A 56,827-nucleotide genomic window follows, 5' to 3' on the forward strand; every position below is an offset into this window, starting at 1 on the left:
CGCTTGCCTCAACCCGGTGGGATCGGGGCGCACCGCGATGCGTGGCCGGGTGCGGCGCACGCATCGGAGAGCCCGGCATCAGGCGCCAGCGTAGGTCGACGCGGCGACACTGCCGGCGGTCTGCACTTCGCTCTTGGCGGCGCCATTGCTGACGACCGGATAGACCGAGTCCACCTGGTTGACGGTGCCTTGCGCCTGGGCGCGGGCCAGGTCAGCCTTCACGGCGGCGCGGGTGGTCTGCGAGACGAAAGGCTTTTCGACCGGATAGGGGGCTTCGGCGAGAGCGATGGACGAAGCGGACAGGGCCAGGACTGCGGCGATGAGGGTCTTTGCGGACATGATGTTTCTCCTTGTATGCGTTGAGGGGGACTTCAGTTGGTTTCATTGCCATTCAGTGATGCGCCGTGCCGGGATGTCGGTCGGCTGGCGCCACTGTCTAGAACCACATCGTTTCTTGCGTTGCGATGTCGTTCATCGATGGACTGAAGTCTACGTAAGCGCGTGCGGGAGAAAAACCATGCTGGAGAGAATTGAGTGTTCCTGCTTGTGGAACAATCGCCGCGGACTATCAAGCCGATAGGCTTGCATGATCGCCTGGGCTGCGCGGCTCATGTCCACTGGCGCTGGCTGGCGCGCAAGGGCTGGCTGTATTCCTCGTGCTGGACCTGGCGCGGCAGGGCGGGCTTGCCCGGGCTGCGCCCGGTGGAAGGCTGGAAATTGCTCGCCGAAGGAGCGGCTGCCGGTGGCGGCGCAACGGAGCGCAGATGACGCGGCGGATGTTCCACCGGCGGCCTCGGTCCCTGGCCCAGCGACTTGCGCAGACGCTGCCGCACCGGATCGTCGGGATGTTCGCCCATGCGCTCGAACTCCTTCTTCAGGCGGGACAGTTCTTCATCCGACAGGTCTTCGGCATCCATGATCTGCTTGCGCGTGCCCTGCAGGGCGCGGATCAGTTCATCGAGCTTCAGTTGCGTGGCCTGGGCGTCGCGATTCTGGGCGTTCTGGATCAGGAACACCATCAGGAAGGTCACGATGGTGGTGCCGGTATTGATGAGCAATTGCCAGGTGTCGGAATAGTCGAACATCGGTCCCGTCACGGCCCATGCCAGCACCACGCCCAGCGCCACCACGAAGGTCCAGGAGCTGCCCACGGCCTGGGCGCAGGCTTCGCTGAAACGGTGAAACAGCTCGGCCACGCCGGAGCTGGCGTGCGGGTCGGGCTTGGATGGATCGGTGGCTGGCATGATACGGCTCTCCCTTCTGGTCGCGGCACGTGGGCGTGCCATCATTGGGCGCAGTATCGCTGCGGCGGCGCATGCCGTTAAGCGGACAACGGCTCTGCCTGCTGTAGGAAAGCAGGCAGAGCCGCAGGCCAAGCCGGCAGCGCTCAGAAGTGATGGTCGTAACGGATCTGGAACTTGCTGTTCTCGGCGCGATTGCGCACGGCGAACTCCTGGTAGACATTGAAGAACAGCAGGTCGCGCTCGGACAGCCGCATCATCGCCGCCGGCCCCAGCCCGACCACCCGTTCGCGGCGTCCACTGACATCGGCGCCATTGACCTTGGTATCGGTGACCTGTTGCAGCCAGTAGCCGGCCGCCCCCACGGTCCAGGTCGGATTGAGCACGTACTCGGCGGCGAAGTTGGCATGCGCCGCCTGTCCAGCCTGGGTGGAACTGACGTTGTTGCCGAAGGCGGCGCTGGGCGCATTGTTGCGGGCGTTCCAGAGGTAGTGCAGACGCCAGCTGAAGCTCAGGTTCTGGCTGGCCCAGAGCGTGCCGGCCCAGTATGGGTCGAAGGCCCAGGTATTGCTGCCCGGGTTGACGGTGGCGTTGCGGTCATAGGCGCCGGTGGGCAGGATGAACTGCAACTCGAAACGCTGCGCATAGAGCGGGCCTTGCGCTCCCATGATGGGATCGTACTGCACAGACACGCCGGCGCTGATGTCACCGATGCCGGTATTGCCACGCAGGACGGCGTTGTTGGCGCCATCGTCCACCTTGGCGCTGGCCACCCACGGCACCAGCACCTGGAAGCCCAGCTGCTTGTTGCCGAACTTGGCGCCGGGCGGCACGTAGATGAACTGGGTGACGGGCGCGAAGACGCTGATGTCCTGGGTGGCCGGAAAGCCGAGGCGGTTGCCGTTGTTATCCACCAGCTTGGTGGCCTTGCTGTAGGTGAGGTATTCGACGAAATAGAAGCCCGGTCCCCCGGGCAGCGGGGCGCCGTCGAAAAAGCTGGTGCCGCCCATGTTGACGGTGGGCTGGTCGTAGGCGCTGGCCAGCGCGGGCAGCAAGGCCAGCGCCAGGGTGGCGGCGTGCTTGCGGTGTTCTCTCATGGTGTTGTCTCCTGTTATTTTTTATCGCTTGGGATCGGTGGCGGCCTACAGGTAGGTCGAGGCCAGTCCCCCATCCACCGGCAGGTTCACGCCATTGATCCAGCGGCTGTCATCGCTGCACAGCCAGACGATGGCTGCGGCGATCTCGTCGGCATAGGCCGGACGCTTCATGCGATGCGCATCCTTCTGCACCCGCTCCTGGCCCAGCATGGTCACGAAGTCCCCCAGGATGGGCGTGAACACCGGGCCGGGCGCGACGCAATTCATCCGCACCGAATGCTGCAGGAACATCGGCTGGGCCTGGGTCATGGACCAGACGATCAGGGCTTCCTTGAAATACTGGTAGCAGTGTTCCTGCGCCACCGGATGCTGCGCCAGCCACGCTGCGCCCTCGGCGAAGCTGGCGGCCTGCGACAGGGCCTTGTGCTGCTCCAGCCGCTGCGGCCATTCCGCGCCCAGGATGGAGGCCACATTGACGATGGCCCCGCCTGGCGAGAGACGCGCCGTCAGGCGCTGGACCAGGTGGCGCAGGCCGAGGTAGTTCACCCGCGCCACCAGTTGCGCCTCTGCCGTGCCGGGTACGCCGGCGATATTGCACAGCGCGTCGATGCGCTCGGGCAATTGCGCGACCATGGCGTCGATGGCCTCGGCGCTGGAGAGGTCGGCCTGGACGAAGGTTTCCACACTGATGGCCGGTTCATTGCGGTCCACCCCGATCACGCGCGCACCCTGTGCGCGCAACTGACGCGCGGTCTCCGCGCCGATGCCGGAAGAAACGCCGGTGACGACGACGGTCTTGTCTTGCAGGTTCATGCTGGTCTCCTTGGAATAATGATTTATATGATTTAGTTGATTTTCAGGAATACGTCCTGCGGGTCTCAGAAGGGATACGGCATGGCTTGCTGGCGAATGGTGGTCCAGCGCCACTGCGTGTACTCTTCCCAGTCGGCCGGGCCGCCCACGCTGGCGCCATTGCCGGCGATGCCGGGACCGCCGAAGGGGTTGACGCATTCATCGTTGACGGTCTGGTCGTTGACGTGGACCATGCCCTGGCGCAGCCGCGCCGCTACCGCCATGGCGCGGCCCACCGAGGGCGACAGCACGCCGGCGGCAAGACCGCCGGCATGGCGGTTGGCCAGGGCGATGGCGTCTTCATCGTTGTCAAAACGGATGACGCTGGCCACCGGGCCAAAGATCTCTTCCTCGAAGACGCGCATGCCCGGCCGCACTCCGCCCAGCACGGTGGGCTGGTAGAACAACTGTTCGTAGCGTCCGCCGGCCACCAGTTGCGCACCGGCGGCCACGCTCTCCTGCACCAGCGCATGCACGCGCTGCAATTGACGTTCGTCGATCATCGGTCCCAGCGCGACCTGGCCGCTGGCGCCATCGCCTACCGGCAGATGACGCGCTTTGTCCGCCAGCCGCTGCAGCAGCCCTTCTTCCAGCGAGGCATGCACCAGGATGCGATTGGCGGCCATGCAGATCTGTCCCTGGTGCAGCCACGCACCCCAGGCGGCGTGGCTGGCGGCCACGTCGAGATCGGCATCCTCCAGGATCACCAGGGCATTGGCGCCGCCCAGTTCCAGCGACAGCTTCTTCAGGTGCCGGCCCGCCAGTTCGCCGATGCGCCGCCCCACCGCTGGCGAACCGGTGAAGGCGATCATCGGCACCCCCGGCGCGGTGACCAGCGCCTCGCCGGTCTCGGCCCCGCCCGGCAAGACATGCAGCAGACCTGCGGGCAAACCCGCCTGCTCGAAGATGCGCGCCAGCATGAAGCCGCCCGAGACCGGTGTGCGCAGATCGGGCTTGACCACGACCGCATTGCCGGCCGCCAGCGCCGGTGCGACCGTGCGCAAGGTCAGGATCAGCGGGAAATTGAAGGGCGAGATCACGCCGATGACGCCCAGCGGTGCGCGCCGGGCGATGCTGAGGCGACCCGGCGTGCTGGGCAGCAGCTGGCCCTGGGCTTGCAGCGGCATGCCGGCGGCCAGATGGCAGAGGGTGATGGCTTCGCGCACCTCGTGCTCGCCCTTGAAGAGCACGCCGCCGGTCTCGCGCGCCACCATGCGCGCCAGTTCGTCGAAATGCTGGTGAAACAACCCGGCGGCGCGGCGGAAGATGTCGGCGCGCTCACGCGGCGGCATCGCGACCCAGGCGGCCTGCGCCGCAATCGCCAGTTCCACCGAGGCGCTGACGTCGTCCGGGCTGGCCAGTCCGACCTGGGTCAAGGGCCGGCCGGTGGCCGGTTCGAGGACAGTTGCGCCCTGCGCGGCGGCCACCCATTGGCCACGGAACAAATGCTGTTGCCACTGCGCGGAATCGAGAAATGGACTTGCCTGCATGCTGCGGTCTCCTTTGTTGTGATCAGCCCGGCATCGGCAGGAAGCACTTGCCTGCCCGCGGGTTCAGGGGTCTTTTTGCAAAGCCTGTGCCAGACCGGGAAGCGCCCGCCGATGCGGCTTTGCAGCACGAGGGCAGGTCGCGTAGGAGGCGGCGGGAGTGGGTTTTGGGTGGGCGTCATGCTGCACGCCGGCAAGGCGCATGACGCGGTGCAGCTTGCGCAAATGCTGAAATTCTTCAACCATCGGGTCCACTGCATTTCATCATTTGATGAAGTCGTCCGCCCTGACAGGAGCCTGCTCATGCCCTCTTCCCCGCGTATATCCCTGGCCGAGATGGCGCGCCACCAGGGCGGCGGACTCAGTTCGGCCGGCACCGATCGCTGGAGCGTGGACGCCCATCCGACCCTGGCCGACCTGAGCGAATGCCTGTTCTTCTCGCCCGGCGATGGCCGCATCTGGCTCAATGACCAGCGCATGCTGCTCATCCACAGCCGCAGCATGGGCACGCTGCGCCGCGAGCTGATCGACCAGCTCGGCATCGACCAGGCGCGCGGCCTGCTCACCCGCGCCGGCTACATCTCCGGCGCACGCGATGCGCAACTGGTGCGCGAGCGCTGGCCCGACGCCGATCCCTCCACCATCCTCATGGCCGGCACGCGGCTGCATACGCTGGAGGGCCTGGTCAAGGTGGTGCCGGTCAGCTTCAGCTATGATCCCGAGACCGGGCGCTACGAAGGGGAATTCCTCTGGCACAACTCCTGCGAGGCCGATGAACACCTGGCCGCCTATGGCGTGGCCACTGCACCCTCCTGCTGGCAGCAGGTCGGCTATGCGATCGGCTATGTCAGCACGCTGCTGGGCCATCTGGTGATCTTCCGCGAAGTGCAATGCCGCGCCATGGGGACCGCGCATTGCCGCGTCATCGGTCGCTCGGCGGAGCTGTGGAGCGATGCCGAGGAAGACCTGCGCTATCTGAACGCCCAGGACTTCGTCGGCTCCGGCATGCTGGCCAGCGAAGCCGACGCCAGCGCCGAGGACGGTGCGCAAGGCGCTGGCGAGCAGGACGACGACACCGATCTGGTCACGGCGCTGGTGGGGACGTCGTCGGCCTTCAATGCCGCCTGCCACCTGCTGAACCGGGTCGCGGCCACGGATGCGACGGTGCTCTTCACGGGCGAGTCGGGGGTCGGCAAGGAGCGCTTTGCGCGCATGCTGCATCAGATCGGCAAGCGCGCCAAACGCGCCTGCATCGCCATCAACTGCGCCGCCATTCCGGAGACCCTGATCGAGGCTGAGCTGTTCGGAGTGGAACGCGGCGCCTACACCGGCGCCACGCAATCGCGCGCCGGCCGCTTCGAGCTGGCCGATGGCGGCACGCTCTTCCTCGATGAGGTGGGCACGCTGAGCCTGGTGGCGCAGGGCAAGCTGCTGCGGGTCTTGCAGGAAGGAGAATTCGAACGGGTCGGATCGGCCCGGCCCGTGAAGGTGGACGTGCGCGTGGTGGCCGCCACCAATGAAGACCTGGCGCAGGCGGTGCGTGAGGGACGCTTCCGCCAGGACCTGTTCTTCCGGCTCAATGTCTTCCCCATCCATCTGCCGCCCTTGCGCGAGCGGCGCGATGACATCCCGCTGTTGATGAACCACTTCCTGAAACTGTATGGCCAGCGCCATGGCATCGCCGTGCGCGGCTTTACCCAGCGCGCCATCCAGGCGCTGCTGAACTACAGCTTCCCGGGCAATATCCGCGAACTGCAGAACCTGATCGAACGTGGGGTGATCCTGGCGCAGGGCCATCCGCTGGACCTGCCGCACATGTTCATCAGCGGCGAGCGGCTCAACGATGAAGTGCTCTCGCTGGCCTTGCAGGGAGAGACCGGCATGCTGGCCGGCAAGTCTGTGGAGAAGTCAGTGGAGAAATCCGTAGCGCACCCGACGGCGCAGGGATTGCTGGATGTGCTGCGGCAATGGCGGCAAGAGGCCGCCGGTGAGGCTGCCGCACTGACATTGCCGGAGATGGAAAGGAGATTGATCGCCGAGGCCATCGAACGCGCAGAGGGCAACCTCTCGGCGGCGGCGCGCTTGCTGGGGATCAGCCGCGCACAGCTGGCTTATCGCCAGCAGAAGGGACAAGGCTGACAGCGCAGGGGCTGGCCCCGGACTTCAGGCAACGTTCTTGTAAGGGGCCGGCCGATCGCCTTCCTCGGCCACGATCTGCATTTCACCGATGCGGTTGCGCAACTCTTCCCACGGATGCAGGGACAGGCCGTCGTCGGGACGGCGCAGCGGGACAGGATAGCTGGTGCTGAAGTGTTCTGCTTCCTGCAGGCTGCGCTGCTCCCAGCGGCGCTCCACGGCGATGAACAGGCTGATGGCCGCCAGCAGACCCAGCATGCACACGCCCAGCGCTGCGTAGATCGCGTACTGCATGATGGCCTCGATTCCCTCCATTGCTCTTCCCAACTCTCATATCGTTTTGAATGCACGCATGGTAGCGGCGAGCTGTGATGCGGTGCATCAGGAAATGACTGAGGCGATAAACATCACACCCGGCGCGGCGCGCAAGCTCTACAGCAGGAACCGCAGCGCTGGAGGGGGGTCTGCTGGCTATCGCCGCATCGGCGCTTTTTCCGGAGATGCCCTTGTCCGCTGCCGCTTCCTTGCCCGCCCGTCTGGATCGCCTGCCCTGGTCGCGCTGGCACTGGCGCGTGGTCATCGCCCTGGGCGTGGCCTGGGTGCTCGACGGGCTGGAAGTGACCCTGGTAGGGTCGATTGGCAGCGTGCTGGAACGGCCTGACACGCTGGGCCTGGATGCCGCCCAGGTGGGCTGGACCGGCTCGCTCTATATCGCAGGGGCAGTCGTGGGCGCGCTGGTGTTTGGCCGCCTGACCGACCGCCTGGGGCGCAAGAAACTCTTCATGATCACGCTAGCGCTCTACATGGCCGCCACGCTGGCCTCGGCATTCGCTACCGACTTCCTCTGGTTCGCGCTGTGTCGCCTGGCCACTGGGCTGGGCATAGGCGGCGAGTATGCGGCCATCAATTCGGCCATTGATGAGCTGGTGCCGGCGCGCGTGCGTGGCCGCGTGAACCTGGTGATCAACGCCAGCTTCTGGATCGGCGCGGCGCTGGGGGCGGGATTGTCATTGGTGATCCTGGATGAACGGGTGCTGGGGCCGGTGATGGGCTGGCGCGTGTGCTTCCTGCTGGGTGCGGTGCTGGCCGTGGCCATCGTGCTGGTGCGCCGGCATGTGCCGGAGAGCCCGCGCTGGCTGGCCATGCATGGACATCATGCGCGCGCCGAGGCGGTGGTGCGGGAGATCGAGGCGCAGGTCATGGCCGAGCATGGGACATTGCCGGCGCTGCCGACAGCAGCGCCGGGCGAGTCGTCCCGCTCACCCGGCCAGGCTGTCGGCCTGCTCTCCTGGCGCGAGATTGCCCAGGTGCTACTGCATCACTATCGCGCGCGCAGCCTGATGGTGGCGCTGATGATGGTGGCCCAGGCCTTCGTCTACAACGCCATCTTCTTTACCTATTCGCTGGTGCTCACGCGCTTCTTCCAGGTGCCCGATACGCGGGTGGCGCTCTATCTCTTTCCCTTCGCGCTGGGCAATGTACTGGGCCCGCTGCTGCTGGGCCATCTGTTCGACAGCATCGGCCGCCGCCGCATGATCGCAGCCACCTACCTGCTGGCCGGCGTGGGGCTAGCCGCCACGGCCGCGGCCTTCAACGCTGGCTGGCTCGATGCGCTGGGCCTGGCGCTGTGCTGGAGCGCGGTGTTCTTCGTCGCCTCGGCAGCGGCCAGCTCGGCCTATCTCACCGCCAGCGAAGTCTTTCCATTGCAGATGCGCGCCATGGCCATCGCCATCTTCTACGCCATCGGCACCGGCGTAGGCGGCTTCATCGCACCGGCCCTGCTGGGCTGGTTGATTGCCAGCGGCGACCGCCAGGCGGTGGCGGCGGGCTATGCCGTGGGAGCGGTGCTGGCCTTGCTGGCCGGACTGTGTGCGCTGCGCTGGGCGGTGGATGCGGAGAGGCGCACGCTGGAAGAGGTGGCTGAACTGAAGCGCTGAGGCCGACGCCGCAGAGCCTCAGGCCAGGATCTTCTCGGCAATGCCTGCGCCCAGCGGGGCCAGCAACGCCTGTAATTCTTCTTCGCCAAACTTGACGGTGGTGGCATCGTCGCGCCCCAGCATGCCTTCGGCCAGGGCCGACTTGCGGGCCTGCAGTTCCAGCAGACGTTCTTCGATGCTGCCTTCGATGACCAGCTTGTAGACGAATACCTGGCGCTGCTGGCCCAGCCGATGGGCGCGGGCGATGGCCTGCTCTTCCACGGCCGGGTTCCACCAGGGATCGACCAGCACCACGGTATCGGCGGCAGTGAGGTTCAGGCCGACGCCGCCGGCCTTCAGGCTCACCAGCATCAGCGGCGTCTGCTCCTGCTGAAAGCCGGCGATCACATCGGCGCGGGCGGCGGGCTCGGTCTCGCCGGTGAGCATCAGGTAGGGCAACTGCAATGGCTCCAGCTGCGCGGCGATCAACTTGAGCATGCCGGTGAATTGCGAGAACACCAGGATGCGCCGCCCTTCGGCCACCAGCGCGGGCAGGGTGTCGCACAGCCAGTCGATCTTGGCGCGCTCCAACCCCTTGGGCATGCGGCCCTGCTTCAACAGGTAGGGATCGCAGCAGACCTGGCGCAGCTTGAGCAAGGCATCCATCACGGTGACCTGGGAGCCGCCCAGGCCGCGCCGTTCCAGCGCGCGCCGCACCTGCTTGTCGGCGGCCATGCGCACACTCTCGTAGAGTTCGCGCTGGCGGCCCTGCAGGGGCAGGCGTTCGATGATCTCGCTGCGCGGCGGCAACTCCTGCAAGACATCCTGCTTTCTCCGGCGCAGGATGAAGGGCCGCACCCGCTGCGCCAGCAGGCGCGCACGCACGGTCTGGCCCTGCTCTTCGATGGGCTTGCGCCACAGGCGCGCAAAGCTGCGCGCATCGCCCAGAAAACCGGGCATGAGGAAATGGAACTGGCTCCACAGCTCGCCCAGGTGATTTTCCAGCGGCGTGCCGGTCATGCACAGCCGATGGCGCGCCTGCAAGCGGCGGGCGGCGGCGGCGCTGCGCGAGGCGGCGTTCTTGACGGTCTGGGCTTCGTCCAGCACCAGCATGTGCCAGCGCTGCGGCAGCAACTGGTCGAGGTCGCGCCAGAGCAGCGGATAGCTGGTCAGCACCAGATCGACCTGGCCGCTGGCGAGGGCGCTGAAGTGCTGGGCGCGCTCCTGGCCATGCAGCAGCAGCACGCGCAGATCAGGGGTGATGCGGCGCGCCTCCTGCTGCCAGTTGAACAGCAGCGAAGTCGGCGCAACCACCAGCACCGGCAGGTCCAGACGGCCGGCCTGTTTTTCGATGAGCACATGGGCCAGCACCTGGGCGGTCTTGCCCAGGCCCATGTCGTCGGCCAGGATGCCGGCCAGTCCATGGGTGCGCAGGTATTGCATCCAGGCCACGCCATAGCGCTGATAGTCACGCAATGTCAGTCCCAGGCCATCGGGCTGGGGCACTGGCGCGACGCTGCCGGCAGCGCGCAGGCGGCGCGCCAGCGCCAGCAGGCCGTCCGCGCCGCTGATGTGCCAGGGTGTGGCGCCCTCCAGCCCTTGCAGGGCGGCCTGCAGGCCGTCGATGCGATGCGCGTCCCAGGGCGTCAGGCGCAATGGGCCGTCCTTGCGGCCCAGGTCCACCAGCAGGTCCAGCAAGGCCAATACCACCGCCTTGAGCGGTCCGGCCATGGCGTCGATGCGGCGGCCACCGGGAGCGCGCAGGGAGATCACCGCATGCGGGTCCATGCGCTCGACCTGCTGTGCATCGCCCCAGCGCGGATCGCGCCGCAAGAGATCGGCCACCATGGGCGCCACATCCATGGACTGGCCCTCGACCTCGATGCCGATGGCAAGCAGCCAGCGTCCGCTCGGGTCGAGGCCATCGAAGACTTCGCTGGAAAAAGCGCGTGGCGTGAGGGGCGCGGCCACCTCGCGGTTGATCACTTCGCCGGTCTGGCTGCTGACGATGAAACGCCAGGCCGTCACCGGTACGCTCTCATGGGCAAAGCCCGGACGGGCGCGCAGGATCCAGCCCTGCGCCTGCAGGCGCGGAGCCTGATCGGCCCAGAAGTCGCCGAAGAATTCTTCCTGCACCAGCGTCCACAAGGGACCGGCGTCATGCAGGGGATTGTGGGCGCGCCATTGCAGGGCGTCCTCGCGCAGCGGCAGCAGGCCCAGCTCGCGGATGTCTTCCAGCGCGGCGGCTTCGGCCTGGTGGTCGCGCTGGATGTGGGCGGGGGTGTAGTCGGGTTGGTCGCCGTTGGGACTGGTGGGCGCGGGCGTGCTCCAGCCCTGTGCGCCCTGGCCATAGACCCAGTCGATCTGCGCCACCGTGACCATGCCGCCGCGCGGACCGAACAGGCCATGCGCGCGCATGCCCAGCAGGCCGTCGCCACGGGTGAGGGTCTGCAGCGTCAGGCGGGGATGGAAAGCGGAAACGGTGGGGGAGCTGGCCATGCGTGCGGGAGATATCAGCGAAGCGGCCATTGTAGGGCGCTTCGCGGCCGGCGTGCAGCGGGCTTACTTGGCCGGCGGGGTGATGCAGAAGTCCAGCATGCCGAAGGGCGTGCGGCCCTCGCCGGTGGCCCAGACCCACACGGCCCAGCACAGCAGGCCGCACACCAGCAACAGGGCCAGCACGATGTGCAGTCCGGAAGCCTTGCGCAGGAAGCTTTCGATGCGGTCGAACAGGGCGGTCATGGTGAAAAGACAGGGACGTGAACGGGACTGCCTATTCTATCCAAACGCGCGGTGCGGCGGGATGGGACAAATTGCCGCAGTGTCTGGATGGCAAGAGGGACGGGCACGATGGATGGGCAAGCTGCGCGGGCCTGCTGCAAAAGCCGCATGAGCTTGTGCGGAAAGCTTCCTTCCCCTGTCGCGCTGCGGCGACTACGCTGATGCACTTTGAACAAGCCATCAGGGGGCAAGCACCATGGACGCACATCAACCCAGGCACAAACGCCGCCTGCTGCTGCAGGGCCTGGCCGCGGGCGCGCTGGCCAGCGGTACACCACTGGTACGCGCTGCAGCGGACAAGGTCTTGCGTATCGGTTACCAGAAATTCAACACCCTCAACATCCTCAAGGGCAGCGGCAAGCTGGAGCAGGCTCTGCAGCCGCAAGGCTGGTCGGTGAAGTGGTTCGAGTTCGCCGCCGGTCCGCAGCTCACCGAAGCACTCAACGCCAATGCCATCGACCTGGGCCATGCCGCCGATACGCCCTCGGTATTTGCCAATGCCTCGGGCGTGAACGCGGTCTACCTGGGTGCGGAACAGCCCTATCCCAAAGGCATCGGCATCTTCGTGGCGCAGGAGTCACCGATCCGCTCGGTGGCCGACCTCAAGGGCAAGAAAGTGGCCACCGGACGCGGCTGGAATGTGCAGTTCCTGCTGTTGAAGGCGCTGGAAGAAGTCGGCCTGAGCTATCGCGACATCGAACCGGTCTATGTCACCAATGCCGCCGACGTGCGCGCCGCCTTTCAGTCCGGCAATGTCGATGCGGCCACGCTGTGGGACCCTTTCCTGGCCGGGCAGGAACTGGCCACGCGCCCGCGCATCCTGCGCGACGGCACTGGCCTGTCCAACAACCGCACCTTCCATCTGGCGGTGCCCTCCTTCGTGGACAGGCACAAGGACATCGTGCGCACCGTCTTTGCCGAACTGAAGAAGACCAACCAGTGGACCCAGAGCCATCCGCAGGAAACGGCCGAGCTGCTGGCCCCGCAACTGGGTGTCGATCCCAAGGTGCTGCGGCTGGCCACCGAACGGCGCAACTACACCACCGTGGCGGTGGACGCCGGCATCGTCGCGGAACAACAGCAGATCGCCGACGCCTTCCTCAAGCTGGGCCTGATCAAGAATCCAGTGCGGGTGCAGGACAAGGTCTATCCGGAGGTGCTGGTCTGAGACCGGCAGAGCCATGCACCTGGCCGCCTTTCTCATCGCCGGCAATGCCGCCCACAGCCAGGCGCTGTGGCGGCATCCGCAGAGCCGCCGCGGCGGCTTCCTGGAATTGGATTACTACCTGCACATTGCGCGTACGCTCGAGCGCGGCAAGTTCGACCTGCTCTTCTTTGCCGACCGGCTGGCCGTCTCCACCCGCTATGGCGACAGCCACCTGCATGGCCTCTACATAGGCGACCAGGACGCTACCCGGCTGGACCCGCTGCCCATCCTGGGTGCGCTGGCGGCGGCCACCTCGCATATCGGACTGGGTGCAACGCGCTCCACCACCTATTCGCAACCGTATAGCCTGGCGCGTGAATTCGCGACCCTGGACCACCTCAGCGGTGGCCGCGCCGCCTGGAATGTGGTGACCTCGGTCAACCAGGGCGAGGCCGACAACTTCGGTCTCAAGGAGACCCTGCCGCATGACGTGCGCTATGACCGCGCCGATGAATTCCTGGAAGTCACGCACAAGCTCTGGCACAGCTGGCAGCCCGATGCGCTGCGCCTGCAACAGGACCGCTATGCCGATGCCGACAAGGTGGCGGCCATCGATCATCAGGGCGCGCATTTCAGCGTGCGCGGTCCGCTGAACATCCCGGCCTCGCCGCAAGGCCATCCGGTGATCATCCAGGCCGGCTCTTCTGATCGTGGCCAGGACTTCGCGGCGCGCTGGGCCGAGGTGGTCTTCAACATCCAGCCCGATCTGCCGCGACTGCAAGCCTTCTATCGGGATCTCAAGAACCGGGCGCAGCAGTTTGGCCGTCGTCCGCAGGACATCCGCATCCTGTCGGCGGTGATGCCCTTCGTCGGCCAGTCGCGCCAGCACGCGCGGGAATTGCAGGAACAGGCCAATGCCCTGGCCGATCCGCTGGTGGGACTGTCCACCCTGTCCAGCCACATGAATGTGGATTTCTCGGGCTTTGCGCTGGATGCGCCGTTGGGCGACGTGCAGGTCAGCGGCATCCAGGGCCTCTTCAAGCTGCTGCGCGCCATCTCGGCCGAGCGCCAGCTGACCCTGGCCGATGCCGGGCGGCTCTATGCGCAGGGTGTACTGACGCCGCAGATCGCCGGGACCGCCGCCGATGTGGCCGACTGGCTGCAATCCATCATCGTCGCCAATGGCGCCGATGGTTTCGTGATCTCTCCCTCGCATCTGCCCTATGGCTTCGACGATTTCGTCGACCAGGTGATCCCCGAGCTGCAACGGCGCGGCGCATTCCGCCAGGATTACGCGGGACGGCAATTGCGCCAGCATCTGGCCGCGTCACCGTAAGAGCATCCGGCCGGCTTATCAGTTACCCTTATCGGCTTGATCCTCCACTGCCAGGTCTTGCCATGCCTACCGCCCTGCTCATCATCGATATCCAGCACGCCCTGTGCCACGGCCCTGACGCGGTCGAGAACAGCGCCGCCGTCATCGACCGCGTCAATCAGTTGGCCGACCAGGCCCGCGCAGCCGGCGCGCCGGTGATCTTCGTGCAGCATGAGGATGAGGACGCCTTGCAGCGCGGCAGCGAGGGCTGGCAATTGATGCCGGGGTTGCACCAGCAGCCGGAAGATCTGCACCTGCCCAAGCGCGGCTCGGACGCCTTCCATCACACCGAGCTGCAGGCCATGCTGAAGATGCGCCATATCTCGGCGCTGGTGATCTGCGGCATGCAGACCGAGTATTGCGTGGAGTCCACCGTGCGGCGCGCGCTGGCGCTGGGTTATCCGGTCATGCTGGCCGCCGATGCCCATACCACCGCGCCCAATGGCGTGCTGACGGTGGCCCAGGTGATTGCGCACCATCACGCCACGCTGGCCGGACTGGGTTCGTACGGCGTGCGCGCCAGCATCAGGCCGGTGGCCGACATCCGTTTCTGAAGTCGATCAGAAGCGCTGCGGGCTGAAGGGCGCGAGGTCGATCTCGGGCGTCTGTCCAGCCAGCAGCTGGGCCACGATGCGCCCGGTGCGCGCCGAACAGCCCAGGCCGATGTGACCATGGCCATAGGCGTGCACGATGTCGCTGCTGGCGCGGGCATAGCCGATGCAGGGCATGCCGTCGGGCGTGCTGGGACGGCGGCCCAGCCAGTAACGGACATCCGCGGCGGGCAAGTCACGCGGCAGGCCGGGGAAGAGTTTCAGGGCGATGTCGCGCATGATCTCGCCGCGCCGCCAGTCCGGCGCAGCTTCGAAGGAGGCGAACTCGACCTGGCCGGCGATGCGCAGGCCCGTTTCCATCTGCGTGGCGATGACCTTGAACTCGGACAGCATCATCGGTGTGCGTGCGCGGGCGGCCTGTTCGTGGCCACGGATGAGGGCGTGGTAGCCGCGTTCGCTTTCCAGCTGGACGCGATCACCCGCCTGCGCGGCCAGCGCCTTGGAGCGTGCGCCGGCGCAGATGACGGCGGCGTCGCAGGCGACCTCGCCGGTCTCGGTCAGCACCGCCTTGAGTCTTCCCTCTTCGATGCGAAAACCGGTGGCGCGCGCATCGATGCGATGCGCGCCACGCGCCAGTGCATAGGCTTGCAGCGCCTGCAGGTAGGCCGCGGGATTCTTGCAGTGACCGGCCTCGTCGACCTGCACGGCAAAGCCGAAGGCCGGGTCGAGGTCGGGCTCGCGTCGGCGCAGGGCCTCTGCCTCCAGTTCGCTCCACTGTATGCCCAGCTCGCGCCGCACGCTCCAGCCGAAGGCGTCGCCCTCGAACTGCTGGCGCGAACGATAGACGTGCAGCACGCCCGAGGTGTCGATGAGATGGGCCACGCCGGCGCGGCGGGCAATGTCCAGGTGCAGCGTGCGTGCATCCACCACCAGGGTGCGCAGGGCGCGGGCGGTGGCGCGGATGCGTTCTCGGCGGGCGCTGGCCAGGTTGCGCAGCAGCCAGGGCGTCAGGCGCGGCAGATAGCGCCAGCGGATGGAGAGCGGGCCGATGGGGTCCATCAGGTAGCCGGGGACCTTCTTCCACATGCCCGGCTCCACCGGCGGGATCACCGAGTGCGACGACAGCCAGCCGGCATTGCCATAGCTGGCGGCCTCTTCGCTGCCCACCGGATTGAAGTCGAGCAGGCTGACCTCCAGCCCCTGGTCCAGCGCGTGGATGGCGCTCATCAGGCCGACCGCACCGGCGCCGATGACGACGGCGTGGCGCGGGAAAGAGATGTCGGGGAGGGTGGACATGGACGAGGCCTTGGCAGAAAGCAACATCATACGGGACTTTGCCGCAGGCGTCGGCGGCATTGACCGACATTGCCGTCGAGTCCTATGATCGGCGCTCATCGATATCCTCAGGAGACCCGACCATGATCGACCATACCGGCGTGACCGTCAGCGATTTCGAAAAGAGCAAGGCCTTCTACCTGGCCGCGCTGGCCCCCATCGGCTATACGCTGGTGATGGAGCTGCCGGCCTCGGTGACCGGCCATACCGACGTGGCCGGCTTCGGCGAACACGGCAAGCCGGATTTCTGGATCAGCCGTGGCACGCCCAACCAGCCGCCGGTACACGTGGCCTTCCGCGCCGAGACGCGTGCGCCGGTCGATGCCTTCTACGCGGCGGCACTGGCCGCCGGCGGCCGCGACAACGGCGGGCCGGGCATCCGCGCGCACTATCATCCGCACTACTACGGCGCCTTCGTGCTGGACCCGGATGGGCACAACATCGAGGTGGTCTGCCACTGTCCTGCCTGAGCCACCCGAGCCGCATGGCGCGCAGCGCTGCTGTCGCGCTTGACTTCGACGCGCCGGCAGCGGAGGCTGCGCCTGTTCCCGCACGTCGAATCCGCCCGTCCGGGCGCCCCTGAAGGAGAGCACCCATGAGCCAGCCGCACACCGTCAAACTCTACCGCGTCCTGCGGGCCAAGCCGGAACGCGTCTACCGCGCCTTCCTCGATCCTGATGCGATGGTGAAATGGCTGCCGCCGCATGGCTTCACCGGCAAGGTCCACCACATGGACGCACGCGTGGGCGGCTCGCACAAGATGTCGTTCACCAATTTCAGTACGGGACAGACCCAGGCCTTCGGTGGTACCTACGTCGAACTGGTCCCCAATGAACGCATCGTCTATACCGACCAGTTCGACGACCCCAACCTGCAGGGCGAGATGAAGGTCACCATCAGCATTGCCGCCTGCCTGGTCGGCAGCGAACTGACGGTGGTGCAGCAGGGCATACCGCCGATGATCCCGCTGGAGTTCTGCTACGCCGGCTGGCAGGAATCGCTGCAACTGCTGGCGCAGCTGGTCGACCCCGAGATTGCCGACGGTCCCTGAGAGGCCATCGGCGCGTCATCCAGGCTGGTTGTAGGGCACAGTGCGTGGCAGATATGGCTGGCCATTGATGCGGCGCAGGCCGTGGAAGGGTGGCGCGTGGAAGCTGTCGCTGAGGATGTCGCGGTGCGCATCGTAGTACACCGAGCGCACACCCAACAGGCCCAGGATGGTGTGCTCCATCTGGTCGGTCTGGTAGGGCCGGTGTTCCAGTTGGGCTCGCTCTTCGGAGCTCTTGCCGATGAAGGAGCGGGTCCACAGCAGCATGGGGATTTCATAGCCGCTGGGGTCCGAGGCCGACTGGCCGGCATGGTCGCGGGTATGCCCCACCTCCTGGGCATGATCCGAGCTGAACACCAGGCTGGCATTGTCCTCGGGCGCGGTGCGCATGGTCAGGCGCAGCATGTTGCCCACCACGTAATCGTTGTAGGCGATGGCATTGTCGTATTCGTTGCGCAGCTGGCGTATCCACGGTGAGCGATCGGCGTTCTCCAGCTTCTGCGTGACGCCGTCGCGCACGCCGTCAAAGCGCGCGTAATCGCTGGGATAGCGCATGTCGTATGTGGGATGCGCGCCCAGCAGATGGACCACGATCAGCTTCTTCGGGGCCGGGTCCTGCAGGGCGGCCTCCAGGCCCGGCAGCAGGTTGCCGTCGAAATTGTTTTCGCCGCGGCCAGCGCCCTTGTTGATGAAGACCTGCTGGTCGGCGCGTCGGCTGACCACGCCCAGCCAGCCATCGTTAGGCACCTGGTTGGACAGCCAGATCACGCGAAAGCCCGCCTCCCGCGCCAGCATCACCACGTCCGGCTTACGGCTCCAGGCGTGCGGATCGTCCAGGTCGGCCGGGGTGAGCATCTTCATGAGCGAGCCCATGGTGGCCGGCTCGGATGACACCACATCGCGGAACACCAGCAAGTCCCGGCGCATGGCGTCCAGGAGCGGCGTGGTCTGGCGTTCATAGCCGTAGAGCGACATGTTGGCGCGGTTCAGGCTCTCGCCGATCACCCAGACCAGGGTGTTGCGCTGCGGGCCGGCGTAGTGGACCTGCCACTGCGCACTCTGCGCCATGTTGCTGGCGATATTCTGTTCCATGCTGCGGGCCTGCTCGGTCTGGGCCTGGTATTCCAGATAGCGGATCGGCCAGAACAGCAGCGGGTTTTCCTTGGCCATGGTGGGATTGAAATGCAGCGCCACGAACACTGCCAGCAACAGACCCACGCCAGCCACGCCACGCGCACGCCAGGGCGCCGCCGCTTGCCGGGCCTCGCGGCGCGCCAGCCAGCGCTCGCCCAGCCAGGCCAGGCTCATCATCACCACAAAGGCCAGCACGGCCTGGGCCACGTCGCGCCAGTTGTGGCGGAAGAACTCGCTGCTCTCGGCGGGATTCGTGTTGAAGATGGCTTGCAGCACCAGGACGGGATTGGGCCGCAGGCCGAAATAATCGCGCAGGAAACCCTTGAGCGCAGCATCGAGGAAGAACAGGCCGATGATCAACAGGCTGGCGGTGGAGAACAGGCCGGGCCTGCGACGGCACCAGGGAATGATCAGGAACAGGCCGGCAATGCCGGGCAAGGCGGTGGCCATGAGGACGCTGCTCTTGGCCAGTTCGTTGCCGCTGATCATGCCCAGGCCCCAGAAGACCGCCAGGCCGCCCAGGCCCAGCAAGAGGCGATTGATTAACTTTTTCAATGCTGACTTTCTGCCGCCCCGACGGCGAAATGTTGAACAACAGACATGTCAGCCTATGAGTCCCCGTCCCGATGAGCCGCTGCCTGCGCTGGGCGGTAGGACAAGCTCGGCGGCAATTTGTTCTCTCGGGGCGACAAACCGTACGCGCCGCCCTGGCGCGCCCCGGGGCCGGATCAGCTGGCGTGCGCCATCCCGCGCAGGCGGAAGCGCGCCACCAGCGCGGCCAACTGGCGGGTCTGGTCGCGCAGGGAGTGGGCGGCGGCGGCGGCCTGCTCCACCAGCGCGGCGTTTTGCTGGGTCCCCTCGTCCATCTGCGTGACGGCGTGGTTGATCTCGTCGATGCCGCGGCTCTGTTCGCGGCTGGCCACGGCGATCTCGCTCATCAGGGTCGCCACGCGGGCCACCGAATCGACGATCTCGTGCATGGTCTGGCCGGCCTGGTCTACCAGTTCAGCGCCGGTGGCCACCTGTTGCACCGAGCCCTCGATGAGCGCCTTGATCTCGCGCGCAGCCGCTGCCGAGCGCTGGGCCAGGCTGCGCACTTCGGTCGCCACCACGGCGAAGCCGCGCCCCTGCTCACCAGCGCGCGCCGCTTCGACGGCGGCATTGAGGGCCAGGATATTGGTCTGGAAAGCGATGCCATCGATCACGCCCGTGATGTCGGCAATGCGCGCCGAGCCGGTGCGGATCTCGCCCATGGTCTGCACCACCTGGTCCACCACCGCGCCGCCTTGCACGGCCAGGCGCGAGGATGTCGCCACCAGCTCATTGGCCTGGTGCGCATGGTCGGCGTTCTGGCGCACGGTGGAGGTCAGCTCTTCCATGGCCGAGGCGGTCTCTTCCAGGCTGGAGGCTTGCGATTCGGTGCGCGCGGACAGGTCGGCGTTGCCGCTGGCGATCTCGCCGGAGGCGGTGTCGATGACGCTGATGCTGCGATGGACCTCGGCCACCATGTTGCCCAGGCTCTGGGTCATGTGGTTCAGGGCCTGCATCAGTTGCCCGGTCTCGTCGGCGCTGTGGACGCGGACCTGCCCGGTGAGGTCGTTGTCGGCCACCTGGCGCGCCAGCTGCAGCGCCTGCGCCAGCGGTTGCGACACGATCCGGGCAATGGCGATGGCCAGCGCCAGGCCCAGCGCGATGCCGGCCAGCAGCAGGCCGATGATCCAGTGCTGGGAGCTGTCATAGATCTGATCGGCCAGGGTATTGGCTTCTTCCTTGTGGTCGATGCTGGACTGGCGCAGCGTGGCGAACTGCTTGTCGATGGCGCGGTAGGCCTTCAGCGAATCGCCCTTGGTCAGAGCCAGCGCCTCGTCCTTGCGGTTGTCGTGGGACAGCGCAATGATCTTGCGATGCTCCACCAGGTAGGCCGCCAGGGTCTTGCTGACCTGATCGAAGGAGGCCGTCTCTTCGGGCGTCAACGGCAGCTTGCGGTAGTCCTGCTGCAACTGCGTGAATTCGGCATAGCGCTCGGTCAGCGCCTTTTCCAGCGTGGCCATGCTCTCCTGATTGCCCAGGATGTGCTGGAACTCGGTGGAGCGCACCCGCGCCAGCACCTTCTCCAGCGTCAGGCTGATGCGCACGCTGGGCTCCCACTTGTGGGCGATCTCGGTGGCGGCGTCGTTGACCTTGTCCATCTGGTAGACCGAGAAGACGCCCAGGCAACTCATCAGCATCAGCACGGCTACAAAGGACAGCAGCAGCTTGGTGGCGATCTTGCGATCCATGAACCATTTCATTGGTGTTACCCCTTCCCTCTCTGAATTCGTCGTATCCATTTCACGCGGCGGGAACATTAGCGTTTCGACATGCGCCGCCGCAAAAAGCAAAAAACCCGGTCCATGCAAGGGACCGGGTTCTGGAGAGGCCGTCTGGCGACGGCGCCCTTCCCTGTTCAGTTGATGCCGAACAACTGGGCCGCTGTCTGGCCCGTGATGATGCGGCGTTGCTCCTCATCGCTCACCAGCTGGGTGAACTGCTGCCAGCTGTGGCCGTAGTCGGTGAGACTCTCGTGCTGGGTGTGCGGCCAGTCGCTGCCCCAGAGCAGGCGCTGCGCTCCGAAATGCTCGCGCAGCAAGGGCCAGGCCTGGCGGGCGAAGCGCTGGCCCTGCTCGGCCCCGCCATTGCGATAGGAGGCCGAGAGCTTGACCCAGACCTGCCCGCCAGCAGCGCTGGAGAGCAGATAACGAAAGCCTGGATCATCCACGCCCAGAGCGGCGTCGACCCGGCCGAAATGGTCGACCACCACCTTCAAGCCCATGGCCAGCAAAGGGGGCAGCACGCGCGGCAGATCCACCGCCTCGCGATGGATCTCCACCTGCCAGCCCAGCTGCGCAATACGCGCCAGGGTGCTACGCCAGACGCCCGTGAAGTCTGGCACGGGCGCACCACCGACCAGGTTGAAACGGATGCCCACCACACCGCCGGCCTGCAGGGCCAGCAGTTGCTGCTCGCTGACGTCGGCGTCGACCATGGCGATGCCGCGCAGCCGCTGCGGATAGCGTGCAAGGGCGGCCAGCAGGTAGCGGTTGTCGCTGCCCAGGAAGCTGGGCTGCACCAGCACGCCATGGCTCATGCCATGGGTGTCGAGACGGGCGATGTATTGCTCGACGGTGACGTCATAGGTCGGCGCGTAGCGGCGCACATCGGCCAGCGGCAGGTCGCGGGTGAAGACGTGGGCGTGCGTGTCGATGCGCAGCACAGTCGCGGGCGTCGCGCAGGGCTGGCTCATGCGGAGGTTTCCATCTTGCGGCCCTTGGTCTCGGGCAGCATCAGCACGGCCACCACCACCAGCGAATAGGCGATGGCGGCGTCGATGCCGATGGCCTGGCCCAGCGGCATGGAGTCGCTCATGTGGCCCACCAGCACCGGGAAGCCGGCCGAGGCCACGCGTCCGAAGTTGTAGCAGAAACCCACCCCCGTGCCGCGAATGCCGCTCGGGTAGAGTTCATTGAAGAGCGCGCCCATGCTGGCCGGGATGCCGGCGGCGAAGAAGCCCAGCGGGAAGCCGCAGACCAGCATCTGGGTGTCCGACAGCGGCAGGAAGATGTAGCACAGCACGGTGGCCACGCAGGCCAGTGCAAAGAACGCCACGGTGCGACGGCGGCCGATGCGGTCCAGCAATTGCGAACTGGCGATGCAGCCGCACCAGAAGGCGACGATGATGACGGCCAGGTAGCCGCCGGTGGAGAGCACCGACAGATGCTTCTCGGTCTTGAGGTAGGTCGGCAGCCAGGTCATCAGCGCGTAGTAACCGCCGTGCGCACCCACGCCCAGGAGGCTGCCGATGATGGTCAGGCGCAGCACGTCCGGACGGAAGATGCCCAGCAGCGTGCTGGCCGCAGGCTTGCTGGCGGCCGCCTTCTGGCCGGCCAGGAAGGCGTCGGTTTCCTGCACCGAGCGGCGCACGTAGACCACCAGCAAGGCCGGCAGCAAACCGATGACGAACATCACGCGCCAGGCCATCTCCTGCGGCAGCAGCGAGAACAGCACCGAGAACAGCAGCACCGCGCCGCCCCAGCCGACCGCCCAGGCGCTCTGGACGGTGCCCATGGCCTTGCCGCGATGTTCGGCGCGGATGGTCTCGGCCATGAGCACGGCCCCGGCCGCCCACTCGCCACCGAAGCCGAAGCCCTGCAAGGCCTTGAGCACCAGCAGTTGCGGGAAGCTCTGGGCGAAGGCGGAGAGGAAGGTGAAGAAGGAAAACCAGATGATGGTGATCTGCAGCGTCTTGACGCGGCCATAGCGGTCCGACAGGGCGCCGGCGAACCAGCCGCCGATGGCCGAGGCCACCAGGGTGGCGCCGCTGATCAGGCCGGCATCGGCCTTGGAGAGGGAAAAGGCAGCGATCAGCGCGGGGATGGCCAGGCTGAACATCTGCACGTCCAGCGCGTCCAGCGCCCAACCGCTGAAGCAGGCCCAGAAAGTCTTGCGTTCCTTGGCAGTGACCTGCCGATACCATGAAAACATTGTCTCGTCCTCTAAGCTGAAGGCGTGCCGCCCAGGCTCTGCCGCCGAGGGCAAGATAGCGCAAGCAACACTTAGCTGATTGAATTATGTGGATGATGACTCATACAGACATATATATGAGTTGACGGAAGATAACACAGGCCTGCCGGTGCAACAACCCTGGTGGCGGACGTGGTGTTTTCGACAAGAGCAGGGGAGCAGGCTGCCACGCACATTGCCGTGTCGGCTTGCAAGCGTTGTGAGCGGCGCGCGGCGCGGGTAGACTGGACGACTTTCCATCACTGCGAGCCAAGTTGCACCATGCTTGACCAGACCGGCGTCGATGCGCGCCTGCCGCTTTATCTCCAGTTACGTGATCTGCTGGCGACCCAGATCCGCGCCCAGAAATGGCAGCCGGGCCAGCCCATTCCGTCCGAAGCCGAGCTGAGCCAGACCTACCAGGTCGCGGTGGGCACGGTGCGTCGCGCCATTGAAACGCTGATGGCCGAAGGCCTGGTGGAGCGCACGCATGGACGCGGCACCTTCGTGCGCAAGGCGCGCTTCGACAATTCGCTGTTCCGCTTCTTTCGTTTCGAATCGGCCGATGGCCGTCCGCTCGCGCCCAAGAGCGTGATCGTCAGCCGCAAGTTGGTGGAGGCGCCGGCGCAGGCGGCCGAGGCCTTGCAATTGAAGCCGCATGCCAAGGTGATCGAACTGCATCGCCTGCGCATGGTGGATGGGCAGCCTGTGCTGGCCGAGAACATCTACCTGTGCGCGCAGCGCTTCAAGGCGCTGGCCGACAAGGCGCCGGAAGAGTTCGGCGACCTGCTCTATCCCCTGTATGAGCGTGAATGCGGATTGATCGTCGCCTCGGCGCGCGAGACCTTGACGGTGGAGACGGTGACGGCGGCCCAGGCCAAGCTGCTGGGCCTGACGGAAAAGACGCCGGTGGTGATGATAGAGCGCATCGCCTTCGGCTCGGACGGCCAGCCGCTGGAGTGGCGGCAGTCGCGGGGCGCGGCGAGCAAGTTCAGGTATAGCGCGGAGATACGCTAGGGCCTGTTCACTTGCGCGAGCGGGTCCGCAAGCGGCCGGCGCCGGCTTCCTGGACCGAATGGACGGCCTGGCCACGCGCGCTCATGCCGGCGTCGGCGCGCAGTTCACTGAGCAACTCCGGGTGCTTGCGCAACAGGCGCAACAACAGCACCAGCGCACGCGGCGGCTGGATCTTGCCGGCCTCATAGCGGTTGAAGGCATTGATCCCTCCGCCGAACAGCAGGCTGGCCTCGCGCTGGCCCAGTTGCAGGGCCTCGCGGGTAGAGATGATTTCGGCGGGATCGATCATCCCGGCGTTGATTTCCTTATTGAAGGCCAGCGCCTCGGCCGAGATCCTGGCTTCTTCTTCGATGGTCGGCAGACACTCGCCGCAGCGCGGGCAATAGTCGCCGGTGACCGTCGCAATGACCGTGGTTTCGCCCTTGTAGGCATAGGGCAGATCGCGCGTGTCGCGGATCAGGTGCGCGCCTCCGCAATGGGGACATTTCATGTCAGCTCTCCTTGAAGGATACGATCAGCACATCATCAAGCACGGTCAACTTGACGTAGAGGACACCGTAGCGGGTGGCAGGCCGATAGACGTCTTGCCAGATACGGTGATCAGCACGGGTGGTCATGCTCTTGCAGAAATCTGCGCTGCTCAACGATGCGACGACGGCCACCATTTCCATTTCATCGATGCCCAGTGCCGCCGCACCGAGAAGAGCGGTCGCCGTTTTGCGGACCTGCCCCTGCCTGAGCAGGGACTTCACGACTGCAAGCTTGTAATGTGGGGTATGTTTTTCCATACGCATGGTAACCAAGCTGGTTATGAATGCCAAGTTGGCGGGGAACAAAGTAGTTCGAGAAAAGGGGATAAAAGGGGACCGCCTTGCGCCCCTGCAGAAAGGCTGATTCTGGCGCGCGTCCTGTGGTTTATGCGCACCACCACAGCAATACCCCGACAATCTCGATTACCATCGTCGCTCAGCCCACCACTTCTCCCAGCGCCAATGCAGACCATGCAGCAGAAGCGATCCCCACTGCCACACCTTGTCGCCGCCCCTGCGGCAGGCCTGGCCGTGTGCGGGCTGAACACCAAGAAACGGTCTCTCCGCTGACGGGGATGCCACGTCCCGTCCGGCGGATCGCCAGGCGGGATGGGATCGCATCGCATTGCTTCCAGAACTCGCCCGACCCTGCCGGCGCGACGGTTGTCCAACCACTGTTCTTCATGAGGCAAGCATGCAATCCAGTCCTACCCTCCTGTCCCACCCTGTCCCGACGACGCCCGAGGACGATGTCCTGCAGCTCTACGTCGATGCCCAGTTCGCCAGTCCCTACGCCATGTCGGTCTTCGTGGCCCTGCGCGAGAAGCAGTTGCCCTTCACCCTGCATACCCTCGACCTCGACCGCGGCCAGCAGCATGAGCCTGACTACGCCCAGCGCTCACTGACCTCGCGCGTGCCGATGCTGCGGCATGGCGCGCTGACGCTGTCGGAATCCTCGGCAATCACGGAATACCTCGACGAGGTCTTTGCCGGCCCGCGCCTCTATCCGCAGGACGCAGTGGCGCGCGCCCGCGCACGGCAGGTCCAGGCCTGGCTGCGCAGCGACCTCATGGCCCTCCGGGAAGAAAGGAATACGCAGGTGGTGTTCTATGGCGCGAAGAAGGCGGCGCTCTCGGAAGAGGCCAGCGCGGCGGCGCAGCGCCTGTTCCATTTCGCCGGGCAGTTGCTGCCCGTCGGGGCCGATAGCCTCTTCGGCCAATGGTGCATCGCCGATGTCGATCTGGCGCTCATGCTCAACCGGCTAGCCTTGCATGGCGATCGCGTGCCGCCGCACCTGGAAGACTATGCCCGCCGCCAATGGCAGCGTCCCTCGGTGCAGGCCTGGCTGACGCAGCCGCGCCCTGCGCTGTAAGCACCGCGGCGTAAAAAAAAATGGCGGCCATGATCTGGCCGCCTTGTCATCGTCCGCCTCTGAGGCGAGGCGGAACTCCACTGGAGAAATAATCGTTGACTGCGCTTAGGCAATGGCCTCGGGACGCGGGCGAGCGATCGCAAACACCACGGCCACGGCCACCAGGTCGAACGCGGCCAGCAGCACGAACAGCGGACCATAGCCGATCTGCGTGACCAGGATGCCGAAGAGCAGCGTAAACAGGGTCGCACCCAGGTAGCCGCTCATGCCGGTCAGGCCGGTGGCGGTCGCGACCTGGTTCTTGGTGAACACGTCGGAGGTGATCGAATACAGCGCGCCGGACAGTGTCTGGTGGGCAAAGCCGCCGATGGACAAGAGCGCAATGGCCACATAGGGACTATCGACAAAGCCCACGCAGGCCGGCCCGATCATGGAGAGGCTGCCCACCAGCATGACCAGCTTGCGCGAGGTAAACAGCGACACCTTCAGGTGCTTGTGGAACAGCGGGCTGAGGTAACCACCCAGCACGCAACCGATATCGGCCGCCAGGAAAGGCAGCCAGGCGAACATGGCGATTTCCTTGATGTTCATGTGGCGCTCGGTGGCCATGTACAGCGGAATCCAGGCATTGAAGGTCTGCCAGGCCGGCTCCGACAGGAAGCGCGGGATGGCGATGGACCAGAAGTTGCGGCTGCGCACGATCTTGGTCCAGCTCTCACGCTGCACCTTCTCGGGCGATTTTTCCTGGCCCTCGAGGATGTAGGCGCGTTCTTCCGGCGAGAGCAGCTTCTGGTCGCGCGGGCTCTTGTAGAACAGCATCCACAGCACGAACCAGATCACGCCCAGCGCGCCGACTACGACGAAGGACATCTTCCAGCCGCCGTGCAGGATGGTCCACACCACCAAGGGCGGTGCGCACAGCGCGCCAATGGACGAACCGATGTTGAACCAGCCGATGGCCACCGAACGTTCCTTGGCAGGGAACCACTCGGTGGAGGCCTTCACGCCGCCCGGAATGCCCGCCGCTTCGGTGATGCCCAGCAGCGCCCGGAAGAAGGCCAGGCTCTGCCAGCCAGTGGCAAAGGCGGCCGCTGCGCACACCAGCGACCAGGCCAGCGCGAAGATGCCAAAGCCGATCTTGGTGCCGACCGCATCGAGGATATAGCCCGCCACCGGTTGCATGACGGCATAGCAGATCTGCCAGGCCACCACGATGTAGGAGTATTGCTGGGTGCTCATGTCCAGCTCTTTCATCATCGTCGGGGCGGCCACCGAGAGCGTGTTGCGGGCCAGGTAATTGACGATCAGGGCGAGGGTGACCAGGGTCACCATATACCAACGGATTCCTCTTACGTACTTCATGGCGTCTCCAAAAGGATTTTTCTTCAAATCGGTCAGCGCCAGGCGCTAAGCACCCAACGCTAAGCGTCAATCGTCAAGGCGAGGACGGCTGTGCCCCTCGCGTCCCTGCGTCGGCGGTGGATGTCACGCAGGCGGGCGCGGTACGGCTGGGGTGGTGCGAAGCTCGTGCATCTGGCGAAACTGTTGTCACACCCGTCTCCACATTGTCGTTGTTGTCGCTTTATTTATACGATGTCGTATAAGTAAGCCTGTAATTAGTCGGACTAATTCCGAATGCAGGTGGACAACTCTAATGATGAGCGCCTCGGAAGTCAACCGAAATCGCGCAGATCCTGGCTGTCCGGTGCGGCTTTGCGGGGCGCTCCAGCCACCCGCCGGGAAGCCGGCAGTCAGCGCTTGCGCAGGCAGGCGTCCTCGGTCATAGTGTCTCTCAACGAACTCAACGGTAGCAGTCATCGTACATGTTAGATTCTCTCCCACCTTCCCTGGCAGCCAGCCGCACGCATCGCCTGAGTCGCTCGGAACACATCTGCCGGCAGATCATCGCCGCCATCCTGCGCGGTGAACTGGGCGAGAACCGCAAGCTGCCCACCGAGGTTGAGCTGGCGCAACGCTATGAAGCCTCGCGCACCACGGTGCGCGAAGCGCTCTCGCGGTTGCGTTCGGAAGGCATCGTGGTATCGCGGCGCGGCTCGGGCAACTATGTGCAGCGCCTGCCCACGCTGTCCTCGCAGGGCAGTCCGCAGATCGCCAGCATCCATGATGTGGAGCGCTACTATGCCTTCCGCGAATGCGTGGAGGTGGGCGCAGCCGGCATTGCCGCCACGGCGCGCCAGGACGAGGACGTGCAGGCCATGCGCATCGCGCTGCAGGCCTTGCAGCGCGCACAGCTGGAAGGCCAGACCGGGGTGGACGAAGACCTCGCGCTGCACATGGCCATTGCCCGCGCCACCCGCAATCCCTTCTTCATCTCTACCATCGAACATGCGCTGGGGCCGATCCGCCAGTGCATGGAGCTGGCGCAGAACCTGGGCTCGCCGCAGGACGGCGAACGCATCCAGACCATCGACGACGAACACCAGGCCATCATCCAGGCCATCGCCGAAGGCTCGCCCGCCAGGGCCGAAGCCGCCATGCGCGCCCACATCGGCCATGCGCGCCTGCGCATCTTCGAGGGCGGCTAGCCCTCACGCATGACGCGCATGACGCAACAACGCCGGGCCCTGCTGCGCCCGGCGTTGTTGGTCACTGCCTCGCAAGCAGGCGCTTACGCGGGGTTCTGCACCGCGGCCGGCAGGTCGCGGCCGTGATACTTCTTGTAGATGGCGTTGAGCTTGCCGTTCTTCATGTTGGTCTTGACCCAGCCATCGATCCATTCCTTGAGGCGCGGCTGGTTCTTGTTGATGGCGATGCCCAGATCAAAGGCCTTCTGTTCGAATTTCATCTCCAGGTTCTTGCCCGGCGCTTTCTTCTGCATTTCCTGCAGGTTGGAGGGCGTGCTGGAGAAGACATCCACCTGGCCCGTCACCATCGACGTGATCAGGGTCGCATCATCCTCATAGCGCATGATCTCGGCGCCCTTGGCGTTCTGCGTGGTCAGCGTATCGTTGGGCGTGGCGCGGGTGACGCCGATGCGCTTGCCGTTGAGATCAGCGTAATCCTTGATGACCATGCTCTTGGGCGCACCGATGATGAGGCTGATGACGGCATAGGGAGTGGAAAAGTCGATGACCTTCAGGCGCTCCGGCGTGATCGACAGCGAACCCACCACGATATCGGCGCGGTTGGCCTGCAAGGTCGGCACGCGCGCCGCATTGGCCACCGGGATCAGGTCGAGCTGCACGCCCAGGTCCTGCGCCAGCAGGCGCGCAGCCTCGACGTCGGAACCGGCCAGTTGCAACTTCTCGTCGCTGTAGCCGAACAGCGGCGTGCTCGAGGTGGTGGCGATGCGGATCTTGCCAGCCTTCTTGATATCGTCCAGCTGGTCGGCCAGCGCGGCGTGGGCGGTCAGGCCCAGGACCAGGGCAGCGATGGCGGTGCGCGCGGCGCGGCGCAATGGGGTGTGTTGCATCTTTCGTCTCCGTTATTGTATGAATGGGCGGTACAGGGAACAGCGTATGCGCTACAGGTCGGCGGCCAGGAAGGCTTGCAGTTCGGGGGTGTAAGGATGGTCCAGCATCTCGCCGGGACCGACCTCCCAGACGCGCCCCTGGTGCATGTAGATGATGCGGTCGGCCACCCGCTTGGCAAAGTTCATCTCGTGCGTCACCAGCAGCATGGTCATGCCGTTGGCAGCCAGGTCTTCCATCACCCGCAGCACTTCGCCGGTCAGTTGCGGATCCAGCGCCGAGGTCACTTCATCGAACAGCATCACCTTGGGCGCCATCGCCAGCGAGCGGGCAATGGCCACGCGCTGCTGCTGGCCGCCCGAGAGCTGCTCGGGATAGGCGTTGGCCTTCTCGTCGAGCCCGACCTGAGCCAGCGCGGCCAGGGCCACGCGGCGCGCCTCGGCCTTGTCCTGCTGCTTGACGTGACGCAGCGCCAGCATGACGTTTTCCAGCACGTTCAGGTGCGGGAACAGGTTGTAGCTCTGGAACACGATACCCACCTCGCGCCGCAGCTTGTGCAGATCCACCTGGGGATCATCGACGCGGATGCCAGCCACCTCGATGCTGCCTGAATCGATGGTCTCCAGCCGGTCGATGCAGCGCAGCGCGGTGGACTTGCCCGAACCGGAGGCGCCGATGATGGCGATCATCTCGCCGCGCGCCACTTCGAAGGACACGCCCTTCAAGACCTGGTTGTCGCCGAAGCTCTTGTAGACCTGGTCCAGCTTGACGATGACGGGCTGCGGCTCCCGGGAGGCCACAACGGGGCGCAGATGCGGCGCCGGTTCGGGTTTAGCGATGGCTGACATTGAGCTTTCTCTCCATGGATGCGCTCCAGCGCGACAAGGGATAACAGAGCAGGAAATAGAAGCTGCCCACCAGCAGGAACACCAGGAAGGGCTGGAAGATGGAATTGTTGATGATCTGCCCGGCCCGGGTCAGTTCGACAAAGCCGATCACCGAGGCCAGCGAGGTCATCTTGATCAACTGCACCAGGAAGCCGATGGTCGGCGGCAGCGACAGCCGCGTGGCCTGCGGAATGATCACCAGGCGCAGCGTCTGCCAGCGCGTCAGCGACAGGCATTCCGAGGCCTCCCACTGCGGACGCGGCATGGCTTCGACGCAACCGCGCCAGATGTCGCCGAGGTAGGCGCTGGTATAGATCATCATCGCCAGCCCCGCCGCCACCAGCGCCGGCAGCACCAGGCCATACACCGACAGCCCGAAGTAGACGATGAAGAGCAGGATCAGCAAGGGAATGCCCTGCACGCATTCGATGAAGAGGATGGCCGGTCGCCGCAGCCAGGCGTGCGGCGAGATGCGCGCCAGCATCACCAGGAATCCACCTGCGCCGCCGAGCACGAAGGCCAAGGCAGACAGCACCAGGGTCCAGCCGATCGACTGCACCATGAAGAAAAAATAGGTCCAGCTGAAACCACCCATCATGACGCGCTCCCTTCGATGCGCAGCGAAGCTGCCGTATTGACCGCCACCGGCCGCGATGCAGGATGCACATAGGGTACATGGGCCAGCGGCGCCATTGCCGCCGGATCGGTGGCCGGCAGGCGCGAGACCGGTGTGCGCCGCCCCTGCGCGGCGGCCCGGCGCAAGGTGCGGCGGCGCTTGAAGATAGTCTCACCGATGGCGTAGGCCACCAGCTTGACCAGGATCGCCAGCACCAGGTACAGCGCAGCGACGACGAGATAGGTTTCCAGCGAGCGGAAGGTATCGGATTGCACGGTGTTGGCAATGGCCGTGAGCTCCTCGGCCGAGATCTGCGAGGCCATCGCCGAGGCCTGCATCATCAGCAGGAACTGGCTGGTCAGCGCCGGATAGACGCGCTCGATGGCCGGCTGCAGCATCACATGCCAGCGGATGCGCCAGACCGACAGGCCCAGGCATTGGGCCGCCTCGATCTGACCACGCGGCACCGAATCGAGGCCGGCGCGGATGATCTCGGCGGCATAGGCGGCGATATTGATGATCATCGCCAGCACCGCCGCCGCGAAGGTCGGCATGCGGATGCCCAGGCTGGCCAGGCCGAAGTACAGCAGGAAGATCTGCACCAGGAACGGCGTATTGCGCACCACCTCGATGTAGGCGCTGCAGCCGCGCGCAAGCCAGCGATGGGGACTGTTCTTGGCGAAGGCGACGAAGATGCCGATGGCGACGCCCACGATGACCGCCAGCGTGGTCATCTTCAGCGTCAGCCAGGCGCCATGCAGGAACACGGGCCAATAGGGCGCCAGGGGACTGAAGTCGAGAGAGAAGTTCATGGGCTGCCGGGTCCATCAAGGTTTCAGGAAACCGGACATCGGTGCGGCGCGGGCGCGATCCTGCTGCGTGCGAGCGGCCCGGTGTGCCGGGTGCTGCCTTGCTGCGATTCAGGTCAAGCTGTAGCGTGCTGTGCTGCCATGCCGCGCGGCCTGGGACTTCATGCCACGCGAAGGTACGACGGTACTGCCAGGGTCAAACGAAAGCCTTGTGGATAGATCAGTCCGCCAGGGGATCGAAGGGGCCCGCGGTCGTGAACGCCCCGCCCTGCAGGGTGAGCACCGGATCATCGGGCGCCGGCATGGGCTGCGCTTCCACCTTGGCGCGGAAGATCTCCGAGCTGTCCTTGGGCGCATAGCCCAGGTGCGCGGCGTAGCGGTTGTCCCACCAGGTCTTGGCGTTGGCCGACATGCCGTAGACGATGGTGTGACCCACGTCGGGGATGAACAGCGAACGGCGCAGCAGTTGCTCGAAGTCGTCCATGCTCATCCAGCTGGCCAGCATGCGGCGGTTGGTCGCTTCCGGGAAGATCGAACCGATGCGGATGCTCACCGTTTCCACGCCATAGCGGTCGAAGTAGAACTGCGCCATGTCTTCGCCGTAGGACTTGGACAAGCCGTAATAACCGTCGGGACGCTTCATGTCCCGCGCATCGATGCGCTCGTCCTGGCCATAGAAACCGGTGACGTGGTTGGAGCTGGCGAAGATGACGCGCTTGACGCCATGTCGACGCGCCGCTTCATAGATGTGGAAGACGCCCTTGATATTGGCTTCCAGGATTTCCTCGAAGGGACGCTCTACAGAGACCCCGCCCAGGTGGATGATGGCCTCGCAGCCTGCCACCATGGCGTCGACCGCAGCGCGGTCGGCCAGGTCGCACCCCAGCGCTTCCTCGTGCGCCGCGGCGGGATCGACCGCCGCCATGGCGCTGGCCAGATCAGCCACCCGCACAACCTCGGCGAAGCTGGCCAGGCGCGCACGCAACTGCTTGCCCACGCCGCCGGCTGCACCGGTCAGCAAAAGGCGGGAAAAACGGGCGGTCTGCCACGCAGCAACATCCTGGTCCTGGCTCATGCAGCCTGTCTCCTGAAACTATTGATCGTTATGCTTGCTGGATGTGAACGCTGAACGGACACCTTGTACGTCGTCGTATCACTTGGCGGATTATTCCCTGCGGGCTTCCTGCTTGTCAATCAGATTTGCGGGCAGTGAAGCCGTGTTCGCGTAGGAAAATCTCGCGCAATCCTCACGGAAAAAGGGACTCAAATGAGGCCCTTCTCTCATTAAAACCACGCCAACTGCGTTTATCCTCGACAAACCCGAGTCAAGCCCCGAAAAACCTGGAGGCCCCGGAAGAGCTCACCTAGAATGGCCGGTCCAAGGAAAAACCCCGTCGCCGGACCTCCACCGTCCCCCCAGCACGCGCGGCATGGCTAGGCTTTCCTCCCTGTTCCCGCACGTCCGCTGCGCCGCGAAGCCGGACTCATACAAGAAGTAGCGACTGTCCATGAATCAACTGAGCAAATTGAAGATCGGGACGCAATTGCGTCTCGGTTTCGGCATCGTCATTGTCTTGATGCTGATCCTCATCACCTTCGCCCTGATGCGCATGAACGCCATCTCGGCCGCCGTGCAATACCAGGAAACCGTCACCGACACCAAGCTGGAGCCACTCTATGTAGCACGTGAAGCGCTGGACCAGACCGGCCTGGCCGCCCGCAACGCCTATATCTTCCATGACCAGGCCGAAGCCCTCAAGGAACTGGCCTTGCTCGACCAGCAGAAAGCGCTCTACCTGGACGCCCTGCGCCAGCTCGAACCGGTGCTGGCCGGCCAAGCCCAGTTCGAGAAGGCCAAGGCTGGCCTGTTGGCCATGGCCGAAGAACTCAAGCGCCCGCGCAAGTACCGCGAATCCGGGCAGATGGAGGCCTATGGCGAATTCCTGGTCAAGGAATGCAGCCCCTTGCGGCGCCAGATCGTGCAAGACATCGATGCGCTGCTCAAGGTAGTGCAACGTGAAACCAAGGCCGCCGGCGACCGGGCCGACGCGCTCTTCGCCAGTTCACTGCGGCTCATCATGGCCTGCGCGGCGATCATCCTAGGGGTCAGCATCGCCACGGCCTGGCTGATCCGCAAGAGCCTCCTGGGCCAGCTGGGCGGCGAGCCGCGCTACGCGGTGGAGATCACCGGCCGTATCGCCCACGGCGAATTGTCCGCACCGGTGGACACGGCGCCGGGCGACCGTTCCAGCCTGCTCTATGAAATCCGCGTGATGCGCGACAAGCTGGCCTCGCTGGTGCAACAGGTGCGGGTCGGCACCCACGCCATCGCCGACGCCTCCTCCGAAATCGCCGTGGGCAACCAGAACCTCTCCGAGCGCACCGAACAGCAAGCCGACACGCTGGAAAAGACCGTGGCCGCCATGGACGAACTGACCCAGGCCGTGCGCCGCAACGCCGACAACGCGCAACAAGCCAAGCATCTGGCCGGCTCGGCCTCGGACGTGGCCAGCCAGGCCGGCACGGTGGTGCAGCAGGTAGTCGATACCATGGGCCAGATCGATGCGTCTTCGCGCAAGATCGTGGACATCATCGGCGTCATCGACGGCATCGCCTTCCAGACCAACATCCTGGCCCTGAACGCCGCCGTGGAAGCGGCGCGCGCGGGCGAACAGGGACGCGGCTTCGCCGTGGTGGCCGCAGAGGTGCGTTCGCTGGCGCAGCGCTCGGCCTCCGCCGCGCGTGAGATCAAGTCGCTCATCGACAGTTCGGTCAGCAGTGTGACCGATGGCAGCCGCCTGGTGGAACAGGCCGGCGCCACCATGCAGGACGTGGTGGAGAGCGTGCAGCGCGTGAGCGCCGTGGTGGTCGAGATCAGCGCGGCCAGCCAGGCCCAGAGCGATGGCATCCTCGAGGTCAACACCGCCATCGCCCGCCTCGACGAGAACACCCAGCAGAATGCCGCGCTGGTCGAAGAAGCCGCAGCGGCGTCGCAATCGATGAGCCAGCAGGCCGATCACCTGAACCAGCTGGTGGGCGCCTTCAAGCTGAGCCCGGCGCAGATGGAAGGCCAGCATCCTGCTCACCTCGAGAGCCAGAGCATCGATGTGACGCCTGCTCCCGCACGTCTGGGCATGCGCTGAGCCCTGCCCTCGCCGCCCTCGCAAAGCGCCGCCAGGACCGAGGTCGTGGCGGCGTTTTTTCATGCCCTGCTGCTGCGGGCAAGGATCACGGTTGGCCGCCCGGCTGCATCGGCTGCGTCTGCTCGCTCCAGCCTCCGCCCAGCACCTTGTAGAGCGTGATGCGGTTGCTCTGTTCGGTCAGCCGCAGCGAGATCAGGGTCTGCTGCGCCGAGTAGAGCGTACGCTGCGCCACCAGGGTGGTGAGATAGCTGTCGACGCCATTCCTGTAGCGCGCATCGGAAAGCCGGAACGCCTTCTCGCTGGCCGCCGTGGCCTTGCCCTGGGCATCGAGCCGCTGGTCCAGGGTAGCGCGCACGGCCAGGGCGTCGGCCACTTCGCGGAAGGCGGTCTGGATGGCCTTCTCGTAGTTGGCCACGTCGATGTCGCGCGTGATCTTGGCCGAATCCAGGCTGGCGCGCAGGCTGCCGGCGTTGAAGATGGGCAGGTTGATCGACGGGCTGAAGGTCCAGCTGCCACTGCCCGCCTTGAACAAGCCGCCCAGCGTGCGGCTGGCCGTGCCGCCATTGGCCGTGAGCGAAATGCTGGGGAAGAAGGCCGCGCGCGCTGCACCGATATCGGCGTTGGCCGACTTCAGGGTGTGTTCGGCCGCCAGCACATCCGGACGACGCAACAGCACCTGCGAGGGCAGGCCCGCCGGCGTGGCCGGCAAGACGCTGGCCGTGTCGGGCAATCCTGCCGGCAACAGCGCCGCGTCGATATCCGCACCGACCAGCAGGCGCAGGGCATTGAGGTCTTGCTCCACCTGGCTGGCATAGCGCGCCACGTCAGCACGCGCAGACTCCACGGTGGCTTCCTGGCTGGCCAGGTCCACGCCGGAGACGGTGCCGATGTCATGGCTGCGCTGGCTCAGCGCAAAGGTGCGCGACTGGCTGGCATAGGTGTCCTGCGCCAGCTTCAACAGGTCGCGGTCGGAGGCCAGCGTCAGCCAGGCCGTGGCGACTTCGGCCACCAGGCTGATGTGGGTGCTGCGGCGGGTCTCTACCTGGTATTGGTAGCTTTCGAGGGCGGCATCGGAGAGGTTCTTCAGGCGTCCGAAGAAATCCAGCTCGTAGGCGCTCACGCCCACCGTCACGCTCTGCTGGTGCGACACCGCCGCACTTCCCGTGGTGGACAGCTCGGCCGGCGTGCGGCTGGCGCTGCTGGTGCCGGTGGCGGAGATGGACGGGTAACGGTTGGCATCGGTGATGCGGTATTGCGCACGGGCCTTCTCGATATTCAACGCGGCCACGCGCAGGTCGCGATTATTGTCGAGCGCGGCGGCAATCACCTGCTGCAGGCGCGGATCGAGGAAGAATTCGCGCCAGCCCAGATGATCGGCGTCGATCTCGCCGGCGGCCGGGCCGGCGCTGCCAACCGCGGGCTGGGCGGCGGCCTGGGATGTCCAGCTGGCCGGCACCGGCGCCGCCGGCTGGGTGTAGTCCGGCGCCAGGTTGGCGCAACCCGCCAGCGCCGCCGTCAGGGCCAGCAGCATGGCCGTGCGCGGCCAGAGGGTGGATTTCCGTTGTACGGGCTGCATCATCACACACCCTCCTTTTGCATCGCGTGATCGTCGTCCTGGCGCGGCTTCCTGGCGGCGCGGCGGTCCAGCCAGGCGCCGATCAGGTAGTAGAACAAGGGCACGAAGAAGATGCCCAGCAAGGTCGCCGAGAGCATGCCGCCCAGGACGCCAGTCCCGATGGCGCGACGGCTGGCCGAACCTGCACCGCTGGCCACGGCCAGCGGCAGCACGCCGAACATGAAGGCCAGCGAAGTCATCAGGATCGGCCGCAGGCGCAGTTGCACTGCCTCCAGCGTGGCCTCCCACAGGCTCTTGCCGGATTCATGCAACTGCTTGGCGAATTCCACGATCAGGATCGCGTTCTTGGCCGACAGACCCACGGTGGTCAACAGCCCCACCTGGAAATACACGTCATTGGACATCCCGAAGATCCCCGTCAGCAACACGGTGCCGATGATGCCCAGCGGCACCGCCAGGATCACCGCGAAGGGCACCGACCAGCTCTCATAGAGCGCGGCCAGGCACAGGAAGACGAAGAGGATGGAGATCGCATACAGCATCGGCGCCTGGTTGCCCGAGAGCCGCTCCTGGTAGGACGAACCGGTCCACTCGAAGCCGATGCCCGCGGGCAGTTGCGCCACCAGCTTTTCCACTTCGGCCATGGCGGTGCCAGAGCTCACACCGGCTGCCGGTTCGCCAACGATCTCGAAGGAAGAGACGCCGTTGTAGCGCTCCAGCAGCGACGGACCATAGGTCCACTGGCTGCTCATGAAGGCGGCGAACGGCACCATCTGGCTGGCCGCGTTGCGCACGTACCAGCGGTTCAGGTCGTCGGCCTGCATGCGGAAGGCAGAGTCGCCCTGCACATAGACCTTCTTGACGCGGCCATTGCTGAGGAAGTCATTGACGTAGGTGCCGCCCATGGCGGTCGCCAGGGTCGCATTGATGTCCGAGGTGGCAATGGAGAGCGCATCGGCCTTGCGGTCGTCGATGGCAACGCGCAATTGCGGCGTGTCATCCAGGCCGGTCGTGCGCACGTTGGCCAGCAGGGCATTGCTGCGCGCCAGTTGCAGGAACTGGTCACGCGCCTGGAGCAGCGCATCGTGGCCTACGCCGCCCACATCCTTCAACTCCAGATCAAAACCGGAACTCTGGCCCAGGCCGCGCACCGCCGGTGGGTTCATCAGGAACACGCGCGCGCCACGGATCTTGGACAAGTCCGCATTGGCGCGACGCACCAGCTCGGAGGCCGACTGGCCGGCGCCGGTGCGCTGCTCCCAGTCCTTGAGGCGAATGAAGGCGCGCGCCCCGTTCTGGCTGTTGCCGCCCACTCCCGCTCCGACGATGGCCAGCACCGACTCGACCGACTCGGGCTTGTTCATGAAGTATTCCTGCACGGTCTTGACCACCGTGGCGGTCTGCTCGGCAGTGGCGCCTGTGGGCAACTGGATCTGCGCCATCAGCACGCCCTGGTCTTCTTCCGGCAGGAAGGACGTGGGCAGGCGCATGAACAGCACCGCCATCGCCACCGCGATCAATGCATACATCAGCAAGCCGCGCTTGCCGCGCTTGAGCAGTCCGGCTACGCCGCCCTGGTAGCGGGTCGCACTGCGATCAAAGCTGCGATTGAACCAGGTGAAGAACCTGCCCTGCTGCACGTGGCCGCCGGCATGCGGCTTGAGCAGCGTAGCGCACAAGGCCGGCGTCAAGGTCAGCGCCACCATCACCGACAAGGCCATGGCCGAGACGATGGTGATGGAGAACTGGCGATAGATCACCCCGGTCGATCCACCAAAGAAGGCCATCGGGATGAACACCGCCGAAAGCACCATGGCAATGCCCACCAGCGCACCGGTGATCTCCTGCATGGACTTGCGGGTGGCTTCCTTGGGACTGAGCTTTTCCTCGCTCATGAGGCGCTCGACGTTTTCCACCACCACGATGGCGTCGTCCACCAGCAGGCCGATGGCCAGCACCATCCCGAACATGGTCAGGGTATTGATCGAGTAGCCGAACATGGCGAGGATGCCGAAGGTCCCCAGCAGCACCACCGGCACCGTGATGGCCGGGATGAAGGTGGCGCGGATGTTCTGCAGGAACAGGTACATGATCAGCACCACCAGCACGATGGCTTCGATCAGGGTCTTGACCACTTCTTCCAGCGACACGCGCACGAAGGGCGTGGTGTCGTAGGCGATATTGGTCTTCAGTTTCATGGAGGCCGGGAAGTAGGGCTCCAGTTCCGCCAGCTTCTTCTTGACCGCGTCCGCCGTGGCCAGCGCATTGGCGCCGGTGGCCAGCTGGATCGCCAGCGCCGAGGATGGTTTGCCGTTCTGCTGCGAGGCCACCTGGTAGCTCTCGCCGCCCAGCTCCACGCGGGCCACATCAGATAGCTTCACCACGGAACCATCGACGGAGGACTTGACGATGATGTTGCGGAATTCATCCGGCGTGGTCAGCTTGCTGCGCGCGGTGATGGTGGCGTTGATCTGCTGGCCCGGTTGCGCCGGCAGCGCACCGATCTCACCGGCCGACACTTCGGTGTTCTGCGCCTGCAGCGCACTGGTGATGTCGGACGGCATCAACGCATACTTCTGCAGCTTGGCCGGATCGATCCAGATGCGCATGGCGTAGTTGGTGCCGAAGGCGGTGACGTCGCCCACGCCTTCCACGCGGCTGATCTGGTCGGTCAGGGTGCTGCTGATGAAGTCGCCGATGTCGATGCTGGTGATGCGCGGATCATCCGAGGTCAGCGACAGCACCATCAAGATGTCGGTCGACGCCTTGGTGACGGTCACGCCATTGTTCTGCACCGCCTGCGGCAGGCGCGCCGTGACCTGTTGCAGCTTGTTCTGCACCTGCATCTGCGCCACGTCCGGATTGGTGCCGGCGGTAAAGGTCAGCGACACGGTGGCGCTGCCGGCCGAGCTGGAACTGGCTGACATGTACTGCAGGTTGTCCAGCCCCTTCATCTGCTGCTCGATGACCTGCGTCACCGAGTCTTCCAGGGTCTTGGCCGAGGCGCCGGTATAGGTGGCCTTGATGTTGACCTTGGGTGGAGCGATATCCGGATACTGCTCCAGCGATAGCGAGCGGATCGACATCATGCCACCCAGCATGATGATGATGGCGATGACCCATGCAAAGATGGGCCGGTCAATGAAGAAACGTGCCATGTGCGCCTCGCTTACTTCGACTGGGCGGCAGTGGCCGAGGCTGGAGCGCTATCCTTGCCGGCATCCCCTCCCAGCGAAGGATCGGCTGCTGCTGCGGCGGCTTCACGCGCCAGGTCCTTCTGCAGGCTGTCGGTGATGTCGATGGCGCGGGGGGCGTCACCGGTGCGCACCTTCTGCAGGCCGTCGACGATGAGCTTGTCGCCTTCCTTCAAGCCCCGGCTGACCCACCAGTTGTTGCCCACCGCACGCGCCACGCTCACCAGGCGCTGCTGCACCTTGCCGTCGGCGCCCAGCACCAGGGCCGTGGCAGCACCAGTCTGGTCGCGGCTGACGGCCTTCTGCGGCGCCAGCAGCGCGTGGTCGTCCACGCCTTCTTCCAGTACTGCACGCACGTAAGCGCCCGGCAGCAACACGCCATCCGGGTTGGGGACGACCGCGCGCAGGGTGATCATGCCGGTGCCGGTATCGACCGACAGGCCCGTGAATTCCAGCTTGCCGGGCCGCTCATAGGTAGAGCCGTCTTCCAGCACGATCTTGACCTGGGCCGCGTTCTCGCCGCTCTTCCTGATCTGGCCGCTGGCCAGTTCGCGGCGCAGGCGCAGCAAGTCCACGGTGGACTGGGTGACATCGACATAGATCGGGTCGATCTGCTGCACCGTGGTCAACGCCGTGGTCTGGCTGGCCGTCACCAGCGCACCGGGGGTGACGGCAGATTTCTCGATGCGGCCCGAGATGGGTGAAAGGATCTTGGTGTATTGCAGATTGATGGCGGCGGTCTGCACGGCCGCCTTCTGCACTTCCACATCGGCCTGGTTCTGGCGCAGGGTGCTCTGGGCGTCGTCGTTGTCCTGCTTGGAGACGGCGTCGATCTTGTTCAGTTCGGCATAGCGCTCGGCCTTCAGCTTCGAGGAAGCCAGCGTGGCCTCGGCCTTGAGCAGCGAGGCCCGGGCGCTGTCGTAGGCGGCCTGGTAGCTGGCCGGATCGATCTGGTACAAGGGCTGGCGGGCCTTGACGGTGCTGCCTTCCTTGAATAGGCGCTTCTGAATGATGCCGCCCACCTGCGGGCGGATGTCGGCGGCCAGGTAGGCCGTGGTGCGGCCGGGCAGCTCGGTGGTCAGCGCCTGGCGCTGCGCCTTGACGACCACATAGCCGACCTCGGCCTGCGCCGTGGGCTTGGGCTGGTCGCCCGAGCGCGAACAGGCCGCCAGCACGGCAACCAGGATCAGGGACAGCGCCAGGCGCGCCGTGGCGGAGGAAGTGCGCCCTTGGCGGCGCGGTGTGCTTGCAGTGGGGTGCATGATCGGGTGGCTTTCTGCCCGCCCGCCAGCCGCCATGGGCGCGGGTTCCGGGCGCAATGAGCTATCGGACCGTCGATCATAGACAACAAATGTGAGGGAAAAATGAGCAAGCCCGGCGGCATGTCATCCCTGCAACAGCCGGGTCGCTCTGCTGGCATGGCAGGACACCGGCGGCCCGTATCTTGTTAAGCTCTCGTCTGGATCCATTCCGATTGCGCCCGCGCCACCATGTCCCTTGCCCATTCGATTGCGGAGCTGTCCGACCGCTTCTTCTATCGCGCCAACATTCGCCTCAAGCTGTTCTACGCGATGCTGGCGCTGATCGTGGCGCTGATCGCGGCCATCAATGGCGCGGGCCACTACATCTTCAACCGCGATTTCCTGGGCTATCTCAACGAGCAGGCCCAGCAGCGCATGGAAGACATGGTGCCGCGCCTGGAGCAGGCCTATCGCGAACATGGCAGCTGGGACTTCATCCGCGACAATCCCCGTGCCTGGTTCGAGTTGATGAAGCCGGCCATCGTCGAGCACAACGGCGCCGCGCGCAGCGCCGGCCCGACCTTCACCGCCTCCGACCTGACCGGCGCGACGCTGCGTTTTTCCCTGCTCGATGCCAGCCGCAGGCCGGTGATCGGCTATCCCAATGTGGGCCCCGACGCGCGCCTGCGTCCGCTGCTGCAGGATGACGTGATCATCGGCTGGGTGGCGCAGACCCCCTTTGAAAGCGTGATCGGCGCCCTCGACCTGCGCTTCCAGCAAAGCCAGTTCGCCGCGCAGATCATCATCGCGGTGGTGGCGGTGATGCTGGCCGCCTTCCTGGTGGTGCGCATTTCCGGCGTACTCACGCGGCCGCTGACGCGGGTAGCGCGCGCCACCCACCGGCTGGCCAGCGGCGACTACGCGATCCGGGTGGAAGTGGAATCGGGCGACGAAGTGGGCATGCTGGCGCAGGACTTCAACCAGCTGGCCATGACGCTGGAACGCAATGAAAAGCTGCGGCGCGAATTCATGGCGGACGTCTCCCACGAATTGCGCACGCCGCTGGCCATCCTCAACGGCCAGCTGGAAGCGCTGGAGGACGGCGTGCTGCAACCCGATGCGCAGACCCTGCGCTCGCTCAAGAGCGAGGTGGAACATCTCAACAAGCTGGTCGGCGATCTCTATGATCTGTCGCTGGCCGACGCGGGCGCGCTCACCTATCGCCGCGCCGATATCGATCTGGCCCCGCTGCTGCGCGACAGTGCGGCCCTCTATAGCGACCGCTTCAGCCAGCGCGGCATGCGCCTGAGCTGCGAGCTGCCCGCCAGCATGCCGGTGCATGGCGATGCGGCGCGCTTGCAACAACTGTTGAGCAACCTCTTCGAGAACAGCCTGCGCTATACCGATGCCGGCGGCCGCCTGCAGGTGCATGCACACCTGCAGCAACAGCACTGGCACCTGGTCTTCGACGACAGCGAACCAGGCGTGCCGCCGGAAGTGATGGCGCGCCTGTTCGAGCGCTTCTTCCGGGTCGAGGCCTCGCGCAACCGCGCCAGCGGCGGTGCGGGCCTGGGATTGGCGATCTGCCGCCGCATCGTCGATGCGCATCAGGGAACGATAGGCGCCAGCGCCTCGCCGCTGGGCGGACTGCGGGTGGTGGTGGTGTTGCCGGCCCGCCTGGAAGACGAGCGGGGCAGCGCATGAGCGACCCCACGACCGAGTTCCAGTTCGCGCCGCCGGCCAGCGCCGACATCCTCATTGTCGAAGACGAGCCCAAGCTGGCCGAGCTGCTGCAGAAATACCTGGCCCTGGCCGGCTACAGCGCACGTCATGTGGCGCGCGGCGATGCGGCGCTGGACGCAGTGCGCGCGCAACGGCCGGACCTGATCCTGCTCGACATCATGTTGCCGGGAATGGATGGCTGGGAAATCTGCCGCCAGCTGCGCACCTTCTCGGACGTTCCGGTGCTCATGCTCACTGCCCGCGCCGAAGAGGAAGACCGCCTGCGCGGCCTGGAGCTGGGGGCGGATGACTACATCGGCAAGACGCCGTTTTCCCCGCGCGAGATCGTGGCGCGGGTCAAGTCGATGCTACGCCGCAACGCCCTGGTGCAGCAGCGCACCGCGCAAGCGCCGGCCCGCTCGCTGCTGCACATCGATGATGTGCGCCACCAGGCCAGCGTACGCGGCGAAGCACTGAACCTGACACCGCTGGAACTGCGCCTGCTCAAGACCTTTGCCAGCGCACCGGGCCAGGTCTTCTCACGCGAACAGTTGCTCAATCATCTGCATGACGACGACCGCTCCGTCACTGATCGCGCCGTCGATACCCACATCAAGAACCTGCGACGCAAGCTCGAACCCTGCTTCCCCGGACACAATGCCATCCAGGCCGTGTATGGGGTGGGTTACTGCTTCGAACTGCCGCCCTCGTGAGAGAGGCGCGGCGGGCCACACCATTACTTACCGTTCGGACTGAGTAGTCCCGTCAGGGACGTATCGAAGGCGCGACGACCTCAGCCCACTAAACATCGCCGACCGCGCGTCTTCGATACGCCGCTGGCGCGGCTACTCAGTCCGAACGGGCAGGTCGATGCAATCGGGGGGCGGCGGGCCGCGCCATTACTTACCGTTCGGACTGAGTAGTCCCGTCAGGGAGGTATCGAAGGCGCGACGACCTCAACCCGCTAGACACCGTGCGCCTTCGATACGCCGCTGGCGCGGCTACTCAGTCCGAACGGGCAGGTCGATGCAATCGGGGCGCGGCGGGCCACGCCTTTACTTACCGTTCGGACTGAGTAGTCCCGTCAGGGACGTATCGAAGGCGCAACGACCTCAACCCGTTAGGGGCAGGTCAATGCAATCAGGGCGGGGCCGGCATGAGCAGGCTGACGAGTTCCCTTCAACGCTGGAGCTTGAACACGCTGACCACCTGTGACAGTCGCGCGGCCTGATCCTGCAGCGACTGTGCTGCTGCGGCGGCTTCTTCCACCAGCGCCGCGTTCTGCTGGGTCACTTCATCCATCTGCGTGATGGCGCGATTGATCTCTTCGATGCCGGTGCTCTGCTCATTGCTGGCCGCGCTGATCTCGGCCACCACATCGGTGACGCGCCTGACGCTGGCGACCACTTCGCTCATGGTGGCGCCGGCGCGTTCCACCAGCTGGCTGCCCGCGCCCACCTTTTCCACCGAATCATCGATCAGCTGCTTGATCTCCTTGGCCGCCGACGCCGAGCGCTGCGCCAGCGAGCGCACTTCCGAGGCCACCACCGCAAAGCCGCGTCCCTGCTCACCTGCACGCGCCGCTTCCACGGCGGCGTTCAGGGCCAGGATATTGGTCTGGAAGGCAATGCCATCGATGACGCTGATGATGTCGGCAATACGGTTGGAGCTTTCGGTGATGCCCTCCATGGTCTGCACCACCTGGCCCACCACCGCGCCGCCCTGGGTCGCGATGTCCGAGGCCGAGGCCGCCAGCTGGTTGGCCTGGCGGGCGTTGTCGGCGTTCTGCTTGACGGTGGCGGTCAGTTCTTCCATGGCCGAGGCCGTCTCTTCGAGCGAGCCGGCCTGCTCTTCGGTGCGCGAAGACAGGTCGAGGTTGCCGGTGGCGATTTCCTGCGAGGCTGTGGTGATGGTATCGGTGCCGGTGCGCACTTCCCCGACGATCTGTTGCAGGCTGTCGTTCATGGCGCGCAGCGAATGCATCAGCATGCCGGTCTCGTCCGTGCTGGTGGCGCGGATATCCATGGTCAGGTCGCCCTGCGCCACGCGCTCGGCCACCGCCACGGCTTCATTGAGCGGACGCGAGACTGCACGCGCCACCATCACCGCCAGACCCAGGGCGATCACCACGATGGCCGCGAGCAGGCCGATGATCCACAGCGTGGCGGAGCGATAGACTTGCTCGGCCATGTCGTCGGAACGCTTGCTGCCGGCATCGTTGACCTTGATGATCTCGTCCATGTTCTCGATCATGCTGCGGAAGGTCTTGTTGGAGTCGCCCTTGAAGAGCGCACGGGCTTCTTCTTCCTTGCCCTCGGCGGAAATGCGGGCCAGCTCCTTGTCGATCTCGAGGTAGGTGGCGAAGCTCTTGGAGAACTTCTCGTAGAGCACCTTCTCTTCGGCCTCCGAGATCTGGGCCTCGTAGGCAGCGCGCTGCTTGGCCAGGATGTCCAGGCGCGACTTGATGGCCTTGAGCGCATCCTCGCGCTCGGCCGGCGTAGCCGCCGTGACCATCTGCAATTCGGAGATGCGCATGCGCGGCAGCGAGGCCTGGATGGACTGCGCGGCCTTGATGGTGGGCAGCCAGTTGGTGGCCATGTCGGTGGAGGCCTGGTTGACCGCCTTCAGTTCGCGGATGGCAAACAGGCCCAGGATCACCGTGAGCACGATGACGGCGGCAAAAGAAACGATGAGTTTCTTGGCTATCTTCAGATTGTTGAACCAGGTCATGTCGGCCTCAGTAGTCTCGCTTGCAAATAGGGGGATTTACCGGCGATTCTAGGGAGGTCAGGATTGGTCTGATTCGACGATTATGCGGGCCTTTCTAGGGCAATTGCCGCGCTAGACCGGCTGCCTGACGGCGCTGTCAGCAACGGCCTGGTCAACTGGTCAGGCCAGCATATCAGTTGCATCATCATGGACGGGAAGGCCCCGCCCCAGCGGCCTCTGCCGGCGGCGTGCGGCTCTGCCAGTCACCGCCCAGGGCCTTGATCAGGAACACCGATACCAGCAGGCGCTGCCCCATCAACTGGGCGGCCTGGCGCTCGCTGTTGAGCAGGGATTGTTGCGCCGTGATCACATCCAGGTAAGGCGTGGCGCCGCCTTCATAACGGCTGCTGGCAATCTCCAGCACCCGGCGCGCACTGGCGATGGCCAACTGCGACTGGGCATAGGCGCGCTCCAGCGCGGCCAGGCCAGTGATGCCATCCTCGACTTCTTGCATGGCCGTCAACACGGTGCGGCGGTAGGAGGCGACCGTGGCTTCATAGCCGGCCTGGCTGAAATCCACACCAGCGCGCAGACGTCCGCCATCGAACAGGCTCTGCGAGGCTGATACGCCCAACGACCATAACAGGCTGGGGGCGTTGAAGAGCGTGGCCCAGTTGCGGCTGTCCACCCCATACGAGGGTTGCAGCATGAAGCTGGGGTAGTAGGCTGCGCTGGCCACGCCGATCTGGGCATTGGCGGCGGCCATGGCGCGCTCGGCGGCGGCGATGTCGGGACGCCGCTCCAGCACATCCGAGGGCACACCCACGGGGATGGCGGGCGGCGTAATGGGCGTCAAGGAAGGCGTGATCGAGAACGCCGGCGCGGGTGTGCCGGTGAGCGTGGCGATGGCGTGCTCGTACTGCGCGCGTTGGCGGCCCAGCAGGTCGATCTGGGTCAGGGTGCTGTCCAGCAGGGCCTGTTGCTGCGCCATGTCCAGTCCCGAGGTCGCGCCCAGGTCATGCCGTGCGGTGGCCAGTTCGAGCGCCTGGCGCTGCAGGGCGATGGCGCGGCGCACCACATCGAGCTCCACATCCAGTTCGCGCAGGTTGAAATAGTTGGTCGCCAGTTCTGCCGTGAGCAGCAGGCGGGTGTTTTCCAGGTCGGCGGCGGACTGCTCGGCCGCCGCGCCGGCCGCCTCCACCGAGCGCTGTACCCGCCCGAAGAAGTCCACCTCGTAGCTCACGCTGGCGCCCAGCGCGAAATCATTCTGGACCGTGGAAAAGTTGGGCGAGTTGTAATTGGTCAGTGGTCGGTTGGCCGAGATGCGCGAACGCGCCGCCCGTGCATTCAGGTTCACCTGCGGCGTCTGGGCCGCACCGGTCACGTTCAATTGCGCGCGCGCCTGCGCCAGCCGTGCGGTGGCGATCGCCAGGGTCTGGTTGCCTGCCAGCGCTTGCTGTTGCAGGGCATTGAGTTGCGCATCGCCAAAGCGCTCCCACCAGGGGCCGCGCGGGGTGGCGTCGGCGGGCTGCATGCTGCGCCAGGGGGCTTCCGAGGTCCAGGCGGCGGGCATGTCCACCTGCGGCCGGGTGTAGTCGGGGCCGCTGGCGCAGCCCGCCAGGGAGAGCGCGCAGGCCAGTGCCAGCAGCAGTTGCCGGGACCTCATGAGGCGGCCTTCTGCTTTTCCGGCTCCTTGGGCTGTTCCAGGGTCGGCTCGACCTGGTCGCCTTCGGCCAATGCATCGGAGGGATTGAGGATCAGGTGTTCATCGCCCTGCAAGCCGTCCAGCACTTCGACGGTCTGGCCGAAGTTGCGGCCCAGCCTGAGTTTTTTCAGGCGCACCTGATTGTGCGGGTCCACCGCGGCCACCAGGGTGCCGTCGCGGCGGAACATCAGGGTATCGGCCGCCACCAGCAATGCGCCACTGGGCTTGATGGGCAGCGCCACTTGCACGAACGCGCCGGGTAGCAGCGCGTGGTCGGCATTGGAGAGCGTCACCTCGACCTGCATGGAGCGCGTGGCGGCATCGATGGCGCCCGCAGTGCGCGCCACCTTGCCCTCGAACTTGCGACCGCGCAGCTCGGACTGGGTCACCGTGACCTGCTGGCCCGGCTTGACCAGATTGGCATAGGACTGCGGCACATTGACATAGACCCGCAGCGGGTCTGTCTGAGACAACACGAACAGCGCCCGTCCGGCACCCGGATCGATCAGGTCGCCCACATCCACATTGCGGCGGGTGATGATGCCCGAGAAGGGCGCCACGATGCGCTTGAAGCCTTCCACCTGGCGCAGCCGCCCGACGTTGGCGTCGGCGGCGGCCAGGTTGGCGCTGGCCTGGGCGAAGGCGCTGCGGCGTTCATCGAGTTCCTGCTGCGAGACCGCATCCTTCTTGCGCAGCGCTTCCCAGCGCGCCATCGAACTGCGGGCCAGCTCCATGCTGGACGCCGCCTGCTCGCGCGCGGCCAGGGCCTGCGTGAGTTGCTGGTCGATTTCGGGTGTATCCAGTTCGGCCAGCAGCTCGCCCTTCTTGACCTCGGCGCCGATATCCTTGGTCCAGCGTTTGAGATAGCCGCCCGAGCGCGCCGAGATGGGCGACTGCACAAAGCCTTGCAAGGTCCCGGGCAGGGCCAGCGTCTGGCCCTCGGCGCTGCTGCGCACGGGCGCCACCCGCACGAACATCTTGGCGCGCTCGGCCGTGCCGGCCTGCAGTTCGCGTGCATTGGCGACCCGGCTGATCACGGTGCGCGCCGCCCCTGCGGCCAGCAAGAGCAGCACCACCACCAGCACGACCCTGGCGCGCCGCATCATTTGCTGGCGCTGTTGCGGCTCGCCCTCGGAGAGAGGGTGGATGCCGAGTTCGGAATGACGGTCATGCGACATGGTTCAAGACTCCTGATGCGCCGGTCCACCGGCAAGAGCGCGCCGCTGGTCAGCGCGACGGGCCAATCGTTGATGCACGCCGGCGAACACCACCGGCACGAAGAACAAGGTCGATACGGTCGCCAGCATGAGGCCGCCGATGACGGCGCGCCCCAGCGGCGCATTCTGCTCGGCGCCTTCGCCCAGGCCCAGCGCCATGGGGATCATGCCGATGATCATGGCCAGCGCTGTCATGAGCACCGGACGGATGCGGGTGGAGCCTGCCTCCAGCGCAGCGGCCAGCGGTGTGGCGCCCTCTTCGCGGCGCTGGCGCGCAAAGGCGACGATGAGGATGCTGTTGGCCGTGGCCACGCCCATGGTCATGATGGCCCCGGTCAGGGCGGGCACCGACAGCGTGGTGCCGGTGATGAAGAGCATCCAGGCAATGCCTGCCAGCGCCGCCGGCAGGGCGGCGATGATGATGGCCGCATCGATCCACGACTGGAAGTTCACCACCACCAGCAGGTAGACCAGCACGATGGCCATGGCCAGTCCCACGCCCAGGCCGGTGAAGGAAGACTGCATGGTTTCCACCTGGCCGCGGATGACTACCTGGCTGCCGCGCGCCAGCTTGGGCTTGATCTGTTCCACCAGGGCGCTCACCTTGCCGGCCACGCTGGCCAGGTCGGTTCCCTGCACGCTGACATAGACATCGATGGCCGGCGCGATGTTGTAGCGCGAGGCCACCGCCATCTGGCGACCGGCGTGCACATCGACCAGGTTGCCCAGCAACTGCGGCGGCGTGGTGCTGGCGTTGGCCCCTGGACTCACGGGAATATTGAGCAGGGCGTCCAGCGAATCCACCTGGTATTGCGGCGACTGCACGGCGATGTTGTAGACCACGCCATTGTTGGGATTGAGCCAGAAGGCCGGCTGCGTCTGCGAACTGCCGGCCAGCGCGATCAGCAGGTTCTGGCCGACGTTGGAGGCCGACAGGCCGAACTGCTGCAGGCGCGTGCGATCCATGCGCAAGTCCAGCGACGGCCCATCCAGGCGCTGGTGGACGTGGGCGTCGACCGCGCCGGGAATCTGCCGGATCTGCTTGGTCAGCTCGGCCGCCAGGCGCGCATTGGCTTCCATGTTGGGGCCGGTGAATTGCACATCGATGGCGGCGGGCAGGCCGAAGTTGAGGATCTGCGTGACGATGTCGGCCGGCTGGAAGAAGAACTCGATGCCGGGGAAGCGGCGCGGCAATTCTGCGCGCAGCATGCTGACCAATGCTTCGGTGGGACGATGGCCTTCCTTGAGGGCCATCAGGATTTCGCCATCGAGCGTGCCGATGGTGCCGGCGTTGCTGTAGGAGAGGTTGATGCCGGAATTGGGCACGCCCAGGTTGTCGAGGATGGTCTCCAGCTCCGAGGCCGGGATCAGGGTGCGGATGACGCGCTCGACCTCATCGGCGGCGCGGGCGGTTTCCTCGATGCGGGTGCCGGTGGGCATGCGCATGTGCAGGCGGATCTGGCCGCCATCCACATTGGGGAAGAAGTCACGTCCGAGGAAGGGATAGAGCAGGCAGGACAGCAGGCAGAAGCCGAGGAAGGCCAGCGCAAAGCGCCGCCGGTGCGCCAGCAGTGACGACAGCACCAGCGTATAGCCATGGCGCACGCGCTCGAAGCGATTGTCGAAGGCGCGATAGAGGCGCTGCAGCAGGCTCTGTTTGGCGCTGTCGACCTGGCCATGGCTGCCCATCAAGAGCATCACCAGCGTGGGCACCAGCGTGCGCGAGAGCAGGTAGGAGGCGGCCATGGCAAACACCACCGCCTCGGCCAGCGGCACGAACAGGAAGCGCGCCACCCCGGAGAGGAAGAACATCGGCACGAACACGATGCAGATACAGAGCGTAGCCACGAAGGCCGGCACACCGATCTCGCCCGCGCCGACGATGATGGCGTCGTGCAGCGGCTTGCCCAGGTGCAGGTGGCGCTCGATGTTCTCGATGGTGACAATGGCCTGGTCCACCAGGATGCCCACCGACAGCGCCAGCCCGCCCAGGGTCATGAGGTTCAGTGTCTCGCCCAGCGCCGCCAGGATCAGGATGGCCGCCATGATGGACAGCGGAATGGTCAGGCCGATGATGAGCGTGCTGCGCCAGTTGCCCAGGAACAGCAGCACCATCGCAGCGGTCAGGCCGGCGGCGATGAGGGCCTCGCTGATGACGCCGGTGACGGCCGCCTTGACGAACACCGACTGGTCGAACAGCGGTGTGATCTTGATGTCTTCCGGCAGGGTCTGGGCCGCCGTGGGCAAGAGCTTGCGCAGGTTGTCCACGATGTCCAGCGTCGAGGCGCCGCCATTCTTGAGGATGGACAGTAGCACCCCGCGCGCGCCGTCCTGGCGCACCACGTTGGTCTGGGGTGAGAAGCCGTCGCGCACATTGGCCACATCCTTGAGATAGATGGTGGCGCCATTGGTGGTGCGCACCGGCAGTTCATTGAGGCCCGCCACGGCTTCGGGCGAACCGTTGATCTTGACCGAGTATTCGGTCGCGCCGAACTTGGCCGTGCCGGAGGGCAGGATCAGGTTCTGGGTATTGATCGCATTGACCACGTCGATGGGGGCCAGGCCGCGCGCCTGCAGGGCCTGGGTGTCGAGGTCCACCGAGATGAGCCGGCTCTTGCCGCCATAGGGATAGGGCACGGCCACACCCGGGATGGTGACCAGTTGCGGGCGCAGCGTCTGCACGGCGGCGTCGAAGACGGTCTGCTCGGGCAGCGTGGGCGAGGACAGCGCCAGTTGCATCACCGGGATGCTGGAGGCGGAATACTTGATCACCAAGGGCGGTGTGATGCCCGGCGGCAGCTGGCGCACCTGGGTCTGCACCGAGGCCACCACCTGGGCAATGGCGGTCTGGATGTTGGCCTTGGGCTGGAAGAACACCTTGATCACCGAGACCCCGGCCAGCGACTGTGATTCGATGTGCTCGATGTCGCTGACCACCGTGGTCAGCCCGCGCTCGTTCTGGGCCGCGATGCGCTGGCCCATCTCCTGGGCTGACAGGCCGTTGTAGTTCCAGATGATGGAGACCACCGGGATGTTGATCTCGGGGAAGATATCGGTGGCCATGTTCTTCAGCGTCAATGGCGTGGCCAGCACGATGAGCAAGGCCATCACGATGAAGGTGTACGGGCGGCGCAAGGCCAGCGCGACCATGTTCATGAACTGCTATCCCTGTGAAACGGGCAGGCCGGACCAGGCGCTTCGGCTGCCCATGCCCACGACCGGCATCCCGTGCGATGCCTGCCGTCCTCTCCCGCGATACTGTGTTCTGTCCTGCGCGGCCTGGCGTGCTTCCCCGGTAGCCGGGCCGCGTTCCCTGAATTGCGCCGTCCTGCGGTCCCGATGTTGTTCTTCTGGGAGCGCGCGGCGTGGCTATTGTAGCGGCCTGGCAGCCTGTGTGCAGGAGGCTTTTCGGCGCCGCGCTTTCTGACAGGAATGTCAGCGAGCGTCTTCTCGCCGGCTGCAAGCACATCCGGAAAAATGTCCACATGTCGCCCCGGCAGGAATGCAGGCGCTATGGCACACTGCCCTGCCCTCCCTTTGCATTTTTCTGCACCATGGAATTCCTGCGCCAGCGCATCGAAGCCACCGTCCTGTCCATCAGCCGCGGCCCCGGCAGTGCGGACTTCCTGCAGCCACCAGGCGACCCTGGCCTGTTCGGCCCCGACTCGGCGGCCTGGCAGGTCCACAGTGATTTCACCGCCATGCTCACCGGCGGCGTGGCCGCGCTGCTGTTGCAGATGTTGCATCCGCTGCCGCTGGCCGGGGTATGGGACCACTCCAACTTCCAGGCCGACATGCTGGGCCGGCTGCGCCGCACCGCGCAGTTCGTGGCCGGCACCACCTTCGGCAGCCGGGCCGATGCCGAGCGCCTGATCGCGCGCGTGAAGCAGATCCATCTGGGCGTGAATGGCGTCGCCGCCGACGGCAGGGCTTATGCCGCCAGCGATCCGGACCTGCTCACCTGGGTCCATGTGGCCGAGGTGCATTGCTTCCTGCAGGGCTATCTGCGTTACCGCCATCCCGCTTTCCCAGCGGCGCGGCAGGACCAGTATTTCGATGAGATCGCCGGTGTGGCCGAAGCACTGGGGGCGCGCGCAGTGCCGCGTTCGGGCGCAGCCATTGCCCGCTACATCGAAGACATGCGAGCGCAGCTGCGCTGCGACGAACGCACGCGCCAGACCTTGCAACTGGTATTGAATGCGCCCGCTCCCAATGCGGTAGCACAGCCGTGGACGCGGCTGATGATGCGCGGCGGCGTGGACCTGCTGCCACCCTGGGCGCAGCAGATGCTGGGCGTGGCTCCGCGTCCGCCCTGGCGTCGCGCCCTGTTGCAGCACTCGGTGCTGCTGGCGGCGCAACCGCTGCGCTGGGCCATGCGCAATGGCTCCCTCCATCTGGCGCGGCGGCGCATGGGCTTGCCGCCGCAACCCTGAAGCGGGTCAGGAAAACAGGCCCAGGCTGTCGTCGGTGGCGATGGCCACGGCGCCGGCTGCCGCAGCCACAGGGGCCATGTCATTGGCAGCATTGCCGCGGTTCGCCTGGGAGCCGCTCCTGCTTTCCGGCCCGGCGGTGTCGCCGTTGCCCTCCTTGCCATTGTCCCAGTCACCGCTGGCGCCGCCGCCGTCGAACTGGCCCTGGAAGGCGTCCGGGTCGCGGCCTTGGCCCATGTCACGCCACAGGCTGCTGCCCTGGCTGGAGGTGGTGAAGCTGAACAGGGCGGCGCCGTCGTCATCGTCCTGGCGTCGCGTGCGCCGTACCGCCGGAGGTTGCAGCGGCGGCAATTGCGCCAGCAGGGTGCGCAACTGCTGCCAGCTTTGCGGATCCAGGTCGATGCCATCGCGCAGCGCTTGCCGGATCAGGCGCATCAGCGCGCGCAGGGTGCGCGAGGCGTCGTACAGGGCGCGCCGTTCACCGTCCAGGCGATCCAGTTCGCGGCGCATGGCGTCGAGCTGGCCGAAGCGCTGGCGGTCGACATAGCGGGTCAGGCGCACCCGCATCAGGGTGAGCGCCTCGCGGTAGGGCTTTCCGGCGAACCAGGCCATCCAGCCGAACCACATGAAGCGGCGCTGGTGCTGCGCAAAGGTGGAACGGATCAGGTCGTCCACGAAATCGGGCAGGGTATCGTGCAGGCGCTGCAGCGTGGCCGGCGAGATGGCCGGCAACAATTGCCGTTCCACCAGGTGGATGCGGTAGCGGCGCCGACGCCGGTCGGCCGTGGCGATGGCGCTGCGTACCTTTCCCAGGCGCGGACCCAGCAGGTCATCGGCCCTTTCCAGGATGGGCAAGGCCGCGCGCAGTTCGGCGCGCAGCGCGTCGGTCAGGGGTGAGGATGTCATGCGGCCAGCTCCACGCCGTCTTCCAGGCGACTCGAAAAGTAACGCGCGAAATAATCGCGCAAGCCCGGCTTGTCCATGCCGGGCGCCCACTCCAGGGGCTGGCCGGGGCGCAGGTCCAGATCGGTCCAGGGATCGTAGCCAAGCTCGGTGATGTCGTGCATACGCAGGAAGTAGCGCCGGTTGACCGCATCGCCGTGCCACAGGTGGCGGATGTGGCCGGGCACCACGCCCAGCCTGCCCTCGACCTCGGCGTGGAAACGCTCGCTCCACTCGCGCAGGTGGGCGATCTGGCGCGGGTCGTTTTTGAGCGCATTGCGGATGCAAAAATTGCAATCGTTGAAGATGGCATGGGCCATGAAGTGGTCGGCGCTGCCCGAGATCGCTCCCTCATAGAGCCCGACCTGATCGAAGATCTCGCGATGCATGGCCCAGCCATAGCCGGTGTGGCCGTGCAGGTCGTAGCGGCCGGCGTTCAGGGTGGAGGGATCGCGGGCCATCACGCTGGCAAACGAGCGGCACAGGTCGGGCGGGGCGCCCACCTGGCCGTGGCGGTCCAGCCGGGTACAGGTCTCGAAGACCTGCACGATGCGATGCCGCCCCAGCGCCTCTACCAGGTCAGCGGCCCAGCGCGGGTTGTCGAAGAGGATGTCGCAATCGAGCCAGGCCACGTAACGGCAGTGCGCCGGCAACCAGGAAGCGCCCAGGTTGAGCAGCCTTTCCTTCTGCCACAGCAGCGTGGCGGCGCGGACCTGGATCACGTCCAGGCTGGGCGGCAGGTCGAAGGGCGCATCGCCGAAGGCGCATTCGACGGTCAGGCAGGTGACGCCGGCTGCGCGCATGCCCTGCATGAACAGGTCGTAGTTGCGGCGCCGGGCGGCATAGCCGACCGGATTGAAATAGGTAGTGATGACGAACAGTTCGGACATGGCGCGGTGCTCTTGTTGTCGTTATCGCCTGCCCGCAGGGGCAAGATCCTGCGCCTTGAGACTGTGCCTATGGTTTGAAAGTTCGCAGGTAGGCCAGGATGTCATCGATCTGCTTGTCGCTGCCGATGCCCCAGAAACGCATCTTGTTGCCTGGCACGACATCGCTGGGCGCCTTGAGGAAGGCGCGCAGCTTGTCTTCAGTCCAGACGAAACCGGCGTTGGCCATCGCCGGGGAATACTTGAAGTCAGGGGTGGAACCGGCCTTGCGCCCGATCACATTGCTCAGTTGCGGGCCAAAGCCGGCCCGCGCCGAGGGGCCCACGGCATGGCAACTGGCGCATTTGGCGAAGGCGGCGCGGCCGGCCGCCACATCCCCCGCCGCCAGCGCCGACCAGGGTGCGAGGACGAGGACAAGGGCGAGGGGCAGGCAGGGATGGGGGCGCATGGGTGGTTCCGGCAAGACTGAACGTAGGGCGGCTATTGAATCACGAAATGGCTGGCTTCGAGGCCCGACCTGCGCAGGAAGGTGAACACCGAATCGGCCGTGGTGGTCTCGATTCTATCGCTGAAGCGCAAGGCATTGGGATGATCGTCAAAGGCGATGTTGGCCTTGAACATGCGTCCGCCCAGGCGGGTCATCGGTCCCAGGTGCAGGGTATCCGGCGCATAGCCCTTGAACCTGAGCCAGGCCTGGGCCTGTTCGCGGTTGCTGATCTGCGGCTCCAGCGCCAGGGCCAGGGTTTCCGTGATCCATTGGTTGGACTGCTGGTAGCGGCTCGCCCAGGGATAGGCCAGCATGCTGTACTGCGGTTCATGCATGCGGGTGACCTGGGGCCTGACGATGGCCGCGCGCAGCTTTTCTTGCACTTCCGGCGGCGGCACCGCTACGTAGGCTTCCAGCAGGAAGGGCGAGTCCATGAAGAACTGCCCCATGCCTTGCTCGTAGAGGTTGCTCACGGCCGTGCCGCATTCGTTGAGCTTGTGCACGACATACCATTGCTGCTCGTCGCGGTAGGCGATGGCCAGGTGCGAATAGCGTTGCTGGTATTTGCTCAGGTCCTGGCCGATGCGGCCGATGATGACCACGTCGGCGCCGCTGGCGTTGAGCCGCTCGACGGTCTTGACCGCCATGTCCAGCTGGGCCCGCACGGCAGTCGCCTCGGGGATGGTCTGTTCGCAAGCCTGGCCGGCGTGGGCCGCCAGCGCTGCGCAAAGACCCTGGGCCAGGACCAGGCTGGCCAGCAGGTGCTTGATGGAGAATGGACGCAATGACATGAGAATCTCCCGGTGAGCCGATCAGGACAGTCTTTCGTTCTTCAGCAGCGCCTTGCCCAAGGCATTGGGAATGATCGCCAATACCTTGCCGGAGGCCACCAGCAGCGTGCCGGAGGCGGTCGTCACGAAACTCACCGATTCGCCCACGCCGATGGAGGCCGCACCGCTGACGTTAGCGCCCACGGTCACCGATGCGCGCACGCCCTCCCCGAGCTTTTCCAGCACATAGACCGTGCCCTCGGCCGAGGCTTCCACGCCCTTGACCACGTAGCGCCCGCCTTCGGAGATGAAGTAGGCGGGCACGATCACCGACACCGCCACCGATACCGTGGAGGCGTTGCTGTTGCGCGATTGGGCGTACGCCGGGGCAGCCAGCAGGGCGGCCACCAGGACGCAGGAGAGGGACAGGCGATGCAGCAGAGGGCTTTTCATGATGAACTCCTTGTTGTTGGATTTCTACTTGACTGTCGCCACCCCGGCGAAGCAGCCAGGCGCAATGTAGCAATGGGAGCAAGCGCCGTGGAGGGCGTCATCGAAAAGCGCAATTCCTGTTTCATCAGGTATCGAAATACAATACCCGACCATCATCGATGAATATGCGGAACAAGGAGGATCGTCATGGCCCAGGCCGAATCGCTGGTCAATGCATTGAAGAACCTGCTCAAGGCGCGCGGCATCACCTATGCACAGCTGGCCAAGGGCCTGGGCTTGAGCGAGGCCAGCGTCAAGCGCATCTTTGCCGAGCGCAGCTTTACGCTGGAGCGGCTGGATCAGGTGTGTACGCTGCTGGGCATCCAGATCAGCGACCTGGCGCGCATGGTGGTGGCCGAGCAGCCGGTGCCGTCACGGCTCACGGAAGAACAGGAAAAGAAGCTGGTGGCCGATCCCAAGCTGTTGCTGGTGGCCGTGCATGCCCTGCATCAGTGGACGCTGGAGGAAATCGTCTCGAGCTTTGCCATGACCCAGGCCGAATGCATCCGCCTGCTGGCGCGGCTGGACAAGCTGGGCATTCTCGATCTGCTGCCCAACAACCGCATCCGCGTGCGGGTGGCGCCGGACTTCTCGTGGCTGCCGGGCGGGCCGATCCAGCAGTATTTCCGCGCCCAGCTGCGCAACGATTTCTTCAATTCGCATTTCGACAAGCCGGGCGAAAAGATGATCATGGTCAGCGGCACGCTTTCCGAGGAAAGCAATGCCGCCGTGCAGCGCGCCATGAACCGGCTGTCAGCCGAATTCCTGGCGGCCCATCAGCAGGACCTGGCGCTGCCGCTGGAACGGCGTACCGGCAGCGCCATGATCGTGGCCTTGCGGCCATGGTCGCCGGCCCACTTCCAGCAGATGCGCCGCCAGAAGCAGCAATAGGAGGTCTACTTTACCGCCGCCGCGGCCGGACAGCCTTGCGGCGCATGATCGCGCCGCTCGGCCAGCCAGGCCCACACCGCCAGCGCCAGCAAGGCAATGCCGGTCAGTACGGCGAAGGCG

The 56,827-nt window shown here is 65.7% G+C and carries 48 protein-coding genes and 1 pseudogene (1 of these 49 running past the window's edge); 15 read left to right on the forward strand and 34 right to left on the reverse strand.

Features of this window, described 5'->3' with window-relative positions; translation table 11 throughout:
- Positions 1-78: 78 nt before the first annotated feature.
- The 5 genes from ACP92_RS22840 to ACP92_RS22860 form a co-directional block, all read right to left on the reverse strand.
- A complete protein-coding gene (locus tag ACP92_RS22840) occupies positions 79-339 on the reverse strand; it encodes a DUF4148 domain-containing protein (protein ID WP_013236499.1) in 261 nt (86 codons plus the stop codon).
- Positions 340-608: 269 nt separating this feature from the next.
- Positions 609-1,244 carry a low affinity iron permease family protein gene (locus tag ACP92_RS22845; RefSeq protein ID WP_013236500.1) on the reverse strand — a complete coding sequence of 212 codons (636 nt, stop codon included), beginning with the start codon at positions 1,242-1,244 and terminating at the stop codon, positions 609-611.
- A 143-nt stretch (positions 1,245-1,387) separates the two neighbouring features.
- On the reverse strand, positions 1,388-2,338 hold the full coding sequence (locus tag ACP92_RS22850) for a SphA family protein (protein WP_013236501.1): 951 nt from the start codon (positions 2,336-2,338) through the stop codon (positions 1,388-1,390).
- 45 nt (positions 2,339-2,383) lie between these two features.
- On the reverse strand, positions 2,384-3,151 hold the full coding sequence (locus ACP92_RS22855) for a coniferyl-alcohol dehydrogenase (protein WP_013236502.1): 768 nt from the start codon (positions 3,149-3,151) through the stop codon (positions 2,384-2,386).
- 65 nt (positions 3,152-3,216) lie between these two features.
- Positions 3,217-4,680 (reverse strand): benzaldehyde dehydrogenase, encoded by a 1,464-nt coding sequence (locus tag ACP92_RS22860; RefSeq protein ID WP_013236503.1) that lies wholly within the window; start codon positions 4,678-4,680, stop codon positions 3,217-3,219.
- A gap of 300 nt (positions 4,681-4,980) precedes the next feature.
- Between ACP92_RS22860 and ACP92_RS22865 the strand changes: the two genes are divergently transcribed.
- Complete coding sequence (locus ACP92_RS22865; RefSeq protein ID WP_013236504.1) at positions 4,981-6,816, forward strand: sigma-54-dependent Fis family transcriptional regulator; 1,836 nt, start codon at positions 4,981-4,983, stop codon at positions 6,814-6,816.
- A gap of 24 nt (positions 6,817-6,840) precedes the next feature.
- Here ACP92_RS22865 and ACP92_RS22870 read toward each other — a convergent pair whose 3' ends face one another.
- Positions 6,841-7,128, reverse strand: a complete 288-nt coding sequence (locus tag ACP92_RS22870; RefSeq protein ID WP_041311348.1) for a hypothetical protein — start codon at positions 7,126-7,128, stop codon at positions 6,841-6,843.
- 185 nt (positions 7,129-7,313) lie between these two features.
- Here ACP92_RS22870 and ACP92_RS22875 point away from each other — a divergent pair, with 185 nt between their 5' ends.
- Positions 7,314-8,750, forward strand: coding sequence for an MFS transporter (locus tag ACP92_RS22875; protein ID WP_013236505.1), 1,437 nt, complete (start codon positions 7,314-7,316; stop codon positions 8,748-8,750).
- Between the two features lie 18 nt (positions 8,751-8,768).
- Here ACP92_RS22875 and ACP92_RS22880 read toward each other — a convergent pair whose 3' ends face one another.
- Both ACP92_RS22880 and ACP92_RS22885 read right to left on the reverse strand, forming a co-directional pair.
- Positions 8,769-11,258, reverse strand: a complete 2,490-nt coding sequence (locus tag ACP92_RS22880) for a DEAD/DEAH box helicase (protein WP_013236506.1) — start codon at positions 11,256-11,258, stop codon at positions 8,769-8,771.
- 33 nt (positions 11,259-11,291) lie between these two features.
- Positions 11,292-11,471: a hypothetical protein gene (locus ACP92_RS22885; RefSeq protein WP_041311349.1), complete on the reverse strand. Its 180-nt coding sequence runs from the start codon at positions 11,469-11,471 to the stop codon at positions 11,292-11,294.
- Between the two features lie 235 nt (positions 11,472-11,706).
- Between ACP92_RS22885 and ACP92_RS22890 the strand changes: the two genes are divergently transcribed.
- The 3 genes from ACP92_RS22890 to ACP92_RS22900 all read left to right on the forward strand — a co-directional run bounded on the left by ACP92_RS22890 (position 11,707) and on the right by ACP92_RS22900 (position 14,586).
- Positions 11,707-12,678: a sulfonate ABC transporter substrate-binding protein gene (locus ACP92_RS22890; protein ID WP_013236507.1), complete on the forward strand. Its 972-nt coding sequence runs from the start codon at positions 11,707-11,709 to the stop codon at positions 12,676-12,678.
- 13 nt (positions 12,679-12,691) lie between these two features.
- A complete protein-coding gene (locus ACP92_RS22895; protein ID WP_013236508.1) occupies positions 12,692-13,993 on the forward strand; it encodes an LLM class flavin-dependent oxidoreductase in 1,302 nt (433 codons plus the stop codon).
- 62 nt (positions 13,994-14,055) lie between these two features.
- Positions 14,056-14,586 carry a cysteine hydrolase family protein gene (locus ACP92_RS22900; protein WP_013236509.1) on the forward strand — a complete coding sequence of 177 codons (531 nt, stop codon included), beginning with the start codon at positions 14,056-14,058 and terminating at the stop codon, positions 14,584-14,586.
- A gap of 6 nt (positions 14,587-14,592) precedes the next feature.
- On the opposite strand, the gene ACP92_RS22905 is transcribed toward ACP92_RS22900, so the two are convergent.
- Positions 14,593-15,879, reverse strand: coding sequence for an NAD(P)/FAD-dependent oxidoreductase (locus ACP92_RS22905; protein ID WP_013236510.1), 1,287 nt, complete (start codon positions 15,877-15,879; stop codon positions 14,593-14,595).
- A gap of 122 nt (positions 15,880-16,001) precedes the next feature.
- Here ACP92_RS22905 and ACP92_RS22910 point away from each other — a divergent pair, with 122 nt between their 5' ends.
- Positions 16,002-16,388 (forward strand): VOC family protein, encoded by a 387-nt coding sequence (locus ACP92_RS22910; RefSeq protein WP_013236511.1) that lies wholly within the window; start codon positions 16,002-16,004, stop codon positions 16,386-16,388.
- Between the two features lie 125 nt (positions 16,389-16,513).
- Positions 16,514-16,969: an SRPBCC family protein gene (locus tag ACP92_RS22915; RefSeq protein ID WP_013236512.1), complete on the forward strand. Its 456-nt coding sequence runs from the start codon at positions 16,514-16,516 to the stop codon at positions 16,967-16,969.
- A gap of 15 nt (positions 16,970-16,984) precedes the next feature.
- On the opposite strand, the gene ACP92_RS22920 is transcribed toward ACP92_RS22915, so the two are convergent.
- The 4 genes from ACP92_RS22920 to ACP92_RS22935 all read right to left on the reverse strand — a co-directional run bounded on the left by ACP92_RS22920 (position 16,985) and on the right by ACP92_RS22935 (position 22,621).
- Complete coding sequence (locus tag ACP92_RS22920) at positions 16,985-18,655, reverse strand: phosphoethanolamine transferase (protein WP_013236513.1); 1,671 nt, start codon at positions 18,653-18,655, stop codon at positions 16,985-16,987.
- A 173-nt stretch (positions 18,656-18,828) separates the two neighbouring features.
- Positions 18,829-20,391, reverse strand: coding sequence for a methyl-accepting chemotaxis protein (locus ACP92_RS25275; protein ID WP_041311350.1), 1,563 nt, complete (start codon positions 20,389-20,391; stop codon positions 18,829-18,831).
- A 155-nt stretch (positions 20,392-20,546) separates the two neighbouring features.
- Positions 20,547-21,383: an amidohydrolase family protein gene (locus ACP92_RS22930; protein WP_013236515.1), complete on the reverse strand. Its 837-nt coding sequence runs from the start codon at positions 21,381-21,383 to the stop codon at positions 20,547-20,549.
- Positions 21,380-22,621 carry an MFS transporter gene (locus tag ACP92_RS22935; protein ID WP_013236516.1) on the reverse strand — a complete coding sequence of 414 codons (1,242 nt, stop codon included), beginning with the start codon at positions 22,619-22,621 and terminating at the stop codon, positions 21,380-21,382. Before ACP92_RS22935 ends, ACP92_RS22930 begins: the two co-directional genes overlap by 4 nt.
- Positions 22,622-22,921: 300 nt before the next feature.
- On the opposite strand from ACP92_RS22935, the gene ACP92_RS22940 reads away from it, so the two are divergent.
- Positions 22,922-23,656: a GntR family transcriptional regulator gene (locus tag ACP92_RS22940; RefSeq protein ID WP_013236517.1), complete on the forward strand. Its 735-nt coding sequence runs from the start codon at positions 22,922-22,924 to the stop codon at positions 23,654-23,656.
- Positions 23,657-23,747: 91 nt separating this feature from the next.
- Here the strand turns inward: ACP92_RS22940 and ACP92_RS22945 are convergent.
- A pseudogene (locus ACP92_RS22945) lies at positions 23,748-24,146 on the reverse strand (type II toxin-antitoxin system MqsA family antitoxin); the annotation flags it as partial.
- 1 nt (position 24,147) lies between these two features.
- Positions 24,148-24,444 carry a type II toxin-antitoxin system MqsR family toxin gene (locus ACP92_RS22950; RefSeq protein WP_013236519.1) on the reverse strand — a complete coding sequence of 99 codons (297 nt, stop codon included), beginning with the start codon at positions 24,442-24,444 and terminating at the stop codon, positions 24,148-24,150.
- Between the two features lie 436 nt (positions 24,445-24,880).
- Here ACP92_RS22950 and yfcF point away from each other — a divergent pair, with 436 nt between their 5' ends.
- The gene (gene yfcF, locus ACP92_RS22955; RefSeq protein ID WP_013236520.1) at positions 24,881-25,558 is read left to right on the forward strand and encodes a glutathione transferase; all 678 of its coding nucleotides are present in this window, start codon (positions 24,881-24,883) and stop codon (positions 25,556-25,558) included.
- Positions 25,559-25,663: 105 nt separating this feature from the next.
- Here yfcF and ACP92_RS22960 read toward each other — a convergent pair whose 3' ends face one another.
- Positions 25,664-26,920: an MFS transporter gene (locus tag ACP92_RS22960; RefSeq protein ID WP_013236521.1), complete on the reverse strand. Its 1,257-nt coding sequence runs from the start codon at positions 26,918-26,920 to the stop codon at positions 25,664-25,666.
- Positions 26,921-27,381: 461 nt separating this feature from the next.
- Between ACP92_RS22960 and ACP92_RS22965 the strand changes: the two genes are divergently transcribed.
- Positions 27,382-28,104: a FadR/GntR family transcriptional regulator gene (locus tag ACP92_RS22965; RefSeq protein ID WP_013236522.1), complete on the forward strand. Its 723-nt coding sequence runs from the start codon at positions 27,382-27,384 to the stop codon at positions 28,102-28,104.
- Positions 28,105-28,187: 83 nt separating this feature from the next.
- Here the strand turns inward: ACP92_RS22965 and ACP92_RS22970 are convergent, their stop codons facing one another.
- From ACP92_RS22970 to ACP92_RS22990, 5 genes are all read right to left on the reverse strand, one after another.
- Positions 28,188-28,991: a transporter substrate-binding domain-containing protein gene (locus ACP92_RS22970; RefSeq protein ID WP_013236523.1), complete on the reverse strand. Its 804-nt coding sequence runs from the start codon at positions 28,989-28,991 to the stop codon at positions 28,188-28,190.
- A gap of 51 nt (positions 28,992-29,042) precedes the next feature.
- The gene (locus ACP92_RS22975; RefSeq protein ID WP_013236524.1) at positions 29,043-29,837 is read right to left on the reverse strand and encodes an amino acid ABC transporter ATP-binding protein; all 795 of its coding nucleotides are present in this window, start codon (positions 29,835-29,837) and stop codon (positions 29,043-29,045) included.
- Positions 29,821-30,474, reverse strand: a complete 654-nt coding sequence (locus ACP92_RS22980; RefSeq protein ID WP_013236525.1) for an amino acid ABC transporter permease — start codon at positions 30,472-30,474, stop codon at positions 29,821-29,823. The genes ACP92_RS22975 and ACP92_RS22980 overlap by 17 nt, the downstream gene beginning before the upstream one ends.
- Positions 30,471-31,304, reverse strand: a complete 834-nt coding sequence (locus ACP92_RS22985; RefSeq protein WP_013236526.1) for an amino acid ABC transporter permease — start codon at positions 31,302-31,304, stop codon at positions 30,471-30,473. The genes ACP92_RS22980 and ACP92_RS22985 overlap by 4 nt, the downstream gene beginning before the upstream one ends.
- Positions 31,305-31,521: 217 nt before the next feature.
- The gene (locus ACP92_RS22990; protein ID WP_013236527.1) at positions 31,522-32,376 is read right to left on the reverse strand and encodes an NAD-dependent epimerase/dehydratase family protein; all 855 of its coding nucleotides are present in this window, start codon (positions 32,374-32,376) and stop codon (positions 31,522-31,524) included.
- A gap of 433 nt (positions 32,377-32,809) precedes the next feature.
- On the opposite strand from ACP92_RS22990, the gene ACP92_RS22995 reads away from it, so the two are divergent.
- Positions 32,810-34,444: a methyl-accepting chemotaxis protein gene (locus ACP92_RS22995; RefSeq protein WP_013236528.1), complete on the forward strand. Its 1,635-nt coding sequence runs from the start codon at positions 32,810-32,812 to the stop codon at positions 34,442-34,444.
- Positions 34,445-34,529: 85 nt separating this feature from the next.
- On the opposite strand, the gene ACP92_RS23000 is transcribed toward ACP92_RS22995, so the two are convergent.
- Genes ACP92_RS23000 through ACP92_RS23010 form a run of 3 tightly spaced genes read right to left on the reverse strand, consistent with a single transcriptional unit; the run spans position 34,530 to position 40,476 of the window.
- The gene (locus tag ACP92_RS23000) at positions 34,530-36,023 is read right to left on the reverse strand and encodes an efflux transporter outer membrane subunit (RefSeq protein WP_013236529.1); all 1,494 of its coding nucleotides are present in this window, start codon (positions 36,021-36,023) and stop codon (positions 34,530-34,532) included.
- Complete coding sequence (locus tag ACP92_RS23005) at positions 36,023-39,178, reverse strand: efflux RND transporter permease subunit (protein ID WP_013236530.1); 3,156 nt, start codon at positions 39,176-39,178, stop codon at positions 36,023-36,025. The genes ACP92_RS23000 and ACP92_RS23005 overlap by 1 nt, the downstream gene beginning before the upstream one ends.
- 11 nt (positions 39,179-39,189) lie before the next feature.
- Positions 39,190-40,476, reverse strand: a complete 1,287-nt coding sequence (locus tag ACP92_RS23010; RefSeq protein ID WP_048348758.1) for an efflux RND transporter periplasmic adaptor subunit — start codon at positions 40,474-40,476, stop codon at positions 39,190-39,192.
- A gap of 228 nt (positions 40,477-40,704) precedes the next feature.
- Between ACP92_RS23010 and ACP92_RS23015 the strand changes: the two genes are divergently transcribed.
- Together ACP92_RS23015 and ACP92_RS23020 are read left to right on the forward strand one after the other, a co-directional pair.
- Positions 40,705-42,159 (forward strand): ATP-binding protein, encoded by a 1,455-nt coding sequence (locus ACP92_RS23015; RefSeq protein WP_048348638.1) that lies wholly within the window; start codon positions 40,705-40,707, stop codon positions 42,157-42,159.
- A complete protein-coding gene (locus ACP92_RS23020) occupies positions 42,156-42,890 on the forward strand; it encodes a response regulator (protein WP_013236533.1) in 735 nt (244 codons plus the stop codon). Before ACP92_RS23015 ends, ACP92_RS23020 begins: the two co-directional genes overlap by 4 nt.
- 466 nt (positions 42,891-43,356) lie before the next feature.
- Here ACP92_RS23020 and ACP92_RS23025 read toward each other — a convergent pair whose 3' ends face one another.
- The 4 genes from ACP92_RS23025 to ACP92_RS23040 all read right to left on the reverse strand — a co-directional run bounded on the left by ACP92_RS23025 (position 43,357) and on the right by ACP92_RS23040 (position 50,964).
- Positions 43,357-44,907, reverse strand: coding sequence for a methyl-accepting chemotaxis protein (locus tag ACP92_RS23025; RefSeq protein ID WP_013236534.1), 1,551 nt, complete (start codon positions 44,905-44,907; stop codon positions 43,357-43,359).
- A 184-nt stretch (positions 44,908-45,091) separates the two neighbouring features.
- Entirely contained in the window at positions 45,092-46,552 is a 1,461-nt protein-coding gene (locus tag ACP92_RS23030) for an efflux transporter outer membrane subunit (protein ID WP_013236535.1), read from the reverse strand.
- Positions 46,549-47,769 (reverse strand): efflux RND transporter periplasmic adaptor subunit, encoded by a 1,221-nt coding sequence (locus tag ACP92_RS23035; RefSeq protein ID WP_013236536.1) that lies wholly within the window; start codon positions 47,767-47,769, stop codon positions 46,549-46,551. The genes ACP92_RS23030 and ACP92_RS23035 overlap by 4 nt, the downstream gene beginning before the upstream one ends.
- Before the next feature lie 3 nt (positions 47,770-47,772).
- The gene (locus ACP92_RS23040) at positions 47,773-50,964 is read right to left on the reverse strand and encodes an efflux RND transporter permease subunit (RefSeq protein ID WP_013236537.1); all 3,192 of its coding nucleotides are present in this window, start codon (positions 50,962-50,964) and stop codon (positions 47,773-47,775) included.
- Between the two features lie 398 nt (positions 50,965-51,362).
- On the opposite strand from ACP92_RS23040, the gene ACP92_RS23045 reads away from it, so the two are divergent.
- Positions 51,363-52,241, forward strand: coding sequence for an oxygenase MpaB family protein (locus tag ACP92_RS23045; RefSeq protein WP_041312442.1), 879 nt, complete (start codon positions 51,363-51,365; stop codon positions 52,239-52,241).
- 6 nt (positions 52,242-52,247) lie between these two features.
- On the opposite strand, the gene ACP92_RS23050 is transcribed toward ACP92_RS23045, so the two are convergent.
- From ACP92_RS23050 to ACP92_RS23070, 5 genes are all read right to left on the reverse strand, one after another.
- Entirely contained in the window at positions 52,248-53,144 is an 897-nt protein-coding gene (locus ACP92_RS23050; RefSeq protein ID WP_013236539.1) for a hypothetical protein, read from the reverse strand.
- The gene (locus ACP92_RS23055; protein ID WP_013236540.1) at positions 53,141-54,070 is read right to left on the reverse strand and encodes a glycosyltransferase family protein; all 930 of its coding nucleotides are present in this window, start codon (positions 54,068-54,070) and stop codon (positions 53,141-53,143) included. The genes ACP92_RS23050 and ACP92_RS23055 overlap by 4 nt, the downstream gene beginning before the upstream one ends.
- Positions 54,071-54,137: 67 nt before the next feature.
- Positions 54,138-54,515 (reverse strand): c-type cytochrome, encoded by a 378-nt coding sequence (locus ACP92_RS23060; RefSeq protein ID WP_013236541.1) that lies wholly within the window; start codon positions 54,513-54,515, stop codon positions 54,138-54,140.
- Positions 54,516-54,547: 32 nt separating this feature from the next.
- The gene (locus ACP92_RS23065; protein ID WP_013236542.1) at positions 54,548-55,345 is read right to left on the reverse strand and encodes a DUF2145 domain-containing protein; all 798 of its coding nucleotides are present in this window, start codon (positions 55,343-55,345) and stop codon (positions 54,548-54,550) included.
- Positions 55,346-55,366: 21 nt separating this feature from the next.
- Positions 55,367-55,777: a hypothetical protein gene (locus ACP92_RS23070; RefSeq protein WP_041311354.1), complete on the reverse strand. Its 411-nt coding sequence runs from the start codon at positions 55,775-55,777 to the stop codon at positions 55,367-55,369.
- Between the two features lie 186 nt (positions 55,778-55,963).
- Between ACP92_RS23070 and ACP92_RS23075 the strand changes: the two genes are divergently transcribed.
- Positions 55,964-56,707 carry a helix-turn-helix domain-containing protein gene (locus ACP92_RS23075; protein ID WP_013236544.1) on the forward strand — a complete coding sequence of 248 codons (744 nt, stop codon included), beginning with the start codon at positions 55,964-55,966 and terminating at the stop codon, positions 56,705-56,707.
- Between the two features lie 5 nt (positions 56,708-56,712).
- Here the strand turns inward: ACP92_RS23075 and ACP92_RS23080 are convergent, their stop codons facing one another.
- Positions 56,713-56,827, reverse strand: the final stretch of a protein-coding gene (locus ACP92_RS23080) for an MFS transporter (protein WP_013236545.1). Its footprint extends 1,118 nt past the window's final position; 115 of the gene's 1,233 nt are visible here — the last part of the coding sequence; the start codon falls outside the window, past its right edge — the gene reads right to left on this strand; the stop codon is at positions 56,713-56,715.

This window comes from Herbaspirillum seropedicae, assembly GCF_001040945.1.
Taxonomy (GTDB): domain Bacteria; phylum Pseudomonadota; class Gammaproteobacteria; order Burkholderiales; family Burkholderiaceae_D; genus Herbaspirillum; species Herbaspirillum seropedicae.

Coding starts and splice junctions, on each gene's coding strand:
- ACP92_RS22840 (WP_013236499.1), bottom strand. CDS start 339: ATGTCCGCAAAGACCCTCATCGCCGCAGTCCTGGCCCTGTCCGCTTCG.
- ACP92_RS22845 (WP_013236500.1), bottom strand. CDS start 1,244: ATGCCAGCCACCGATCCATCCAAGCCCGACCCGCACGCCAGCTCCGGC.
- ACP92_RS22850 (WP_013236501.1), bottom strand. CDS start 2,338: ATGAGAGAACACCGCAAGCACGCCGCCACCCTGGCGCTGGCCTTGCTG.
- ACP92_RS22855 (WP_013236502.1), bottom strand. CDS start 3,151: ATGAACCTGCAAGACAAGACCGTCGTCGTCACCGGCGTTTCTTCCGGC.
- ACP92_RS22860 (WP_013236503.1), bottom strand. CDS start 4,680: ATGCAGGCAAGTCCATTTCTCGATTCCGCGCAGTGGCAACAGCATTTG.
- ACP92_RS22865 (WP_013236504.1), top strand. CDS start 4,981: ATGCCCTCTTCCCCGCGTATATCCCTGGCCGAGATGGCGCGCCACCAG.
- ACP92_RS22870 (WP_041311348.1), bottom strand. CDS start 7,128: ATGGAGGGAATCGAGGCCATCATGCAGTACGCGATCTACGCAGCGCTG.
- ACP92_RS22875 (WP_013236505.1), top strand. CDS start 7,314: ATGCCCTTGTCCGCTGCCGCTTCCTTGCCCGCCCGTCTGGATCGCCTG.
- ACP92_RS22880 (WP_013236506.1), bottom strand. CDS start 11,258: ATGGCCGCTTCGCTGATATCTCCCGCACGCATGGCCAGCTCCCCCACC.
- ACP92_RS22885 (WP_041311349.1), bottom strand. CDS start 11,471: ATGACCGCCCTGTTCGACCGCATCGAAAGCTTCCTGCGCAAGGCTTCC.
- ACP92_RS22890 (WP_013236507.1), top strand. CDS start 11,707: ATGGACGCACATCAACCCAGGCACAAACGCCGCCTGCTGCTGCAGGGC.
- ACP92_RS22895 (WP_013236508.1), top strand. CDS start 12,692: ATGCACCTGGCCGCCTTTCTCATCGCCGGCAATGCCGCCCACAGCCAG.
- ACP92_RS22900 (WP_013236509.1), top strand. CDS start 14,056: ATGCCTACCGCCCTGCTCATCATCGATATCCAGCACGCCCTGTGCCAC.
- ACP92_RS22905 (WP_013236510.1), bottom strand. CDS start 15,879: ATGTCCACCCTCCCCGACATCTCTTTCCCGCGCCACGCCGTCGTCATC.
- ACP92_RS22910 (WP_013236511.1), top strand. CDS start 16,002: ATGATCGACCATACCGGCGTGACCGTCAGCGATTTCGAAAAGAGCAAG.
- ACP92_RS22915 (WP_013236512.1), top strand. CDS start 16,514: ATGAGCCAGCCGCACACCGTCAAACTCTACCGCGTCCTGCGGGCCAAG.
- ACP92_RS25275 (WP_041311350.1), bottom strand. CDS start 20,391: ATGAAATGGTTCATGGATCGCAAGATCGCCACCAAGCTGCTGCTGTCC.
- ACP92_RS22930 (WP_013236515.1), bottom strand. CDS start 21,383: ATGAGCCAGCCCTGCGCGACGCCCGCGACTGTGCTGCGCATCGACACG.
- ACP92_RS22935 (WP_013236516.1), bottom strand. CDS start 22,621: ATGTTTTCATGGTATCGGCAGGTCACTGCCAAGGAACGCAAGACTTTC.
- ACP92_RS22940 (WP_013236517.1), top strand. CDS start 22,922: ATGCTTGACCAGACCGGCGTCGATGCGCGCCTGCCGCTTTATCTCCAG.
- ACP92_RS22950 (WP_013236519.1), bottom strand. CDS start 24,444: ATGGAAAAACATACCCCACATTACAAGCTTGCAGTCGTGAAGTCCCTG.
- yfcF (WP_013236520.1), top strand. CDS start 24,881: ATGCAATCCAGTCCTACCCTCCTGTCCCACCCTGTCCCGACGACGCCC.
- ACP92_RS22960 (WP_013236521.1), bottom strand. CDS start 26,920: ATGAAGTACGTAAGAGGAATCCGTTGGTATATGGTGACCCTGGTCACC.
- ACP92_RS22965 (WP_013236522.1), top strand. CDS start 27,382: ATGTTAGATTCTCTCCCACCTTCCCTGGCAGCCAGCCGCACGCATCGC.
- ACP92_RS22970 (WP_013236523.1), bottom strand. CDS start 28,991: ATGCAACACACCCCATTGCGCCGCGCCGCGCGCACCGCCATCGCTGCC.
- ACP92_RS22975 (WP_013236524.1), bottom strand. CDS start 29,837: ATGTCAGCCATCGCTAAACCCGAACCGGCGCCGCATCTGCGCCCCGTT.
- ACP92_RS22980 (WP_013236525.1), bottom strand. CDS start 30,474: ATGATGGGTGGTTTCAGCTGGACCTATTTTTTCTTCATGGTGCAGTCG.
- ACP92_RS22985 (WP_013236526.1), bottom strand. CDS start 31,304: ATGAACTTCTCTCTCGACTTCAGTCCCCTGGCGCCCTATTGGCCCGTG.
- ACP92_RS22990 (WP_013236527.1), bottom strand. CDS start 32,376: ATGAGCCAGGACCAGGATGTTGCTGCGTGGCAGACCGCCCGTTTTTCC.
- ACP92_RS22995 (WP_013236528.1), top strand. CDS start 32,810: ATGAATCAACTGAGCAAATTGAAGATCGGGACGCAATTGCGTCTCGGT.
- ACP92_RS23000 (WP_013236529.1), bottom strand. CDS start 36,023: ATGATGCAGCCCGTACAACGGAAATCCACCCTCTGGCCGCGCACGGCC.
- ACP92_RS23005 (WP_013236530.1), bottom strand. CDS start 39,178: ATGGCACGTTTCTTCATTGACCGGCCCATCTTTGCATGGGTCATCGCC.
- ACP92_RS23010 (WP_048348758.1), bottom strand. CDS start 40,476: ATGCACCCCACTGCAAGCACACCGCGCCGCCAAGGGCGCACTTCCTCC.
- ACP92_RS23015 (WP_048348638.1), top strand. CDS start 40,705: ATGTCCCTTGCCCATTCGATTGCGGAGCTGTCCGACCGCTTCTTCTAT.
- ACP92_RS23020 (WP_013236533.1), top strand. CDS start 42,156: ATGAGCGACCCCACGACCGAGTTCCAGTTCGCGCCGCCGGCCAGCGCC.
- ACP92_RS23025 (WP_013236534.1), bottom strand. CDS start 44,907: ATGACCTGGTTCAACAATCTGAAGATAGCCAAGAAACTCATCGTTTCT.
- ACP92_RS23030 (WP_013236535.1), bottom strand. CDS start 46,552: ATGAGGTCCCGGCAACTGCTGCTGGCACTGGCCTGCGCGCTCTCCCTG.
- ACP92_RS23035 (WP_013236536.1), bottom strand. CDS start 47,769: ATGTCGCATGACCGTCATTCCGAACTCGGCATCCACCCTCTCTCCGAG.
- ACP92_RS23040 (WP_013236537.1), bottom strand. CDS start 50,964: ATGAACATGGTCGCGCTGGCCTTGCGCCGCCCGTACACCTTCATCGTG.
- ACP92_RS23045 (WP_041312442.1), top strand. CDS start 51,363: ATGGAATTCCTGCGCCAGCGCATCGAAGCCACCGTCCTGTCCATCAGC.
- ACP92_RS23050 (WP_013236539.1), bottom strand. CDS start 53,144: ATGACATCCTCACCCCTGACCGACGCGCTGCGCGCCGAACTGCGCGCG.
- ACP92_RS23055 (WP_013236540.1), bottom strand. CDS start 54,070: ATGTCCGAACTGTTCGTCATCACTACCTATTTCAATCCGGTCGGCTAT.
- ACP92_RS23060 (WP_013236541.1), bottom strand. CDS start 54,515: ATGCGCCCCCATCCCTGCCTGCCCCTCGCCCTTGTCCTCGTCCTCGCA.
- ACP92_RS23065 (WP_013236542.1), bottom strand. CDS start 55,345: ATGTCATTGCGTCCATTCTCCATCAAGCACCTGCTGGCCAGCCTGGTC.
- ACP92_RS23070 (WP_041311354.1), bottom strand. CDS start 55,777: ATGAAAAGCCCTCTGCTGCATCGCCTGTCCCTCTCCTGCGTCCTGGTG.
- ACP92_RS23075 (WP_013236544.1), top strand. CDS start 55,964: ATGGCCCAGGCCGAATCGCTGGTCAATGCATTGAAGAACCTGCTCAAG.